This is a genomic window from Rhodococcus sp. WB9 (genome assembly GCF_007558985.1).
Taxonomy (GTDB): Bacteria; Actinomycetota; Actinomycetes; order Mycobacteriales; family Mycobacteriaceae; genus Rhodococcus_F; species Rhodococcus_F opacus.
On sequence record NZ_CP041769.1, the window covers coordinates 837,501 to 895,171 of the forward strand.

A 57,671-nucleotide genomic window follows, 5' to 3' on the forward strand; every position below is an offset into this window, starting at 1 on the left:
AACGGGTTGATATTCCCGTACCCGTGTGAACGCGCCCCTGGTGAATCAGTGATACTAACCATCCTGAAGCGTCCTTACGCCCCTTCGGGGGCCCTGGATGTGGATGCATGGGACCTGATCTGGTAGTAGCCAAGCGATGGGGTGACGCAGGAAGGTAGCTGAGCCAGTCAGTGGTAATACTGGTGTAAGCCTGTAGGGCGAATGGTAGGCAAATCCGCCATTCACACAGCCTGAGAGGTGACGCATAGCCGAATGAGGCGAATTCAGTGATCCTATGCTGCCGAGAAAAGCCTCTAGCGAGCTTTCACACGGCCCGTACCCCAAACCGACACAGGTGGTCAGGTAGAGAATACTAAGGCGATCGAGATAACTATGGTTAAGGAACTCGGCAAAATGCCCCCGTAACTTCGGGAGAAGGGGGGCCTCGTCCGGTGATCACTCTTGCAGTGTGAGCTGGGTGGGGCCGCAGAGACCAGTGAGAAGCGACTGTTTACTAAAAACACAGGTCCGTGCGAAGTCGTAAGACGATGTATACGGACTGACGCCTGCCCGGTGCTGGAAGGTTAAGAGGACCGGTTAGCCAGCAATGGCGAAGCTGAGAATTTAAGCCCCAGTAAACGGCGGTGGTAACTATAACCATCCTAAGGTAGCGAAATTCCTTGTCGGGTAAGTTCCGACCTGCACGAATGGCGTAACGACTTCTCAGCTGTCTCAACCATAGACTCGGCGAAATTGCATTACGAGTAAAGATGCTCGTTACGCGCGGCAGGACGAAAAGACCCCGGGACCTTCACTACAGCTTGGTATTGGTGTTCGGTTCGGTTTGTGTAGGATAGGTGGGAGACTGTGAAGCGCTCACGCCAGTGAGTGTGGAGTCGTTGTTGAAATACCACTCTGATCGTATTGGACCTCTAACCTCGGACCATGATCTGGTTCAGGGACAGTGCCTGGTGGGTAGTTTAACTGGGGCGGTTGCCTCCCAAAATGTAACGGAGGCGCCCAAAGGTTCCCTCAGCCTGGTTGGCAATCAGGTGTCGAGTGCAAGTGCACAAGGGAGCTTGACTGTGAGACTGACAGGTCGAGCAGGGACGAAAGTCGGGACTAGTGATCCGGCACCGGCAAGTGGAAGCGGTGTCGCTCAACGGATAAAAGGTACCCCGGGGATAACAGGCTGATCTTCCCCAAGAGTCCATATCGACGGGATGGTTTGGCACCTCGATGTCGGCTCGTCGCATCCTGGGGCTGGAGTAGGTCCCAAGGGTTGGGCTGTTCGCCCATTAAAGCGGCACGCGAGCTGGGTTTAGAACGTCGTGAGACAGTTCGGTCTCTATCCGCCGCGCGCGTTAGAAACTTGAGGAAGGCTGTCCCTAGTACGAGAGGACCGGGACGGACGAACCTCTGGTGTGCCAGTTGTTCCACCAGGAGCACCGCTGGTTAGCTACGTTCGGAAGGGATAACCGCTGAAAGCATCTAAGCGGGAAGCCTGTTCCAAGATGAGGTTTCTCACCCCCTCGAGGGGGTAAGGCCCCCGGCAGACCACCGGGTTGATAGGCCAGAACTGGAAGCCAGGTAACTGGTGCAGGTGACTGGTACTAATAGGCCGAGGACTTACCACAAAGAAGCTACGCGTCCACTGTGCAGTATCTGAAACAACACACAGATACTCATTTCAACCCCACCGGTCACCCAGCAGGGTGACCGAGTTGAGGGAACAAAAGAAATTGAGTGTGTGACAGTTTCATAGAGTTACGGCGGCCATAGCGGAGGGGAAACGCCCGGTCCCATTCCGAACCCGGAAGCTAAGCCCTCCAGCGCCGATGGTACTGCACCCGACAGGGTGTGGGAGAGTAGGACACCGCCGAACATCCGTTACCGAAAGCCCCCCAACCACGTTGGGGGGCTTTCGGCATTCCAAAGGACATTCGCCGACCGCCATTTGATAACGCTGCGGTAACGTCCCCCCGGTTCCCCTATGGCAGGTCCTTCGCCTGCGTAACGTGGCCCGGGCAGATCCGTTGGGGTCGTGCCGTGCGGTGCGCGTCCTCCCGGATCACCCGAGGTGACGAAGGGAATCTGTGGTGACGAGCACGATGTCGAAACAACGTCCGGCGGTCAGAGCGGCTGTCGCCTTCGCAGGCATGATGGTGGCTGCCGGCTCCCTGGCGGGGTGCACGAAGACCGACACGTCCAGCGGCGGATCGCTCCTCCAGCAACTGCAGGACAGCGGAACGGTCACCGTCGGCTTCGCCGGCGAGGCGCCGTACAGCTTCGAGCAGGACGGCCAGTTGACCGGCGCCACCGTGGCCCTGCACCGCGAAATCTTCAAGAACCTGGGCATCGACAACGTCGAGGGCGTGAGCACCGACTTCGGAGCGCTCATACCCGGACTGCAGGCCCGCCGGTTCGACGTCGTCAGCGCGGGTATGTCGATCCTGCCGCAGCGGTGCGAGCAGGCAGCGTTCAGCGAGCCCGAGTTCAACTACACCACCGCGCTGATGGTGCCCAAGGGCAATCCCGCGAACCTCACCGACATGCAGTCGGTGCAGCAGAGCGGGGTGCGGATGGCCGCGATGACCGGGGCGATCGAATCGGACTATGCGCAGCAGCTCGGAATCGATGCAATGCAGGTGGCGTCGCCGCAGGATGGAATGGACGCCGTAGCCAACGGGCGAGCCGATGTCTTTGCGCTCACCGGGATCTCGCTGAACTGGCTGGCGAAAAACAACCCGCAGGCCCCAGTCGACGTGACCAGCTCCTTCGTCGCCGAGATCGACGGGGTACCACAGGTCGGTGCCGGCGGCACGGTATTCCGTAAGGAGGACACCGAGTTGCGCGACGCCTACAACGCCGAGCTGGCCAAGATCACCTCCGACAAGGACAAGTACCTGTCCATCGTCGGACCGTTCGGATTCACCGCGGAGGAACTGCCCGATCCGAACCTCACCACTGCCAAACTGTGCGGCGGGGCCGGCTGATCGTCGTAGAGGTCTGCTGCCTGTGAAGGAGAACATCGATGCCTTCCTGGATGCGTGGCCGAGCATCCAGGAAGGCATCGTCGTCACGCTCCAACTGACTGCGGGAGGCGCCCTCCTCGCGTTCGTCCTCGCGCTCGCGCTCGGACTGGCTGCGCGTGCGCACAACATCGTGATCAGGGGATCGGCTCGCGCCTTCATCGAATTCTTCCGGGGTACTTCGTTGTTGGTGCAGCTCTTCTGGTTGTTCTACGTGGTTCCGCTGTTCGGTTATCTCATCGACCCGGTGCTTTGCGGGATCCTCGCGCTCGGGCTGAACTACGGCGCCTACGGAGCTGAGGTGGTGCGCGGCGCGATCAACTCGGTGCCGCAATCGCAATGGGAGGCGGCGACGGCGCTGGACTTCAGTCACTGGCAGCGGCTGCGCCGGGTGGTCTTCCCACAGGCCTGGGCGGAGATGATTCCTCCGTTGACCAATCTCCTGATCCAACTCCTCAAGGGCACGGCGCTCGCGAGCTATATCCTTCTGCAGGACTTGACCTTCGAGATCGACCAACTCCGGCAGACGACCGGAAATACGCTCTTCGCGTTCGGCGTCGGACTCGTCATCTACTTCGTCATCGGCTACGTGCTGACACTGGTGATGAACGCGCTGGAGGTGCGGGCGAAGAATCGCCTCGGCACGGGACCGTCCCTACGGGAGATCTTCAGCCTCGCGCCCACCGATCCACGGGGACTGGAGGCCGCGAAGCAATGAGCGTCCAGTGGAGTTGGGACCGAGCGTTCGAGGCTCTGCCCGTGCTGCTCGAGGGTTTCAAGATCACCCTCATCGCCACCGTTCTCGGTTTCCTGATCTCTGTCGTTCTCGGTCTCGTCATCGCATTGATCCGGCAGGCCGCGCCGCGATGGGTGAGTGTCCCGGTCCGCGCGATCAGTGAATTCATCCGGCTGACGCCGCTCGTCGTGCAGCTGCTGTTCGTGTACTACACGTTCACGGGACTGTCGCCACTGCAGATCGGTGTCGTCGTACTCGGAATCCACTATTCGACGTACATGGCCGAGGTGTACCGGGCGGGTATCGAAGCGGTGCCCGTCGGCCAGTGGGAGGCCGCGCGGGCGCTGTCCATCGCGCCCACTCGGACGTGGCGGGCGATCATCCTGCCGCAGGCCATCCGTCGCGTCGTCCCCGCGCTGGGCAACTACGCGGTGTCGATGTTCAAGGACACCCCGTTCCTGTTCGCCATCACCGTGGTGGAGATGGTGACGGCCGCGCAGCAGTTCGGCGCCCGGCATTTCCAGTACCTCGAACCGTTGACCCTGGCGGGTGTGATCTTTCTGGTCGCCAGCTACCCGACGTCCCTGCTCATACGGCGATTGGAGAGACGTCTTGCCCGATGACGCGAGCACAGCAACCCCGATGATCCGATTCGATGACGTCGTGAAGCAGTTCGGCGATCACGTCGTGCTCGACCACCTGGATTTCCAGGTCGCGCGTGGCGACCGGGTGACCCTGATCGGTCCGAGCGGATCGGGGAAGACGACGATCCTGCGGCTGCTCATGACCCTCGAGAAGGTGAACGACGGCGTCATCTGGGTGGACGGGACACCGTTGACGCACGAGGAGAAGGGAAGCAAACTCGTGCCGGCGTCGGAGAAGTACGTGCGCCGGATCCGACGCCGGATCGGTATGGTCTTCCAGCAGTTCAACCTGTTCCCCAACATGAACGTGATCGAGAACATCACCGAAGCGCCGATCCACGTTCTCGGACTCGACAAGGCCGCGGCCGTGCAGCGGGCTCGCGAGTTGCTGGAGACGGTCGGGCTCTCGGACAAGGAGACCGCGCATCCGACGCAACTGTCCGGGGGCCAGCAGCAGCGGGTCGCGATCGCGAGGGCACTGGCCATGGACCCCGACATTCTGCTGCTCGACGAGGTCACGTCGGCACTGGATCCGGAATTGGTGGCCGACGTCCTCGACGTGCTGAGGAACGTCGCGCGCACCACCGACATCACCATGCTGATCGTCACGCACGAGATGCAGTTCGCTCGGGACGTGTCGAACCGGGTGATGATGTTCGACGCCGGACGGATCGTGGAGGAAGGCGACCCGGCGACGATCTTCACCGCGCCCAAGAACGAGCGCACCAAGACCTTCCTGAAGGCCGTGCTGGCCGACTGATTCCCGGCTAGCTCGAACTGGTCGCGAGTTCCGTCTGCTCTGCGGCGGCAGCGCGGCGGGCCAGCCGGCCCGCCATCCACGCGCACACCAGCAACTGCAGTTGGTGGAACAGCATGAGCGGCAGCACAATCAGGCCGATCGGCTGGCTCGCGAACAGGACGGTGGCCATCGGGAGTCCAGTGGCGAGGCTCTTCTTCGACCCGCAGAACGTGATCGTGATCTGGTCGGCCCGGTCGAAGCCGAGTCGCTTCGACCCGAACCAGGTGACGGACAGGACCACGGCGAGCAGCACCGCGCACACCGCGAGCAGAGCCAGGAGCCGCCCGACGGACAGTGTGCCCCAGATGCCCTCGTTCATTCCCTCACTGAATGCGACGTAGACGACCAGCAGGATCGATCCCCGGTCGACGAGCTTGAGCGGCGCGCCGTGCTTCTTCACCCAGGGGCCGATCCACCGCCGCACCGCCTGGCCGGCGATGAACGGGAGCAGGAGCATCACGAGGATGCCGATCGCGGAGGACGCGTCGAAGCCTGCCCCCTCACTCGTCATCAGCAATGCCACGAGGAGCGGGGTGACGAAGATGCCGAGGATGTTGGAGAACGAGGCGCTGACGATGGCGCCGGGCACGTTGCCCCGGGCGATCGACACGAAGGCGATCGACGACTGGACGGTCGACGGCAGCAGGCAGACGTAGAGGAGGCCCAGGTACAGCGGTTCGGTCAGGATAGTCGGGACCAGCACGCGCGCAGCGATCCCGAGTAGCGGGAAGATCACGAACGTCGCCGCGAGGATGGTGACGTGCAGACGCCAGTGACGCAGGCCGTGCAGCGCCTCCTGCGTGGAGAGTCGGGCGCCGTAGAGGAAGAACAGAATTCCGACGGCCACCTTTGTGGCCCAGGTGAACGCGGTCAGGGCCGTGCCGTCCGCGGGGATCAGGCTGGCGATCCCGACGGTGATCAGGATGCCGAGAATGAACGGATCGAGTCTTCTGAGCAGCGGGATCTTCGTCAGCATGGTTCGACCGTATGGAACACGCGGATATTTCGAAAGACGATAGTCGCGTTTACTGTAATGCCGAACCGTGATAACAATGGGTGATGTTCGATCCGGTTCATCTGCGGAGCTTTCTCGCGGTCGCGCGCACCCGGAGTTTCACCGCCGCGGCCCGGCGACTGAACCTGCGGCAGTCGACGGTCAGCCAGCACGTCGGAAAGCTGGAGCTGGCAGCCGGGCGCCGCCTGTTTCTGCGGGACACGCATTCGGTCGAGCTGACCGCGGACGGCACGGTGATGGTGGGTTTCGCGACGTCGATACTCGAGCGGCACTCGGACGCCGAGCGCTACTTCACGCAATCCGGTGTGCGAGGACGCGTCCGGTTCGGGGCGTCCGAAGATCTGGTTCTGCACGAGCTTCCCCGGATTCTGGGCGAGTTCCGTCGCAGCCATCCGTTGGTGGATCTCGAACTCACGGTGGCCTTGAGCGAAGTGTTGTTCCGGCAACTGCACGAAGGCCGGCTGGACCTGGTCTTCGGGAAGCGTCGCAGAGGAGACCGGCACGGCGAACTGGTGTGGACCGACCGGCTGGCGTTCTTCGCGGCACCCGACTTCGTTCCGGACACCGAGGGGCCGGTGCCGCTGGTGACGTATCCGCCGCCGTCGATCACGAGGGAAGCGGCGCTCGACGTCCTGGAGAAATCTGGGCGCGGCGCGCGGGTCGCCTGTGTGACGGACAGTTTGAACGGGTTGCGGGCTGCCTGTCTTGCGGGTCTCGGCGTCGTGTTCCATGCCGAGACGCTGCCGCCGGCGGGGCTGGCGCCGGTGCGGATGCGCTCGCGCGACGAATGGGGGCCCGACGTCGACGTCGAATTCGTGCTGGAGGCCCGCCGGAATGTTCTCAGCGAACCGGAGCAGGCGCTGCGTGCCGCCATCCTCGAGAATGCGGATCGACTGCGCGCGTGACCTCGGCGGGGTAACCTCCCCACCGAGGCCGTCGAGCCGTCAGAAGATGAGCACGGACAGCGCGGTGGACAGCACCAGGCCGGACACCACGGGCACGAAACACTTCCGGGCGAGTTCGAGGACGGGCACACGGGCGAAGCCGGCCACCGCGATCAACGACGACCAGGCGACGAGCGTTCCGCCGCCGGACCAGATGTTCCCCATCTGACCGATCGCCGCCAGGGTTGCGGGGTCCATCCCGACGGCGGGCCCGAGCGCGCCCGCGAGTGAACCGGTGAGCGGCAGCCCGGTGAATCCGGAGCCCTCGAGGCCCGCGATCATTCCGATGGCGAGAATGCCGAACGACGTGACGAACGCGTTCTGCGGCAGGTGGGACTGCGCGGCGTTCACCAGGTCGAAGAGCAGCGTCGGACCGGTCGCGTCCGCGGGAAGTCCCAGAATGGCGGCGGAGAAGTCACCGTTGCCGATGAAGAAGAATCCGGCGATCGGGATCACGATGCCCATGGCCTTGAACGCGAAGACCAGGCCGTCGATCAGATGCTCGGATGTCGTCTCGAGGAATCCCTTCTTGTCGTTGGTCGCGGCCGCGGCGAACAGGATGAGCGCGGCGATGCCGCCGACCATCGCCGCCGCGTCACCGCCCTTGAGGTCGGGCACCAGATCGGTGAACTTGCCGACCATGAGGTAGACGATGAATGCCAGGTACGCGGTGGGCACGAGTATTGCGAAAGTCTTTGCGGCACGGATGCTCTTGAACGTGTCGTCGATGACCTGCCGGGCGGAGGCCGTGACGGGTTCGGCGAGGACCGCCGTCGACGTCGGGGGAGCGGCACTCGTCGCCGCTTCGGCCGGTGCACGATCGATCGCGCCGCCGCCGGTGGGGGTCGCACCGCCCTCGGGGGCGTCGCCGCCGGGCTTGCCGAAGTCGCTCCCCGCGCGTGACTCCCAGTCGGTGAGCAGTTCCGGTGCGGGGCGGCGCATGTGCTTGCGCTGCGTGGAGTAGGCGATGACGAGTGCGGTGAGACCGACGATCAGGGACATCACCAGGGCGCGGTCCGCGACGACGTCCGGATCGACTCCCGCCGACTTCGCCGATAGACCCGGCGCCACCTTGATGATGTAGTCGGACGACAGCGCCATGCCCTGCCCGCAGATCGCGATCGCCATGCCGACCGCCATCGGGGGAAGGCCCGCGCGGATGGCGACGGGGATGAGGACGGCTCCGATCAACGGAACCGCGGGGGTGGGCCAGAAGAACAGCGAGATCGTGTAGGTGACGACGGCCAGGACGATGAAGCTGCTGGTGCCGCCGCGCATGATGCGCCGGAACGGGGCGACCATCAACCGGTCGGCTCCCATCTGCCGGAGGGCGCCGAGCATCGCCGTCACCAGCGAGATGATGAGGAAGATGTTGAACAGCTCACGGGCGGCGACGAGGCTCGCGTTGAAAATCGACGCGAGACCGGTGACGAGGCTGTCGGAGAACACGAAGGCGGTCAGGAACGTGCCGATGACGGCGGGGACGACGATGTTCTTCCGCATGAGCATCGTCCCGAGGATGACGATGATTCCTCCGAGATACACCCAATGTGCGGCGGTGAGACTTACATCCACGGTGCGCCCCTTCGAAATAGGTACAGACTAGTGGCACTAGTCACAGTGCAGTGATACTGCGCGGGGCGTTTTCCAGGGTCAACGTCCAGAGTGCACATCGATAACCAGCGTATTTGTGCATTGTGCCCGGCATTTTTCGCCGGGATTGCTTGTTGTCACGCGCAAGTAAAGGAATGCTCGGCAGAGGCCATTTCACGGAATCCAGTGTTCATAATTAGGTTTGCCTAACCAAATTTGGGTGGGCGGAGTACGGCAAGGGTTTCCGGCGAGAACTGGCAACGCCGGAACGCGAATTCTCGGATGAAAGTGGACTCTATGAACACGGCGGTCGGTCAGGCTCAGAGTGCAACCACGGGGGACGAACGCGGACCCGGCACGTCGCCCGCGCTGGCGGCGCTGCTCGCCGGAACGTTCGTCGGCACGGTCAGCAACAACATCGTCAACGTCCCGTTGAACGCGATCCTCACGGACTTCGATGCCGGCCTCGGCAGCGGCATCTTCGTCGTCGTCGGATTCCTCCTCACCTTCGCGGCGACGATGCCGCTGGCCGGGTGGATCGGGGACCGGTTCGGTCGCCGACGCGTGTACTGCGCCGCCCTGCTGGGAACCGCGGTCTGTTCGCTCGGCGCGGCGCTCGCGCCCTCCCTGCCCGTGCTCGTGATCTGGCGGTCGCTCGGCGGGATCGCCGCGGCCGCGTTCGCGCCTGCGGTCATGGGCCTGATCGCGTGGCTGTTCGGGCCCGCGCGGCGGGCGCGTGCCGTCGGCGCCTGGGCGGCGGTGAACGGGATCGGTCAGGCCGTCGGTCCGTCGATGGGCGGAATCGTCAGCGACTGGTGGGGCTGGCGGTGGGCTTTCGTGCCACTGGTGCCGGTCGCGCTGATCGGGTTCGCCGCAACCCTCCGCTACATCCCGCGCTACCCAGGCAAGAAGATGCGGCTCGACGTGATCGGGGCGTTCACCGTCACGCTTGGAGCGGTCCTGCTGATCCTCGGCCTCACGACCGTCTCGATGGAGCAGGTTCCCGTCTGGGTCAGCATCGCGACGATCGGCGGCGGAGCCGTCGTCGCGGCGGGGTTCGTGGTCCATTGCCGGCGGGCGGCGAACCCGTTCGTGCCCATCGACCTGGTGATCGAATCGCGGTTCCTGCGTAGCGCTCTCGCCGCCTTCACCCAGATGTTCGCGCTGGGCGCGCTGTTGCTTGCGCTTCCGCTCTACCTGACGGGCTCGGGCAGTTCCACCACACAGGCGGGGCTGATGCTCTTCGTGCTGCCGGTCGTCATGACGTGCGTGGCGCCGGTCGTCGGGCGTCTCGTCGACAGGATCGGGGCCCGGGTGGTGATGCGGTCCGGCCTGGTGGTGTTGATCAGTAGTCAAGTCGCACTGGCGATCACGTTGTCCGCCGATGTCCGGAACCCGATCGCCGTCGGCGCCGTGCTCGTCGTCGCCGGAGTGGGGATCGGCATGGTCCAGACGCCCGCCGCGGCCGGTTCGACCCGATCGCCCGCGGGGGCCGTCGGAACCGGTCTGGGACTGTTCAACCTCATCCGCTTCGGTGGCTCGGCGGTGGGCGCCGCCTGGGTGGGCGTGGCCGCGCACCTGGCGGCCGACCCGTACGGACTGCTGTTCGCCGTGGCGGCACTCGTCGTGCTCGCCGGACTCGCCGGGACGTTCGCAGGCGAGAACCCGGCGGCCGTCTGAGGGCTAGCGGGTCACGATCTCGTGGTTGACGGTGTCCTGCACCTGGGAGAGCAGATCGAGACGGAGGGCCAGCCACAGCGTGAACTGGTTCTCGGGTTCCCGGATATCCATGCCGATGAGCCGTGACGTGCGATCGAGCTTGGCGATCATCGTGTTCCTGTGGATCCGGAGACGCCGCGCGGCCGCGTTGATGTTGCCGCCTTCCTCGAGGTAGGCGAACAGCAACTCCTCGGTGTCAGCCTGCGAACTCGACGCCCGAAGGGGGCCGAGAACGTCACGGATGAGCCGTCGGCTCTCGTCGGTGTCGGTCGCGCGGGCGAGCACACTGAACCCGCGCAGGTCGTTGTACGCCACCGAACCGGACAGCCCGAGCCGCTGGGCGATGCCCAGAGTGATGCGGGCTTCGCGGTAGCTTTCCCCGATATCGCGGGCGCCCGCCGCGGGACGTCCGTGGGCCACCGGGATCCGCTGACCCAAACGGGTTTCGAGATCGAGCGACATGGCGTGCGCGTACTCGCTGATCTCGGATTCGACGCCGGGTGTGTCGACGGAAGTCAACGAGCGGATCACCACGAGCACGTCGCCGATGACGGTGACGTGGGAACGTACGCCCGGACGTGGGAGGACGCCGGCGGCGTACCGTGCCAGCCGGACCATGCTCGCGCCGGGCCGTCCCGACGCCCGGTCGACGAGGCCGGGCGCGACGAACACGATGTAGTGCAGGTCCAGATCGATCTCGTGCAGCGCGGCCCGGGTGCGCAGGTCGTGGTCGTTGGCGAAGTTGCCGTGCACCAGAGCCTGGACGAAGTCGCCGCGGGCCCGCTCCTCGGCCTCGTCCACGCTCCGCTGCCGGAGCATCTCGGTGCCGATGATCGTCCCGGCCTGTTCGACGACCACCCGGTGCTGTGCGATGTCGTGCCTGCGGGGGTTCGCCCCGGGCACGACGACCACGATCCAGCCCTCGTAGCGGCCGGCCAGCTGCATGGCCCCGGCGACTGCCGTCGTGGGCGCGAACAGTCCGTCCGGATGCTCCAGGCGGAGCACGTGAACGTTGTGCATTCGTGCCGGTGGTGATTCCTCGAGCCGCGGCAGGGCGTCCGCGAGAGCGTCCAGCAGGGCGACGGTGCCCGTGTCCTCGGTGTCCGGGAGGCCCGCGTGGGCGAGGAGCCGCCCCCGGACGTCCAGGGCGACGGCGACGTCCGAGGTCAGCGTCGCCACCTCGCGGATCAGCATCGGCAGGCCCGCTCCGCGGTGCAGCAACCCTGCGAGCGACTGGTGCACGGTGAGGGCATAGCGCATCACGTGCGCTTCCTGGGTGAGTGCGCGCTCGGCGAGAAGCCGGTTGAGTGCGGTGAAACCGACGGGAAATCCCAGCTCCACGACCGTGAGTCCGGTCGGCCAGACCGTGCCCGCGGGCGCCGACCCGTCGACGAGAAGGACCCCGGCTCCCCGTGCCACCAGCGATTCGAGTTCACGTCCGTGCGCGGACAGGGTTTCCGGCCGGGTGTACACAGCGACCTCGGCGAGGGAATCGGGCCGGCTCATCACCTCACCCCACGGCAGGCACCACGTCACCGGGCCGCTCGGGGCGTCCGTGCCGGACAGCAGCCGGGCCGACGCGAGCAGGGGCTCTTCCAGGAGGCCGCGTAACGACAGTCGTTCGTCCTCCGCGTTCGGTGTCGTGGTGTCGTCCACTACGGACCCTCCTCGGATGGCATCGAAAAGTGCAGTATGGCGGAGCGCGCGCCTGCACTGCCTATGCACTATGCCCTGATTTCGCCGAGATTGCCGGATATTTTGACCATGGTTCCGCCGGTGATGCCGGTGATAGAAATCGGTGCATCACTTCCTCCCGAATACGCAACGGAGAAGACAATGCATCAGGTTCACCGAATCACCCTCGACGACGCACTCCCACTGCTCGCCGCGGGACGCGCGAAGGCCGAGGAAATCGGCGTCAAGCAGACCCTGTGCGTCTGCGACGACGGCGGCAACGTGCTCGCCCTGCACCGACTGCCGGGAGCGCGCCTCACCGGCGTCGACATCGCGATCGCCAAAGCGTTCACCGCTGCCGGCCACGAACGGGCAACGCACCTGTTCAACGAGGCTCCCGACGGTCCGGCATTGCCCGGCAACGAGGCATTCGGCATCAGCCAGATGCTGCCGGGCAAGTTCGCGGTGTTCGTCGGTGGATTTCCCCTGGTCTTCGACGGCCAGATCGTCGGCGGCATAGGCATCAGCGGCGGAAACGGCAAGCAGGACAAGGCAGTCGGAGCGGCGATGCTGGCCGAGTTCGAAGCCCTCGCCGCAGTGCCCAGCTGAATGGACACGATGTGCCGACAACGTGCACATCGAAACCCTTCCAACGCAGTCACTTCGACCGTGGTCGGCCAGGCCGTGAGTCGATAACGTCGAATTCACTCCAGTCGGAGCATCCCCAACCATTCTCATACTCGAGGAAGACGAGGCACATCATGACCGAACTTCTAGGCAGGGACGATTTCCGCGCAGCTCTGGAGAACGCCATCAAGGGCCGCGAGGCGAAGAACGCCTCGTTCAGCAAGGCGTGGGCCGAGGGCAAGCTCGAGAAGCACCATTTCGCGCGGTGGGCGGAGAACCACTACCACTACGTCGGCCCCTTCGCCGACTACCTCGCCAACATCTACTCGAACACCCCCGACACCTTCACCAATGCAAAGGATTTCACGCTCCAGAACATGTACGAGGAGGAACTGGCCGACATCCGGCACACCGACCTCCTCATCAAGTTCGCCGAGGCGTGTGGCACCACGAAGGAACGTGTCGAGGATCCGTCGAACATGAACGCGATCACCCGTGGTCTGCAGTCCTGGTGCTACGCGGTCTCGCAGCGTGAGCACTTCGTCGTGGCCACCGCCGCGCTCGTCGTCGGACTCGAGTCGCAGGTACCGAGCATCTACAAGAAGCAGATCATCCCTCTGCGTGAGGTGTACGGGTTCACCGAGGACGAGATCGAATTCTTCGACCTGCACATCACGTCGGACGTCGTGCACGGTGAGCGTGGATACCAGATCGTGCTCGACCACGCGGATACCCCGCAACTGCAGCAGCGTTGCCTGCAACTCGTGCAGTGGGGAGCCGAGATGCGCTTCTCGTACACGAAGGGACTCTACGACACGTACGTGGCAACCGACCTCGAGCTTGCGACCGCCTGACCGTGCGAAGGGAGGGGCCCGCACCGGGCCCCTCCGGACGCAGGCATCTCGCCCGACAGGAGAGAACGATGGAGACGAACTGGACCCGGCTGGTCACCGTGCGTGAGCTCGGCCGCCGCCGGAAGCTTCGCGTCGAGGTCGGGGACACCGCGGTCGCCCTGTTCCAGGCCGACGACCGGATCTACGCCTTTCGTGATCTGTGCATCCATCAGGATCGGTCACTGGCGAAAGGCACCCTGCTGCACGGGCGGGTCATCTGCCCGGGCCACCAGTGGGCGTTCGACCTCGACACCGGCTACGAGGAAGACCAGGACCTGTGCCAGCCGACCTACGCGGTGAAGGTCGAGGACGACGTCGTCTACGTGGATCTCACCCGCAGCCCCGATTACGCCGAGACCGCGACTTCGCCCGCCGAAGTCGACTGAGAGAGCGAGTGACCTCATGACGTTGAACACCATCGTCACCATCGGCGCCGGTCAGACCGCTGCCGTCGCGGCGCGCACCCTGCGGCGCCGAGGGTTCGACGGCAGGATCGTCCTCGTCGGCGACGAGCCGCACGCGCCGTATCAGCGCCCACCACTGTCCAAGGAATTCCTTGCCGGGCAGGAGGATCGCGAGTCGTTGATGCTGCTTCCCGACGCGTGGCGGGAGAAACAGAACGTCGAACTCCTCACCGGCACGACGGTGACCCGGATCGATCCGAGCGGCGGATCGGTCGACCTGTCCGACGGGCGGAGCATCGCGGCCGATGCCGTGCTCGTCGCGACCGGCGGCAGACCGCGCACGATGCCGGTGAACGGACCTGCGCCCGAACGGGTGCACTACCTGAGGACGATCGACGACGCCGAACGGCTCGCCACCCACCTTCGTCCCGGCATCGGCCTGGTGCTGATCGGCGGCGGCTTCGTCGGACTCGAAATTGCCGCCACCGCAACAGTCCTGGGGGCCGAGGTGACCGTCCTCGAAGCCGACGCGGTGCCACTCGCCCGAATCCTCGGACCCGAGATGGGCGACGTCTGCACGCGATTGCACCGGGAGAACGGAGTCACCGTCCGCGCCGGCGTCCGGGTCGACACCGTGACGACCCGGACGGACGGCGTGCTCATCGCCCTCGACGGCGGCGAGGTGCTTCAGGCCGACGTCGTGGTGGTGGGCATCGGGATCGTCCCCAACGTCGAGGTCGCGCAGGCCTCCGGACTGGCCGTCGACGGCGGAATCCTCGTGGATGCACAGGGGCGGACATCGATTCCACACGTCTACGCCGCCGGCGACGTGGCAGCACGATTCTCCGACGCGGCAGGCAGGCACGTTCGCGTCGAACACTTCGACAACGCGAGCAAGCAGGGGGCGGCGACCGCGAACCTCATGCTCGGACGCGTCGGGGTGGTGGACCCCGCGCACTGGTTCTGGTCCGACCAGTTCGGCAAGAACATCCAGTTCACCGGCACCGCCCGCTACACCGACCTGGTCTTCCGCGGCAGCGCCGACGGCGGCGAGTTCACCGCCTTCTATCTGGACAGCGGTGTTGTGCGCGGCGCCTTCGCACTCGACCGCGGCGACGAGATCAGCGCGGCCAGAGAATTGATCGGCCGGTCGATCGCGCCTGCCCGGTTGGTGGACGAGGACGTCGACCTGTTCGACCTGATGGACGACGACGAGGAATTGGTGACGGTGTCATGATCGAGGGACTCAATCTCATTGACGGGCAGTGGGTCCCGTCGTCTTCCGGAGCGACGTTCGAGCGGCGCAATCCCGCGGATCCCGCCGACGTGATCGGCATGTTCCCGGATTCGACCGAGGCGGACGTGGATGCCGCCGTCGGCGCGCTGGCCAAGGTGGCGCCGCAGTGGGCCGCGACGCCTCCGGAACGCCGCGCGGCGATCCTGGAGGCCGCGGCCGCACACCTCGAGGCACGGGCAGGCGAACTCGTCGACGAACTCGTCCGCGAGGAGGGCAAGACCCTGGCCGAGGCGACCATGGAAGTCGGCCGCACACCGATGAACCTGCGCTTCTACGCCGGTGAAGCGCTCCGCACCACCGGCAGTACATACCCCACCCCGGGTGAGGGACTCGTCATCACCCTGTGCGAACCCGTCGGAATCGTCGGGGCGATCACCCCCTGGAACTTCCCGCTCAACATTCCGTCGCGCAAACTCGGACCGGCGCTGGCCGCAGGAAACGTCGTGGTGTTCAAACCGTCCGAACTCACGCCGCTGATGGGACAGCGACTGGTCGAGGCGCTGCTGGCCGGGGGACTTCCGGCCGGTGCCCTCGCCCTGGTCCAGGGTTCCGGTCGTGCCGGTGCCGCGGTCGCGGCGGACGAACGCGTCGATGCCGTGACGTTCACGGGATCCACTCACGTGGGCCGTGCGATCCATGCGGCAGTGGGTCCGTCTCGCCGCAGTCAGCTCGAGATGGGCGGCAAGAACCCTGTGGTGGTCCTGGGCGACGCCGACGTGGACAAGGCAGCCGCACTGATCGTCAAGGGCGCCTTCGGCTTGTCCGGGCAGGCGTGCACGGGTACCAGCCGGGTGATCGCGGTGGACGCGATCCACGACCGGTTGCTGGACCGCGTGGTGGAACTCGCCGAAGGGATCACCGTCGGCCCGGGCGCAGACCCGGGTGTGGGCATGGGGGCTCTCGCGAGCGCGGGACAGCTCTCGAAGTTCCTCGAGTACGTGCAGATCGGCCGCGACGAAGGCGCCGAACTGATCTGTGGCGGAGTAAGTCTCGACAGTGGGAACGGTTATTTCGCCGTCCCGACCGTGTTCGCCGGTGGCAGCCCCGACATGCGGGTGGTCACGGAAGAAGTGTTCGGGCCACTGCTGGTCTTCCTGCGGGCGTCCGGCTTCGACGAGGCGGTCGCACTCGCGAACGACACGGAATTCGGGCTCAGCGCGGGAATCGTCACCAACGACGTGACCAGGGCGCTCGCGTTCGCGGGCCGTTCCGAATCGGGTCTGGTGAAGATCAACCAGCCCACCACCGGCATGAGCATGAACGCGCCGTTCGGCGGTTACAAGGCGTCGAGCACGCAAACCCACAAGGAACAGGCGGGCGAGTCGATGATGCAGTTCTACCAAGCCGAAAAGACCGTCTACCTCAGCCCTTCGGTCTGAGACCTACCTGTCGACAGAGGGAGAAGACCATGGAATTCACTCGCGTTGCGCGCTCCGGACAGGTTTCCGAAGGCATCGTGCGCCGCTTCTTCGCCGGCGACCACGAATTCGCCGTCGCCCGCCTGAACGGGAAGGCCTACGCCACCTCCAACTACTGCACACACCTGGACTGCCTGCTCTCGTCCGGGAAACTCGTCGACGACGGCATCGGATGCTCCTGCCACGGAAGCGTATTCGATCTGGAGACCGGGGAACCCGTGTGCCCACCGGCGACGGTGGCCATCAAGACCTACCCGGTCGAGGAACGCGACGGCGAGATCTTCGTCGGCATCGACCCCGACGACACCAGTTCCATCCCGCGCCGGCGGGCCGCGCGGGGGTGCATGAAGTGAACCCTCGACCGTCCACCCTTTCCGCCGACGGCATGGTCTCGTCCAGTCATCCCGCGGCGAGCACGGTAGGTGCCCGCGTACTGGCCGACGGAGGCAACGCCATCGACGCGACGCTGGCCATGGCTGCGATGACCTGGCTGACGTTGCCGGGGCAATGCGGGATCGGCGGTGACGCGTTCGCCGTCGTCCGCGAACCGGACGGATCGGTGTGGACGGTCGGGGGCAGCGGCTTCGGACCCGACGGCGGTGACGTGGACTTCTACACCGAACGCGGGCTGCGGTCGATTCCCCTCGACGGGGCACTGGCGGTGGCGGTTCCCGGGGCGCCGGCCGCCCTCGGCGCGCTGCACGCAGGTGGCGCCACGCGCTCGCTGACGGACCTCTGGGCGCCGGCGGTGCGCGCAGCGGAGAAGGGGCTTCCCTGCTCGGCCAAGACCCGCGACGACGTGCGAGAAGCGCAGACCGCGATCGCCGCCGACCCCGGACTGCGTGCGGTGTATCTCCCGGGCGGACGGTTGCCGCAGGTCGGGGAGCTGCTGCCGCAGCGCGACCTGGCCCGGTCCATTCGTGCGCTCGCGCGCGACGAGCACGATTTCTACACCGGTTCGTTCGCTCGGCAGGCTGTCGAGGCGCTCCGCGCCGGTGGGGCGCCGTTCGGCGGGGACGAGTGGGCGGCAGGCGCCGACGTGCGACCGGAGGCCGCGATCAGCGGGAACTACGCCGGTGCTGTCGTTCACCAGACACCCCTGCCCACCCCCGGATGGATGGTGCTCCAGCAGGCGGCGCTGAACGACGGCGTCGTCGGATTCTCCCCGTGGCTCACCGCTCCGGCCATCGATCGAATGGCGAGAGCAGCCCGTCTGGCCTTCGAGGATCGGTTCGCGACGTGCGGTGCGGGCAACGACGGGTGGAGGGACGTGCTCGAGCCGGCCGCGATCGGGGCGGCGAGAGACCGGCTGGACGGCCGTCAGGCGTCGTCGGGCGCCTTCAGCGTCAGCGCCGGAGACACCACCTCGACCGTCGCGGTGGACTCCGACGGACGCGCCGTCAGCTTCATCCACTCGCTCGCCTTCACGTTCGGCGCCAAGATGACCGTCCCCGGCACCGGAGTGGTGCTGAACAACCGATACGGCCGCGGCGCCTATCTGATCCCGGGACATCCCAACGCCGCGGCGCCGCGGCGTAAACCGCTGCACACCCTCAACGCGTGGGTGATCACCGATACGTCCGGGAATCTCCTGCACGTCGGGAACACCCCGGGCGGGGACGGGCAGGTGCAATGGAACATGCAACTGATTTCGCATCTGCTCGATCACGGGCTCGACCCGGCGGAGGCCGTCGCGGCACCCCGCTTCACCGTCTTCCCCGGCAGTGACGCCGATGTGGTCGGTCGCCCGGTGGAACTGCGTTGCGAGTCCCGCATTCCGGAGGAGGTGCGCACCGAGTTGGAGCGCCTGGGTCACGACGTCGCACTGCAGGGTCCGTGGGCCGCCGGTGGAAGCGCGCAGATCATCACCCTCGACGCCGCGCGCGGCCTGCTGTCCGGCGCCGCCGACCCCCGCCAGGAAGGAATAGCACTCGGTGTCTGAGCAGGAATCCCTCGCCGCGGCCCCGCGGCCACAGGGCCGCTACATTCCCGCCGTCGTGCACGACGGGATCGCGTACAGCGCCGGCATGACGCCACGCCGCAACGGGGTGCTGACGGTTACCGGCATCGTCGGACGGGACCTGGACATCCCGCGGGCCCGGGAGGCGGCCGGGGTCGCGGCGAGAAACGCGATCGCCGCCGTCGCCGCGGCTGTCGGCGGAACGGCGGCGATCTCCCGGTGCCTGCGCATGAGCGTCTTCGTCGCGTGTACCCCGGACTTCCGCGAACTGTCCGCGGTGGCCGACGGCGCGTCCGACGTGCTGGTCGAATGCCTGGGACCCGACGCGCTGCCGGTGCGCAGCGCGATCGGCGTGTACGCCCTGCCGTCCGGCGCCCCCGTGGAGATAGAGCTCACAGTGGCTGTCCGCGCATAGACCCGCACCCGGCTCCAGAGTATAAATACATCTTGTGTCTATGTTGTATTCCGCCGCGGAGCAGGCCTATCGCGAGGTCAAGGAGCTCATCCTGTCGGGCGGTCTGCCCGGCGGTGAGCTGATCAGCGAGGGCGAGATCGCCGGGCGCATGGGGCTCAGCCGTACCCCGGTGCGCGAAGCCTTCCTCCGGCTCGAGTCCGAGGGCTGGATGCGGCTGTACCCGAAGCGGGGCGCGCTCATCGTGCCCGTCGCGGACGGCGAGGCGGAACACGTGGTCGACGCCCGGCAGCTCGTCGAGACGCACAGCGTCCGGGTGCTGGCCGACCAGCCCCACGCCCGCGAACTCCTCGTCGCCCGCCTGCGCGAGAACCTCGTGGAGCAGCGGGAGATCGCCGAGCGCGGCGACGTCGCCGCCTTCAGCGCCGCCGACGCCGACTTCCATCGGATGATCGTCGAGGCGGGCGAGAATCCGCTGCTCGCGACGTTCTACTCCAGCATCCGCGAGCGTCAGCGCCGCATGACGGCACACTCGATCACCCGTGACCCGGGACAGCTGCCCAGGATCATCGCCGACCACCAGCAGCTGACCGAACTCGTCGAAGCGGGTGACGCCGCCGGGTTCGACGCCGCGGTGCTCGTCCACATGCGCCAGGTCCACGCCCTCAACCCGAGAGGAGTTGCGCGATGACCGTCGTCCGCGAATCCCCGATGGAGGTGCCGGAGGCCCTCGCGTCGCCGCGCGCCTGGCTGCTGGTGGCCGCGACGATGTTCGCGGTCGCGTGGGGCGGCAACGAATTCACGCCGCTGCTCGGCATGTACCGCGCCGATCACGGCTTCTCGCCGGTCACGGTCGATCTGTTCCTGTTCGCCTACGTTGTCGGGATCGTCCCCGCCCTGCTCCTCGGCGGACCACTCTCCGACCGACTGGGACGGCGGCCGATCCTGCTCCCGGCACCGTTCCTGACGATCGCCGGTTCCGCGCTCCTGGCCCTCGGCGCCGATTCCGCGGCGATGCTCATCGTCGGCCGCGTCCTGTGCGGTATCGCGCTCGGCCTCGGCATGGCCGTCGGCGGCAGCTGGGTGAAGGAACTGTCCTCCGCGCCGTGGGATCCCGCGGCCACGGACGGTGCCGGTGCGCGACGGGCAGCGATGAGCCTGACCGGCGGATTCGGCCTCGGCGCGGGCGTCGCCGGCGTCCTCGCGCAGTGGGCGCCACTGCCGAGTGTCCTGTCCTACGTCGTGCACAGCGCGATCGCCGTCGCCGCTGCCGTCGCACTGTGGAGGGCCCCCGAGACCCGGGCGCCCCAGCCGGTCTCCGAACGTGTCTCGCTCGCCCGCGACCTCGCGATCCCGTCCGCCGCCCACAAGCGATTCCTGTTCGTGATCGCACCGCTCGCCCCCTGGGTGTTCGGTACGGCGGCCGCCGCCTACGCGGTGCTGCCGTCGCTGATGTCCGGGAACACCGGTGGGCTGCCGCTCGCGTTCTCGGCGCTCATGTGCATGGTCGGCCTCGGGGCGGGATTCGCGATCCAGGCACTCGGCCGCAAGATCGACACCCCCCGCAACGCGCGTGCCGTCGTGGTGTCACTCGTCGTCGTCCTCGCCGGAATGGGCGTCGCCGCCGTTGCCGCGTCGGCGCTGACCGTTCCGCTGGCGCTCGCCGCCGCCGTCGTGCTCGGCTGCGGATACGGCATGGCCATGGTGTCGGGACTGCAGGAGATTCAGCGGATCGCGGGACCGGACGACCTGGCCGGCTTGACCGCCGTCTTCTACTCGCTCACGTACCTGGGATTCGGGACGCCCGCCGTGATGGCCTACCTGTCCGAGACGTTCCCGGCGGTGACGTACCCGAGAATGTTCGTCTTCGGCGCGGTCGCGGCCGCGGGCTGTCTCGCGCTCGCGCTCACGAAGTGGCGCGCGCACCTGCCGCACCCGGAGTGAGCGCAGCTCACATCGGCGGCAGAGTCTTCTCGCCGAGCCAGGAATCCCACAGCCGGCGCAGCGGCTCGTCGGTGTAGTGGGTGGCCAGGTCGGTGAACTGCTCGCTCGTGACGGTGGAGTGGCGATGGGCCAGCGTCCACTGCCGCAGCAACCCGAAGAACTTGTCGTCGCCGAGCTTGCGTCGCAAGGCGTGGAGTGTGAGAGCGCCGCGCTTGTAGACGCGGTCGTCGAACATCAGCTGCGGTCCCGGATCGGCGATCACCAGATCCTGCGGTTTGCGGGCCAGGCCCTGATGTGCCTGCAAGGCGAGCTGATGCGCGGAATGTCCACCGGAATTCTCCGACCAGATCCACTCCGCGTAACAGGCGAAGCCTTCGTGCAGCCAGATGTCCCGCCACTGGCCGAGCGTCAGGCTGTTGCCGAACCACTGATGGGCCAGTTCGTGCGCCACCAGACGTTCGGACCAGCGCCGGCCGGTGCAATGGTTGGCGCCGAAAATCGACAGTCCCTGCGCCTCGAGCGGGATCTCCAACTCGTCGTCCGTCACGACCACCGTGTAGTCGGCGAACGGGTAGGGGCCGAACAACCGGGAGAACACGTCCATCATCTGAGGCTGCCGGCCGAAGTCCACGTCGAACGTCGGACGCAGCCGCGGCGGATGGACGGCGAACATGGGCACACCGCCGGAACCGAGGCTCCGGCGTTCGTACGGTCCGATCTGGATGGTGGCCAGGTAGCTCGCCATCGGCTCGGTCTGCTCGTACACCCACGTCGTCTGGCTGGCCCGGGTCTGCTTGCCGACCAGCGCACCGTTGGCCACCGTGAAATACGGCGAATCGGTCGTGATCGCGATGCGGTAACTCGCCTTCGAACTCGGGTGGTCGTCGCACGGGAACCAGGACGCCGCCCCGTTGGGCTGACTGGCGACGAGCGCGCCCTCGGACAGCTCCTCCCAGCCGACCTCACCCCAGACACTCCGGATCGGTTTCGGCGAACCCCCGTACTGGACGGTGAGCACGAGGGCGCCGCCCGCGGGGATCGCCTGCGCGGGCGTGACGATCAGCTTGCCGTTCCGGTGCAACCACTTCGTGTTGCGGGAACCGTTGGCCGCGACCTTCGTGACGTGCAGGTTGGACGCCAGATCCAGGGCGAACCGGGAGCGGGCCTCCGTGGTGACCGCGGTGATCGTGGCCTTGCCTGCCAGCCGGTTGCTGTGAACCTTGTAGGTGAGGTCGAGTTCGTACCGGGACACCCGGTATCCGCGGTTTCCGTTCTGGGGGAGGTACGGGTCGACCGGCTCGTCGATCCCCTTGTCGGACTTCACGTGGCCGCCCAAGGGGCGATCGGGTTTCCCTGCCACCGCGTGGACGGCGGCACGGTGTCGCCGCGCATGACGAGTGAGGCCGGGCCGACCGTGGCGCCTTCGCCGATCCGGGCGGCGGGCAGCGCGACACAGTGCGGGCCGAGGGTGGCGCCGGCTCCGAGGATGACGGTGTCCATGGACATGATCCGATCATGGAACAGGTGAGTCTGCACGACACACCCCCGTTCCACGGTCGCGCCGTCGCCCAGCGTCACGAGATCCGCCTCGGGGAGCCAATAGGTTTCACACCACACACCCTTGCCGATGGTGGCTCCGAGACCCCGCAACCAGACGTTGAGGACGGCGGTGCCCGTGGCGGCACGGGCGAACCAGGGCGCGGCGACGGTCTCCACGAAGGCGTCCGACACCTCGTTCCGCCACACGAACGAACTCCACAGCGGGTGTTCGATCTTCCCGATCCGACCCACCACCAGCCACTTCGCGATCACGGAGATCAGCCCGGCGACCGCGCCCGCGACGAGGAGGACGACACCGCTGGCCAGCGCTGCGAGCCAGAAGCCGATGTGGTGAGCCATCACCTGCAGCGCGAACAGCACACCGAGGCCGATTCCGAACGTCACCGTCACCGGGATGAGGCGGCACGTCTCCACGACCGCGCGGGCGATCTTGAGCCGGACCGGGGGACGGAACGTGCGGGAGGCGTCGGTGTCGCCGGGCGCCCTGCGGAGACGGACCGGGGGACTGCCCAGCCAGGAGGAGCCGGATTTCGCCTTCGACGGCGTGGCCGAGAGCACCGCGACGAGACCGTTCTTGGGCACGCGCCGACCCGGACCGGTCATCCCGGAGTTGCCGAGGAAGGCGCGCTTGCCGACCTTCGCGTGTTCGATGTGCATCCAGCCGCCGCCGAGTTCGTAACTCGCGATCATCGTGTCGTCGGCGAGGAACGCGCCGTCCGCCACGGTGGTGAACTTCGGCAGCATGAGGACGGTCGACGCTTCGACGTTCTTGCCGATCCGGGCGCCGAGCAACCGCAGCCATCCCGGCGTCAGGAGGCTCGCATACAGCGGGAACAGGAACGTGCGGGCGGAGTCCATGAGTCGTTCGGTGGCCCACACCTGCCAGCCGATGCGACTGCGGACCGGGTGGTAGCCCTCACGCAGCCCGATGGACAGCAGCCGGACGGACACGACCGTGAGGAGGGCGAACACGGCGAGGCTGACGAGCGTCGCGACGGGAAGGGTCACCAGCGACTGGAGTACGGCGGATCCGATCGTGCCGGCGTCGCGGATCCACCAGCCGATGACCAGGATGCCGGCGACGAGGGCGAAGATCGGCAGTCCGGCGATGAGCATCGACGTCACGCCGAACGCGGGAACCCAGTACGCCGCGCGGCGCGGGGTCTCCTCGGGCCACGGGTGGACGGCCTTGCCGACCTTGACTGCCGGTGAACCGGCCCAGTGCTGATTGGCCTTGACGCGTCCGAACACGGCGGAACCGGCCTCGACTTCGGCGTTTCGCCCGATGGTGGCGCCGGGAATCAGCGTGGACCGGGCGCCCACCGACGCACCCGGACCGATCTTGATCGCACCGATGTGGACGACGTCGCCGTCCACCCAATGCCCGGACAGGTCGACCTCGGGTTCGATGGAGCAACCGTCGCCGAGCTCGAGCATGCCGGTGACCGGCGGCAGCGTGTGCAGGTCTACGCCCTTGCCGACCGTGGCGCCGAGCGCCCGCGCGTAGTAGAGCATCCACGGCGCGCCAGACAGGTTCGCGGCGCCGCTGGCCTCGGTCAGGCGCAGCGCCACCCACAGTCGCAGGTGTTCGCTGCCGCCTCGGGGATACGTTCCCGGCTCGAGTCCGCGCAGCAGGATCCGTGAACCGATCACGGAGATCGCCATCCGGCCGACCGGGCTGATGAACGCGAAGAACGCGAGCAGAATCCACCACCACGACACCGTGGGCGCCCACGAGACCGTCGTGAACCACGAGAAGGCGTTGTTCGCGATGGCCAGCCACGTGACCCACTGCAGGCCAGTGAGCGTGGTGAGCGGAACCGTGGCCGCGATCTGCGCGAGCTGGCTCCGACGCGGAGTCGGTGTGACGATGCGGGGTTCGGCGGCGTCGATCGGCGCCAGCTCGTCGAGGTATTCCGCGAGCGAACCGAGCCGCGGATGGTCGTAGAGTTGCGCGACCGTCACTTCGGGGAACCGTTCGCGCAGCGCCGTGACCAGCTGGGCTGCCGAGAGGGATCCGCCGCCGAGCTCGAAGAAGTCGTCGTCGGGGCCCGTGATCTCGGCGCCGAGAATCGCCGTCCACAGCCCCGCGACCCAGGCCTGCGTGCCTTCGAGACCCAGTTTCTCCGCGGCGTCGTCGATACCTGGCGGGGGCCAGGGCAGGGCGTTCCGGTCGACCTTGCCGGACGTGCGGGTGGGCAGTTCGTCGACCAGGACCAACCGGGGGACCAGCGCCGCCGGCAGTTGTTCGGTGAGCGCGGTGTGCGCCGCCTTGAGGTCGAAGTCGGGGTTGGTGCTGGCCAGATAGCCGACGAGGATCTGGTGACCGGCTCCGGTCCTGCGCACGGCCGCGGCGGCGCCGCCGACCCCGGGAAGGTTCTGCAGGGCGTTGTCGACCTCGCCCAGTTCGATCCGCCTGCCACCGAGTTTCACCTGATCGTCTGCGCGACCCTGGAACAGGAGTCCACGGCGGTCGAGGCGGACGAGGTCGCCACTGCGATACGCGCGATCCCAGCCGAGTGTCGGCATCGGTGCGTACTTCTCGGCGTCCTTCTGCGGGTCGAGGTACCGGGCCAGACCGACACCGCCGATGACCAGTTCGCCCACGTCGCCCTCGGGGACGGGTTCACCGGTTGCGTCGACCACCGCGAGGTCCCAGCCGTCGAGCGGGAGGCCGATACTGACCGGACTCTTGCCGTCCATCAGGGCGCCGCACGCCACGACGGTCGCCTCGGTGGGCCCGTACGTGTTCCATACCTCGCGTCCGTCGACGGCGAGACGCTCCGCCAGTTCGGGTGGGCAGGCCTCGCCGCCGAAGATCAGCAGGCGCACCGCCTCGAGGGCCTCGGCGGGCCACAGCGACGCGAGGGTCGGCACCGTCGAGACGATGCTGACATCGCGCGCGACGAGCCACGGGCCGAGGTCCATGCCGCTGCGCACCAGGGACCGGGGCGCGGGAACGAGGCAGGCGCCGTGACGCCACGCGAGCCACATCTCCTCGCAGGACGCGTCGAACGCGACCGACAGTCCGGCCAGCACCCGATCGCCGGGCCGGATCGGGTCTTCCTGAAGGAACATCCGGGCTTCGGCATCCACGAACGCCGCCGCGTTGCGATGGTTCACCGCGACACCCTTGGGGGTGCCGGTGGAACCGGAGGTGAAGATGATCCAGGCGTCGTCGTCGACGGTCGGCGGACGGGCGCTCGGCGACTCGGCCCTGTCGGGGGCGGTACCCGCGGTGATCCCGGTGCCGGTCATCACGCATCGGACCTGCGCCTCGCCGAACACGAGTTCGGCGCGTTCCTCGGGGTCGTCCGCGTCTACCGGCACGTAGGCGGCGCCGACGGCGAGCGTCGCGAGGATCGCGACGTAGAGCGAGCAGGATCCGGATGGCATTCGGATTCCGACGCGATCGCCGGCCCCGACTCCTGATTCGGCCAGGACCTCCGCGGTCTGCCGGATCTCCTCGAGCAGTTCCTGGTAGGTGAGCGACGTCGAGCCGTCGTCGATCGCCGGGGCTTCGGGGTTCGCCTCGGCCGTCGCGAACAGGATGTCGACGAGAGTGCGCGGCGCCGGTGCGAATTCACGGCGGAGGAATTCCCGGGGTATACGGAGCGACAGGTCCGAATCCGTCGGCGACTGGAGAGACAATCCAGAATTCCTTCTCTGAGGGTGGTGATGCGTACGGCTCGTTATCTCACGATCAAGTGGCCAGATGGTGAACAGTTGGTGGTCGGTAGGGCTTCGTCGTCCATTCTTCACCCGCAGGTGCCGGTTCTCTCGCCGCACGTGTCGAAGTTCGCCCCGCTACTTCGTCGTCTGGTCAGAAGGAGCACCCGAGTTCCTTCTTTTCGAGGAAGGATGAACCTCATGTACTACCTGGCATTGCTGGCGGACGAGAAGAACGCCACCGAATGGGCACCGGACAGTGCGGAGTTCGCGGCGGCCGTTGCACGCCACGAGGCGTTCGCGGAGAGAGCGGGCTCCGCGATCGTCGGAGGTGGTGCCCTGTACCCGAGCGCGGAGGCGGTGACCATCCGGAACGAGGACGGCCGCGCGCTGATCACGGACGGTCCGTTCGCGGAGACCGCGGAGGTGGTCGGCGGTTTCTACGTTCTCGAGGGACCGGACCTGGACGAGGTGCTCAATGTCGCGCGGCACATTCCCGAGGCGATCATCGAGTTGTGGCCGATGTTCGAGTGGATGCCCGTGACCGATCAGAAAGGTTGCTGGATGGCGCTGCTGCGCGAACCGGTGGCGGCGGCGGTGGCGCCGGGCACACCCCAGTGGGACGAGGGAATGGCCGAGCACGAGAAGTTCGGTCGGCTCGCCGGGTCCGCGGTGCGTGGCGGCGGAGCCCTCTATCCGCCGGACTCCGCGACGACGATCCGCGTCCGGGACGGGGAACTTCTTCTCACCGACGGCCCCTTCGCCGAGACAGCCGAGGTCGCGAACGGTCTGTACGTGCTCGCAGCCGACGACCGGGAGAGTGCGATCGCGTTGTCGGCGAAGATTCCGGTGACGCCGAAGGGCTGCATCGAACTCCGGCAGATCGTCGACTACGCCGAGTAATGGACGGCGACACGCTGAGCCGCGTCTTCCGGGAGGAGTCCGGTCGGGCGCTGGCGACCGTGGCACGGATGGTCGGCGACCTGTCCCTCGCGGAAGACGCGGTGCAGGAGGCGTTCGCCGAGGCGATCCGCAGCTGGCCGGAGGCGGGCCTGCCGAAGAACCCTGGAGCCTGGATCACGACCGTCGCCCGCAACCGGGCACTGGACCGGTTGCACCGGGAGTCGTTGCGCGGCGACAAGGAGCACGATGCGGCGCGGCTCGTTCCCCCTCCGGACGAGGAAGAGGTGTGGCCGGTGCGTGACGATCAGTTGCGGCTCATGTTCACGTGCTGCCATCCCGCGCTGTCCCCGGAGTCGCAGGTCGCATTGACTCTCCGCCTGGTGGCCGGGTTGAGGCCCGCGGAGATCGCCCGGTTGTTCCTCGCCCCGGAACCGACCGTGTCCCAACGGCTCAGCCGTGCGAAGTCGAAGATCAGGACGGCCGGTATCCCGTTCCGGGTCCCGCCCGACCATCTGCTGCCCGAGCGCACCCCGCAGGTGCTCGCCTGCATTTATCTGGTGTTCACCGAGGGCTATTCGGCGACGTCCGGCGACACCGCGATCCGGGACGAACTCTGCGAGGAGGCGCTGCGGCTCGGCCGGTTGCTGTGCGAGCTGATGCCGGACGAGGGTGAGGCGTGGGCGCTGATGGCGCTCATGCTGTTTCACGACAGCAGGCGCGCTCAGCGAACGGACGTCGTGGGTGATCTCGTCCCCCTCGAGGAGCAGGACCGTCGGCGCTGGGACCGGGCGAAGATCGAGGAAGGTGTCGTGTGCCTGCGGGCCGCACGGCGCAGGGGAGGGGGTCCGTACGGCGCGCAGGCCACGATCGCGGCCGCCCACGCGACGGCGCCGAACTGGGCGGCCACCGATTGGAACGCCGTCGTCGCGGGATACGACGAACTCGGCACGTACGGTGACTCGCCCGCCGTTCGTCTCAATCGTGCTGTCGCAGTGAGCTTCCGCGACGGCCCCGACGCCGGCCTCGCAGAGTTGGACGCGCTCGCCGGGGAGCCGAGGCTGGCGCGGACGCACACCGTGCACGCGACCCGCGCCGACCTGCTGCGCCGAGCGGGCAGGCCCGCGGAGGCGAGTGCGGAGTACCGCGCCGCGATCGGCCTGGCGGCGAACGAACCGACCCGGCGATTCCTGGCGAGGCGGCTCGCGGAAGTGGACCGCGAGAACAGTGCCCGCTAGATCCGCCCGCGAGGCTGGTGCTGGGTGATGCAGTGGATGCCGCCGCCCCGCGCGAAGATCTGCCGGGCATCGACCGTGACGACGCGACGACCGGGGTAGACGCTCGACAGGATGTCGCGGGCGAGGGCATCGTGAGGGTCGTCGAAGCCACACGCGATGACGCCGCCGTTCACGACGAGATGATTGATGTAGCTGTAGTCGACCCAGCCCTCCTCATCACGCAGGACCGTCGGGGCAGGCACCTCGACGATCCGCCACGGCGCACCGGAACAGTCACGGCTGTCGGACAGAACTTTCAGGATCTCGGCGGACACCTCGTGGTCGGGGTGGGATCGGTCGCGCTGGGAGTGCACGAGGGCCACCCCGGGTGCAGGCAGCGCCGCGACGATGTCGACGTGCCCCTTGGTGCCGAACTTCTCGGAATCTCGCGTGAGGCCTCGGGGGAGCCAGACGACGTGCTCGGCGCCGATCGTGCGCGCGAGTTCCGCCTCGACTCCCGCCGCGTCCAGGCCGGGGTTGCGCAGCGGGTCCAGTTGCACGGTCTCGGTGACGAGCACGGTTCCGCGACCGTCGACCTGGATCCCGCCGCCCTCGTTGACCATCGTCGACGGGACCGGCCGCGCACCGGACCACCGGGTGACGGCCGCGCCGATCGACCGGTCGCGATCCCAGGTCGCCCACTCCTGTTGTCCCCAGCCGTTGAACGTCCAGTCGACGGCTCCGAGTCGTTCGTCCTCGTCGAGGACGAACGTGGGTCCGATGTCGCGCATCCAGGCGTCGTCGAGGGGAGCCTCGACCACATCGATGTCCGCGGACAGGTACTGCCGGGCGACGTCCCGATCCGCCGGATCGACGACCATGGTGACCGGTTCGAATTCGGCGATCGCGTGGGCGACTGCCGTCCACGCGGTTCGCGCCTCGTGCGCGTCGTCCGCGGTCGCGGTCATCGAGGCCCCGAGGGGCGGGAACGCCATCCACACCCGTTCCTGCGGTTCGGTCTCGCTCGGCATCCGCCAGGTCATGACCGGGTCTCCGAGGCCGATACCGTCGTCGGAAGTCCGTAGGGGTGCTCGTGGTCCACGGGATCCGTCAGCCGGGTGTAGGTGTCCGGCCTGCGGGTGGTCAGGAACGGGAAGAGATCGAGCCAGTCCTTCCGCTGATCGAGGTCGAGATCGGCCACCAGGACCGCCTCCTCGTCGCGGGGAGCCGACACGAGCACGCGGCCGTACGGGTCGGAGATGAACGAGGAACCGTAGAAGTCGATGCCGCCCTCGTTGCCGCAGCGGTTCGGGACCACCATGAATGTGCCATTGGTGATGCCGTTTCCGACGATCACGTGCTGCCAGATCGGCTGGGTGTCGAAGGACGGGGCGCTCGGCTCCGACCCGATCGCCGTGGGGTAGACGAGGATCTCGGCGCCGCCGAGCGAATACATCCGCGCGACTTCGGGGAACCACTCGTCCCAGCACGTCGGCAAACCGAGTGCGGCACCGCCCAGTTCGGCCGGGCGGTAGACGGGGTAGGCGTCGTCGGCGGGACCGCCGCGGAAGTAGGTGTCCTCGTAATAGCCGGCGCTGACAGGGATGTGGAGCTTGCGGGTGCGGGAGAGCAATTCGCCGGACGGGGCGACGAGGATGGCGGTGTTGAAACCGAGACCGTCCGGGCCGTCGGCTCGTTCGTAGAGGGAAGCGTGGACGCAGACGCCGTGCCGGGCAGCGGCGGCGGCCGCGAAACTGTACGTGGGTCCGGTCGTGAGGTCCTCGGCGTCGCGGCCGGGGGTCCCGGTCGCGCGGGTGTCGGCGGGGTACTTCGACAACGTGAGTTCCGGCAGGAACACCACCTCGGCGCCGAGTGCGGCGGCCTCACCGATCGCGTCGGTCAATTCGGTGCGCAGTGCGTCCGCATCGGGACGCCAGCGGTGCTGCACCAGCCCGACCCGCAGCGGCGTGCGGGCGGATTCGGTGAAGCGCGCCGGTGAGGACGGTGCGGGCAGTGCGGTGATCGTGCGAATGGTCATCGTTAGTCCTTCGGTTTGGATGTGACGGGAGTGTCGGGAGTGTGGGGGGTGGGCTCGGACATCACGACGTCGATCGCGCCGAGCAGATGGGAGCGGGCGTCCTCGGTGGAGATCTCCTTGCAGAGCCACCGCCCGGACAGGCCCTCGACGAGGGCGGTCATCGTGACCGCGGTGGCCTGGGGGTCGAGCGAGCGGGAGATCTCGCCGATGACCTGCGCCTGCGTGATCGCGTCGGCGATCTCCGACACCCACGCCGCGGTGGTCCGTGCGAGGGGCTCCCGCAGCGCCTCCTCGTACACGGCGGAGGCGCGTAACTCGTTCCAGGCCAACGAGTTCTCCACGACCTCGGGGCGGTCCTGGATCTCCCCGAGAAGGGAGCGGGTGAGCCGGTCGCGAGCGGAGTCGCCGGATCCCTCACCCTCGCTGCGGTACGCGCGGGCACGGTCGTTGATGTAGTTCAGGGCGGCCTCGAGGAGACCGATGCGATCCTTGAAGTGGTAGTACAGCAGTCCCGGCGACACGCCCGCGACCTCCGCGACATCGTTGACGCGAAGCCCGCGGATACCTCGTTGGGCAATGGCCGTCGCGCTGGCCTTCAGAATCGCATCGCGTCGCTCGCTCATCGGTGAATCTCCTTCGGTTCGTGCCGTCCTAGGACGTCGGGGGCCTCGACCGGGGCCACGTGTTCGGGCCACAGTCGCAGCGCGACGAGGTAGCCGGCCACGGCGATGGCCGACGATCCGACAAGACTGACATCGACACCGTGCGCGATGTCGGCAAGGGGCCCGGAGTACAGCGACGTGTCGACGGCGAGGACGCCGAACACGGATCCGGCCGCCCACGAGATGACGGCGCGCAGATTCCAGCCGCCGGTGAACCAGTAGCGCCCGCCCTTGCGGCCCAGGTTGAAGACCTGGAGGTCGACCGCGTCGTACTGCCCTCGCCTCGCAACGAGGAAGCCGGCGACGTTGATCGCCACCCACGGCGCGGCGAAACCGTTGAGCACCAGGGTCATCGCGGTGATCGAATCGACGGCATCGACGACGAACACGCCGATGTAGAGCAGGGCAACAGCGAGCGCCGATGTGATCAGCGTGGTGTGGACTCGGCGCAACCGGGGGATCAGCGCTTCCAGATCGAGGCCGCTGGCGTAGACGTTGAGGACGCCCTGCCCGAGTCCTCCCGCGAGGGCGACGAGGACGATCGGCAGCACGTACCAACCGGGCGCCTCCGCTACCAGGTCGGCAACGTAGGAGTCGCTCAGCGTGGTGAAGGTCGACGCGGTGAACGATCCGAAAGCCGCGGTCAGGAACAGCCCGAAGAAGATGCCTGCCATGGTGGCCGCGAAGATCGAACGGTCGCCGAACCGCACCCGGGAGATCCGCCTGCTGTAGTCGCCGAGCGTCGGGGCATACGACAGCGGCCCGCCGACCGCAAGGACCACGGCCAGAATCCAGGTGGGCCAGAATCCGCCGAGGAGATAGTCGCCGCTGCCCGCCCCGCCGTCGAAGCGACCACCGAACGCGAACACACCGAGCAGGAGCAGCGCGGCGACGACGGGCAGCACGAACTTCTGGAGCGCGACCACCGTGCCGTGACCGAACAGGGCGACGGCCACGATCTCGGCGGCGATGATGCCGTAGCCGAGGGCGAGCATGCCGTTGTCGACCGGTGTGCCGAGTAGGCGGTGGGCGGCGGCGATCAGCGCGTCACCCGAGGTCCAGACCGCGATCGCGGCGTACGCGAGGGCGAAGAGCAGTGTGAGCCCCGAGCCGATCATCCGTCCGCTCACTCCGAAGTGCGCACCACTCGACACGGTGTTGTTCGTGCCGGTGCGCGGGCCCAGGAGCGACAAGGGGGCGATGAGGAGCGTGCCGAGCCCGATGCCGACCGCGCTGGCCGCGATCGCGCTGCCGAACCCGAGTCCGAACGTGATGGGGAGCCAGCCGAACACGATCACCGAGAACGCCAGGTTGCCGCCGAAGAACACGGCGAGCATGTTGAGCGGTCGCGAATCGCGTTCCGATTCGGGGATGTATTCCACGCCGATCGACTCGACGTGTCCGAAGCGGTCCTCCGGCGGGGAGGGGGCGGTGTCGTCGAGGGGTGTCGTCGGGTCGAGATTCGTGGACACTGCGGACCTCACATTCCGGGGCGGAAGTGACTGTCATCACGTCCTGGTGGGTACCGAAGATATTCCAAACTGAAAATTCAGTCAAGACCGGCGAGTGACGTGCGCCACCGAGGGTGGCTCGGAGTTTGCGCTGCTACGACGACCGGATTAGATATATATGTAACCGCTTGTCTCATGTATACCTCTGTCATTGGAGTGCCTGTGTCTGCCGCCGCCATCAACTGTCGTTTCGCGAACCGGTGCCGGCTCGCCGCAGCGGGGACGGCGTTCGGGCGACGCGACATCGAGGGTGGACGGTGAGGTCGCCGCTCGTCCGGTGGCAGCTGATCGGCTTCGTTCTCGTGGCCCTCATGGGCCTCGTCTACGTGGGTGCCAACTACGTGCGCCTGGGCAATCTCCTCGGGTTCGGCGAATACACCGTGCACCTCGAATCGGAGACGTCGGGCGGCATCTTCACCAATGCGGAAGTCACGTACCGTGGCGTGCCGGTCGGCCGCGTCGGGGGCATGTCCCTGACCGCGGACGGCGTCGTCGTCGAACTGAGGATCGACACGAGCGCGCCCGGCATTCCCGCCTCCGCGAAAGCCGTCGTGGCCAACAGATCGGCGATCGGCGAGCAGTACGTCGACCTTCAGCCCGCCACCGATCGCGGGCCGTACCTGACGGACGGGTCCCGTATCGCCGCCGCCGACACGTCGACGCCGGTTCCCGTCGAAGAATTGCTCGCCAGCACACAGGGATTGACGGAATCCGTGCCGATCGACGCGCTCCACACCGTCGTGACGGAACTCGGCACGGCGTTCGACGGCAAGGGCGAAGACCTTCGATCGCTCGCGGATTCGTTGTCCGGGCTGTCGGCGTCGGGCGCCGAATCGCTCGATCGGACAGTGGCTTTGGTGCGTGACGGCCGCACCGTCTTGGGAACGCAGTCCGAACAGTCGTCGGCGATCAAGGATTTCAGTGTCGACCTGGACTCGCTCGCGGATCGGCTGCGCAGCAGCGACCCGGACGTCCGGCGGCTGATCGACAACGGAAATCCGGCGAGCGATCGACTAGGGCAACTCGTCTCGGAGGCCGGGCCGGGTGCCACGACAAACCTTGCCAACCTGTCCGCCACGGCGAAGGCGATCTCGGTGCAGGCCACCGCCCTGCAGACGCTGTTCGTGTATCTGCCCGGCGTGGCGGCCGCGTCTTCGACCATTGCGCCCGACGACGGAACCGTTCACCTGGGCCTGGTGGCAGAGACCGACAATCCGCCGTCGTGCACCGTCGGCTACGAGGGTACCCAGGCGATCCTTCAGGAGATGAAGCGGAACGACCCGAACTTCGACGACACGCAGCAGGACTTCCCGCAGAACACCGCCGCATCCTGTGCGGCTCCGCAGGGCAGTCTCACCGGTGTCCGGAGCGCGAACCGGATCGTGTTCGGAGACCCCGCCACCGTGCAGCCGTGGGACTCCACCCCCAAGAAGGATCCGAACAAGTTGGACCTCAACCCGATTGCCAATCAGCTCGCCCCGCTCCTCGGGGTGACCCCCAACTGACGCGAGTTCTCACCCCGGATCCCGGACGCTCCCGGATTTCGGGTTGACAACTGCGCGTCGATCCTGCAATCTTCGAAACAGGTCACGAGTACCAGCGTCAAGCCCCGGCTTGCTGGTCGGCAACCCTCCACCGCGGCGGGGTGCTCCGGGTGACGACCAGGCTGAGGTCCATACCGGACCCGGCAAGCGCGGACTCCGAGAGGGCACCGACCCTGCGACGAGTCCCTGACTACGAGGGATGTCGTGATGACTGCTGTATTGACCGCTGACGTGTGTGTCGCCCCCCTGGCCCAGGTTTCGGGCTCCGACCTGCGGGTTCCGCTCGTTCAAGGTGGCGACTGCGCGTACGTCAACTTCGACTACGCCGCCAGTGCGCCGGCATTGGCGCAGGTGACCGACCGAATCGGGGCGCTGCTTCCGACGTACTCCAGCGTGCATCGCGGCGCCGGCTACGCGTCGCGGGTGTCGACCGAGTGCTACGAGAAGGCGCGCGACTCGGTGGCCCGGTTCGTCGGAGCGGGCGAGGACCAGGTGGTGGTCTTCACCCGGAACACGACCGACTCGCTGAATCTGCTCGCCGGCTGCGTCCCCGGCAGCACCGTGGTCCTCGACATCGAGCACCACGCGAACCTGCTGCCGTGGAAGAACTCTCGCGTCGTGCGGGCGGCGGACACGCTGGACGAGACCGTCCGCCTGCTCGTCGCCGAACTGTGCTCCAAGCCCACCGCCCTGCTCGCGGTGACGGGAGCGTCCAACGTGACGGGCGAGGTGCTGCCGATCGCCGCCCTCGCCGACGTGGCTCATCGTTGCGGCGCACGGATTCTCGTCGACGCCGCTCAGCTCGCGCCGCACCGCCGCATCGACGTCGAGGAGTGGGGCGTCGACTACCTCGCCTTCTCCGGGCACAAGCTGTATGCACCCTTCGGCGCCGGCGTGCTGGTCGGCCGCCGGGACTGGCTCGACGCCGCCGAGCCCTACCTCGCAGGCGGCGGCGCGGTCCGGAACGTGACCGTCGAATCCACCCAGTGGGCGCCCGCCCCTGCCCGGCACGAGGCGGGAACCCCCAACGTGCTCGGCGCGGCGGCGCTCGCCGCCGCGTGCGATGCGCTGTCCGAGCTGGACTTCGGCACGGTGGCCGAACACGAGGCGGCGCTCACCCGCCTCCTCCTCGACGGCCTCGGCTCCGTCGACGGCCTGGAGTTCCTGCGGCTGTGGTCGGACGCCCCCGACTCCGTGGGGATCGTGACGTTCACGATCGACGGGTTCGAACCCGGAGAGATCGCCGCCTACCTCTCCGCCGAACACGGAATCGGAGTTCGCGACGGGCGGTTCTGCGCCCATCCGCTGCTGGGACGCCTCGGCCGGCCCGACGGCGCCGTGCGAGTGAGTGTGGGTCTCGGAAGCTGCTCCGGGGACGTGGATCGGCTGGTCGACGCGGTGCGCACGCTGGTGGCGGGGCGCAGGAGCTGGACCTACGCCAGGGAGAGCGACCAGTGGAATCCGGTGCCGGAGACGCGTTTTTCGCGAGACGCGCTAGTATGACCGTATGGCATCGCAGGCTGGGAGCACAACGATTGCTCACTGGTGCCGTCGGCATGTCGATCTGTGCCGAACCGCCTCGGGTATGTGTTCGAGCTGACCGTTCTTCCAGCTCCGTTTCATTCACACGTCATTCCCGAGGAACCCCTATGTCTCGAGACAATGCCTTCGTATCCCGTCCCCTTCGCGTCGCCGTCGAACTGACCGGTTCCGGCCATCACCCGGCGGCCGAGGGTGCCCCGGGCACGCGGCCGATCAACGGCGCGGACTACTGGGTGGACCTGACCGCCGACTCGACGGATCAGCTCGACCTCACGTCGTTCCCGCCGAACGTCGTCCGGATCCGGGCGTCCGATCTGCGTGAGGCGCAGCAGGAACGCGCGCGGATCCGCGCCGAACTCGTCGCCGACGGTCGCGACCCCGACGGCGTCACCGTCCTGGTGGACCTCGAGGTGCTCATCGCCGGAGAGGCCCGCGCCGCGCGCAAGGAGCTGGCCCTCCTCGACAGCGCACTGGATGCACCGCGTGCTCCGGTGTCGTTGCAGTACATCGGAACTCCGGTCGGCCTCGCCGGGCTCATCGCCGACATCCAGGCGGCCGGCGTCGCCGACGGTGTGACCGTGCTGCCGCTGTCGCTCCCCGGGGTTCTGGAGCAGCTCGTCGACGGCACCCTCCCGTGGCTGGAGGAGCGAGGTCTCGTCACCTCCGCCGCCGTCGTCGACGAAGCACTGCGTCGTTTCGACCTCCCCCTCCGCGAGCGGGTACTGGCATCCTGACCAGGTCAGTTGCCGTTGTTCGCTGAACCGAGCGGAGTGGGCCGGTAGTACCGGCCCTCGTGGTACAGCAGGGGCGCCGAGGCGGAATCGTCGTCTGCCTCGGCATGGACGCGGGTGACGAGGCCGATGACGAGCGTGTGATCGCCGACGGGAATCAGCTGGTCCACGATGACCCGCAACCAGCTGGGAGTTCCGTGGAGGACCGGTTCGCCGGTGTCGAGTCGCGCCCAGAGCGACTCGTCGGCGAACCGCTGGTCGGCGCTTCGGGAGAATCGCTGAGCCAGGTGCTGCTGGTGTTCCCCGAGCAGGTGGATCACCAGCGAATCCGCGGAATGAAGTGCATCGATGCTGGACGACGTGTTCGCGATGTTGAACGACACCAACGGCGGGTCCAGTGAGACCGAGGAGAACGAGGACGCCGTGAAGCCGACCGGGCCGGACCCCGAGTCGAGGGTCACGATGGTGACGCCCGCCGGGTGTCGTCGCAGGGCTGCGCGGTAATCCTCGGCGCAGATTCCGGGGGCGAGTCGATGGTCGCGGGGGAGGTCCGAACCATCGACGGTTTCGGCGTTCTCGGCTCTGTCGGACAAATCATTCTCCGGGTCGGCCCGTGCGGGCACTGTGTCATTCTCGTTCACGAGATCTGACGTCAACTATAGGGGCGTGAACAGCCCGGGATTCAGTCGACGTCGATCGCCAGACCCGCGGTGATCCGCACCAACTCCGAGAACGACGTGCGGAAGACCGTGTCCGGGTGCCCGGCGGCCGCCCACAGTTCCGCGTACCGCGACAGGGCGTTGTCGACGTACGTCGGAAGGTTCGTGGGATGTCCGAGCGGCGCGATACCCCCGATCGGCTGGCCGGTGGCGATCCGAACCATGTCGAGGGGCGCCCGGGTCAGATTTCCCTGCAGTCGTTTGCCCGTGTTCGCCAGATCCACCTCGTGCGCCCCCGACACGAGGAGCAGGATCGGGTCGTCGTCCAGAAGGAACACCAGCGACTTGGTGATGGCCCCGATATCGACCCCCAGAGACTCCGCCGCCTCGGCCGCGGAGTGGGTGGAGTCGGGCTGGGTCACGATCACCCCATGGTGCCCTCGCGCGATCAGAGTCTCGGCGACATGCGCGGCGTGGGGGTGCAGGGGCGTCGGCATGAACCAAGAGTAGGTCCATTCTCCCGGTACGACATCAAGAAGCGTCGTCCGACACGACATCGGAACGGGGCGTGGTCGATTCCGGCTTCCGGAGGCGCCGGGCGGTGAACCCGAACAGCAGTCCGAGCCCGACCGCCGAGTAGAGCGCGAGGGCGAGCGCGGGCTGTCCCAGCCCCACGTCGTCGAAGTACACGATGCTGCGAATTCCCTCGGTGCCGGCGCCCGGGGTGATCCAGCGTCCGATGGCCGCGTAGAAGGCGGGGATGACGTTCGAACCGAACGCCCCGCCGGCGCTGGGATTGCCCAGAATGACGAAGACGGCGATCGCGAGGGGGACGGCGACGATGCCGACCGAGGCGCGCAACCCCAGCGTGAACACGGCGGTGCCGAAGACGACGCCTGTTCCGAGTAGCCACAGCGGGAACCAGTGTCCTGCGAACGTGCCGAGCACGTGAGTGGTGATCAGGGCGCCGAGGGCGCCGGACAGCACGGCGTACCCGAACAGGACAGCCGTGTGCGCGGACGCCTGACGCAGGGTCCGCGGGGCGCCGATGAACAGGCCGATCGCCGCCGCGAGCAGGTATCCGCCGACCACCCAGCCGACCGCCAGATAGAAGCCGGAGAGTCCACGGTTGTCGTGCGCGCCGACCGGAATTTCGTCGCGGACCGTGAACTGGCGACCCTGACTGTTCTCCACCTGGGTGAAGACCGATTCGAGCGCGCTGGAGATGGAGCTGCCGCCCGCGCTCGCGGTGATCAGGGTGTCGGGGCCGACGGGGTTCACGACGAACGCGCCCTGGATCTCGCGGTCGTGGAGGAGCCGCCGGGCTTCCGCGGTGTCCGAGACGACACGGGCGCGCAGCGGCCTGCCGTCGATCGCGTCGAGCCGGTCGGCGACCTGCTGGTCCGTGCCTGCGGGCAGTCCCTCCGCTGCGACGACACCGATCTCGATGTCGCGGGGCGTGGGCTGATGGAACGCGGCCACGTAGCTGAGGATGAAGCCGAGCTGGAGGAGCAGAACGCCGAAGACCAGCGCGACCATCACCTTGGGCGCACCGTACTTCGACACCGGACTGTCGTGGTGCACGGGAGCCGGGGTGGGGGATTCGCTGTCGGTCAGGGTCATCGGACGTCCTCGATCCTTGTCGATACCGTGGGTATTGAATACCCTAGGTATCGTGACTGAAGATCGTCAACGGGACAGTCGTCACACCGAATGGGCGCCCACGACGCGTCCCGGTCGTGATGTCGTTCGTCAGCGCCTCCTCGACGCGGCGGCGGAGGAATTCGCGGAACGGGGCTTCAGCGCGGCCCGGCTCGCCGAGGTGGCCCGCCGGGCGGGGTTCACCAAGGGGGCGGTCTATTCGAACTTCGAGTCGAAGCAGGACCTGTTCGCCGAACTCTTCGCGGCGCGCTCACTCGAACTGGCGGGACGGGTCCTCGCCGAGATCGCCGGTATGACCCCCTCGGATGCCGCGGGCAAAGGAGGCGAGGCCGTCGCGTCGTGGATGGTGCGCGAACCGGGCTGGTCACTGCTGGTGCTCGAATTCGGCGTGCTCGCCGCACGCGACCCGCAGATCGCCCAGGCCTACCTGCGGGAGCGGCGGCAATTGCGGGGAAGGCTCGTCGAATTGATCGGCCAGCGCGCGCGGGAGTGGGGGGTCGACGACACGTTCGACGTCCGCACCACGGCCATCTCGCTGATGGCCCTCATCTCCGGCCTCGTGCTCGAACACTCCGTCGACCCCGAGGAAGTGGATCAGTCGACGATGGGCGCCGCGGTCACCGCGCTGTTCGCGGGCGCCGTCGCCAGGGCCGGACTGACCTGATCTCAGGCGGTCTGCGCGACGACCCCGTCGAGGAAGCCGTCGATGTGGGCCCACGTGGAGTCCTTGGCCTTCGGGCCCGCGACGAGCCCGAGGTGGCTGCCCGGCGCGGACTCGAACCGCACCGACGGAGAACCGGTAAGCACGTCCGTCGCCGCCCGGACCGACGGGATCGGCGCGATGACGTCCTCGGTGCCACCGATCGCGAGAACCGGCACCGCGAGATCGGCCAGCGCGATCGCGCCGTTCCGGGTCTGGAAACTCCCCGCGGCGAGCGCGTTCCCGAGGATCAGCTCGGTGCAGACCTGGCGGAAGAACCGCGCGGGATAACCCGGCATGTCGGCCATGAACCGGTCGATGGACTCCATGCGTGCGAGGGTCTCGGTGTCGTGCAGGTTCCGGGCGATGAACCACGGCTTGGTGAGCTCGCGCTGAAGTGCGGTGAAACGGTAGCTCGCCTGGACCAGCGGCGCCGGGAGCCCGCCCATCGCCCGCGTCGCGGTGGTGAGGGGGCGGTCGCCGATGAACCGGCCGACCATCCGCAGCGGCGCGATCATGGTCACCGACTCGTAGTCGATCGGCGTGCCGATCGCCGTCACCGAACCGATCGGCAGATAGTTCCGGCCCGCGGCCGTGAGCAGCGACATCGTTCCCCCGAGGCTCCAGCCGATCAGGTCGACGGGTGCACCGTCGTGGAGTCGGGACACGCGGTCGACCGCCGCCGGGATGTAGTCGTCGATCCAGTCCTCGAACCCCAGGCCGCGGTCGGAGTAACCCATCGTGCCGTAGTCGACGAGATACGCCGCCTTGCCCGAACCGACGAGGTGCGCGGCCAGGCTCTGGCCCGGCCGGAGGTCGAAGCAGTGTGCGGGCGCCGCGAGCGGGGGCACGAGGAGGACGGGTCGGCCGCCGTCGGTCTCGGTGTTGTCGAACCGGTACAGGTTCTGATGGGGCGCCTCGTGGATGCGCGTCGACGGGGTTCGCTGGACCGGTGCGATTCCGCCGCCGAAGGACAGTCGCCAGGCGTTGCGGGTCAGCGTGTTCAGCGTCGGGTTCCAGGCGATGTCGAGCACGGGTTTCCTCTCGTGGCGGCGCAGATCCTCCAGGTATCTGTGACGTCAACATACAGGTAATCTCGCGGTCGTCCGTCAGCGGGAGGCAAGCAGAACCCGCAACACCGTCGCCGGCCGGAGCAGCGTCCCCGGACGGTCGAGAAGATGCGTCACCCGGAGGAACGCGGACCCCACGGCCGGGTCGACGGACGCCGCCCGATCGAGCCGGGACGTGTACGCATTGACCAACCGCACCCGCGCCGACCGCCGACCGGGTACGGCCGGGATCCGGAGGTCGTTGTCGACGGTGAGCGTCCACGCGGCATCGATACACCGGTTAGCCCCGCGGAGGAACCGGTGAGCGAGATGCGCGCGCCCCGACCGCAGGCAGTCCCGCAGGATCGTCGCCTCCACCGCGGCGACGCTCATGCCCTGGCCGTAGATCGGGTTGAACGAGCAGATGGCGTCCGCGAACGGCAGATAATTCGACGGCAGATCGTCCGCGGAATAGTGCCGCCGGACGGTCGTCGGGATCCGGTAACGCACCCCGTCGTCCACCGGCTCGGCCGTGCGCAGTGCCTCGTACATGTCCGGGGCGGGGAACGACTTCACGAAGTCGAGGAAGCCGTCCGGATCCAGCGGCGGCACATCGTCCCCGTACCCGGCGAGAGTGACGATCCAGGTGCCGTTCTCCTGCACGCCCATGAATCCGCTGCGCGGACTGGACGGTCCCGGCGCCATTCCGATGCCGGAATCCCCGTCCAGATGCGGCGGGTCGAGCCGGAAGTGCCTCGTCGCATAGCTGACGTCCACGGCCACCTGCGACTCGGCCGGCGGCGCGAAACCCAGCTCGCCGAGCCGGGCGACAGTCTGCGAACTGCGGCCGGACGAGTCCACGACGAGATCGGTCCCGACGACCTCCGGCGGGACGCCGCCACGGTGCTGCACGGTCACGCCGGTCACCCGCCCGCCGTCGACGGTGAGACCCGTGACGTCGGAACGGTCCAGTATTCGCACATTCGGCAGCGCCTCGACCCGCCTGCGCATCTGCCACTCGACGAGCGGTCTGCTCGCGAGAATGCCGGGGACCCCACTGATCTCGCGGGCCATCCGGTGTCCGTCGACGATCCACCGGATGTCGCCCAGCGCGTCGCCCGCGGTGGCGCCGAGGGCCAGGAGCTCGGACGCGAACCCCGGCAGGAGGTCCTCCATCGCGGCCTGCCCGCCGGCGAGAAGGGCGTGCACGTGCCGGGCCTGCGGCACGCACCTGCGCGCGGTCGCCGTGTCGGGCAGGATGTCGCGGTCGAGGACGACGACGCTCCGGAATGTTCCGGCGAGAGCCGCCGCGGCAAGCAGTCCCCCCATTCCGGCGCCGACGACTACGGCGTCGCCGGCCGGGATCGTCCGGTGCGTCATGGCGGCTGTCCGTTCACAAGACGGTGCAGAGACCTCCAGGGTATTTCGCGTGACGTCGAAGAGCGGTGGTTACTCTTGAGTAATGACCGAACAGAAGACCTGGAATGCGTTCACCGTCGAGCGCAAGGATCACGTCGCGCAGGTGACGCTCATCGGACCCGGAAAGGGCAACGCGATGGGCCCGGATTTCTGGAGCGAGCTCCCCGAGATCTTCGGTGAACTCGACACCGATCCGGACGTGCGGGCCGTGGTGATCGCCGGCTCCGGCAAGAACTTCTCCTTCGGTCTCGACCTGCCCGCCATGAGCGGCAGCTTCGGTTCCGTCCTCGCCGACAAGGCGCAGGCCGGCCCGCGTACCGCGTTCCACGACATGATCAAGCGGATGCAGTCCGGCATCAACGCGGTCGCCGACTGCCGCAAACCGGTGGTCGCGGCCATCCAGGGCTGGTGCATCGGCGGTGGCGTCGACCTGATCTCCGCGTGCGACATCCGGTACGCCAGCACCGACGCGAAGTTCAGCATCCGTGAGGTCAAGGTCGCGATCGTCGCCGACATGGGCAGCTTCGCCAGACTGCCCGCCATCATCGGCGACGGTCATCTGCGGGAACTCGCGCTCACCGGCAAGGACATCGGCTCCGGGCGCGCCGAGAAGATCGGTCTCGTCAACGGCGTCTTCGCGGACGCCGACGCCGTCCTCGCCGCCGCGCACGAGACCGCGGCCGAGATCGCGGCGAACCCGCCGCTCGTCGTCCATGGCATCAAGGACGTCCTCGACCACTCCCGCGCGGCCGCCGTCGACGACAGCCTGCGCTACGTCGCCGCATGGAACGCCGCGTTCCTGCCGTCGCAGGACCTGACCGAGGCGATCACTGCCGTCTTCGAGAAGCGCGCCCCTGAATTCACGGGCGAATAGCCGGTCGCAGAGCCTTATCCGCAGGTAAAGCTCAGTCCATCAGTTGCCCGAAACCTCGCTGCGCTCGCATACTTGCCGACTACAAGTAAACGACAGCGCAGCGAGGAAACAGTGTCGAATTCGGTCGAAACGCCGGTGGCTTACACCCACCGGCAGATCCTGGCTGTACTCAGTGGGTTGATGCTCGGCATGTTCCTCGCCGCGCTCGACCAGACGATCGTGGCGACGGCGATCCGCACCATCGCCGACGACCTCGACGGATACTCGCTGCAGGCGTGGGCAACCACCGCATACCTCGTCACCGCCACCCTGGCGACGCCGCTCTACGGCAAACTGTCCGACATCTACGGCCGCAAGCCGTTCTTCATGTTCGCGATCACGGTGTTCGTGATCGGCTCGGTCCTGTGCACGTTCTCGACGTCGATGTACATGCTCGCGGCCTTCCGTGCGGTCCAGGGACTCGGCGCCGGCGGTCTGTTCTCGTTGGCGCTCACCATCATCGGCGACATCGTCTCCCCGCGTGAACGGGCCAAGTACCAGGGCTACTTCCTGGCCGTGTTCGGCACGTCCAGCGTCCTCGGGCCGGTCCTCGGCGGAGTGTTCGCCGGACAGGACGAGCTCCTCGGAATCGACGGCTGGCGTTGGGTTTTCCTCGTCAACGTGCCGGTGGGACTCGTCGCGCTCACGGTCGTCTCCCGGGTGCTGCACCTGCCGCGACGACCGAGCGGAAGCCGGCGGATCGACTGGTGGGGTGCGATCGCCCTCGCGGTCGGCGTGGTGCCGTTGCTCGTCGTCGCCGAACAGGGGCACAGCTGGGGATGGGACAGCTCGAAGTCGTTGGCGTGCTACGTGATCGGCGTCATCGGCGTGCTCGCCTTCGTGTCGGTGGAACTGGCGATGAAGGACGACGCACTCATCCCGATGCGCTTCTTCCGCAACAGCACCTTCGCGCTCGGCGTCGTGATCAGCCTCGTCGTGGGCGCCGTCATGTTCGGCGGCATCACCCTGCTACCCCAGTACCTGCAGGTGGTGAAGGGCTCGAGCCCCACCCTCGCCGGGTTCCAGATCCTGCCGATGGTCCTCGGCCTCATGGCCGGCTCGGTGGTCAGCGGTCAGATGATCTCGCGGACCGGACGGTACCGGTACTTCCCGATCCTGGGCACCGCCCTGATCGCGGTCGGCGCGTACCTGCTGCACACGCTGGCCGCCGACACCCCGATGCCCGTCGTGATGGTGTTCATGCTGATCCTCGGACTCGGTCTCGGAAACCTGATGCAGCCCCTCACCCTCGCCATTCAGAACGCACTGCCCCCACAGGACATGGGGGTGTCGACCGGAGCGGCCACGTTCTTCCGGCAGATCGGCGGCACCGCAGGCGTCGCAATCTTCCTGTCGATCCTCTTCTCCCGCCTCACCCCGGCCATCGGCGAGCGCGTGACAGCCGCCGCGGGCACAGCCGACTTCCGTCGAGCAGTGGTCGCCGCCGCACAGAGCAACGACCCCGCGGAGGCCGCCATGGGCCAGGGGATCCTCAGCCCCGACCACGCCGGCGTCAGCGGAGTCCTCACGGACAGCTCGGTGATCGGAAAACTCGACGACGTGCTGGCCCTGCCCTTCCGCGAAGGATTCGCCGACGCCATCGGATCCGTCTTCCTCAGCGTGTCGATGCTCGCCGTCGTCGCCTTCGTCCTCACTCTGCTGTGGAAGGAAGTGCCACTCCGCAGCGAGTCCGGCCTCCAGGCCGCGGCGCGGGGAGACGCGCAGGAGTGAGACGCCAACGGCGCCCATCCCCCGCGGGGGATGGGCGCCGTTGCCGTAAATATCGGGAGGCTCAGTGCCCGACGATTCGCCGCCGGCTCAGTGCCAGACGATTCGCCGCCGGCTCAGTGCCCGACGTTGTCCTTCAGACGCTTGAACGAAGCCTCGACCTCGGCCTTCGCCTCGGCGAGCCCGACCCAGTCGGCTGCCTCGACGTGCTTGCCCGGCTCGAGGTCCTTGTAGTGGACGAAGAAGTGCTTGATGGCGTCCAGCTCGAACTGCGGGACGTCGCCGATGTCCTGGATGTGGTCCCACCGCGGGTCGCCGGCCGGCACACACAGCACCTTGTCGTCGCCGCCGGCCTCGTCGACCATCTTGAACATGCCGACGGGACGTGCCTCGACGATGACGCCGGGGAACACGGACTCGGGGAGCAGGACCAGCGCGTCCAGCGGATCGCCGTCCTCGCCGAGGGTGTTCTCGATGAAGCCGTAGTCGGCCGGGTAGCCGAACGCGGTGTAGAGGTAGCGGTCCAGCTTCACGCGACCGGTCACGTGGTCGACCTCGTACTTGTTTCGCTGACCCTTGGGGATCTCGATGGTGACGTCGAACTCCACGCCGATTCCTCGCTGTCGTGTCGATGATGATTCGGGGAGAGGATATCGGGTCGAGGATAAGGTTGGTTGTCTGACCACCCACGAATCACAGTGAAGACGGAGGCGCGTTGCCGGGCCAGGGAAAGAAGAAGATGGGCTCGTTGGCGGGACGCCACCGTCGGAACATGCGAATTCTGTTCGCGTCGGTCGTCGTCGTGGTGCTCGCGATGGCGGCTGTTCTGGTGGTCGCGGTGACCGCGCACAACGCGTCGGCGGGTCGCGGTGAACTGACGATCGCGCCCGAACCGGCACCGATCACGGCGGCCCCGCAGGTCACGCCGGTGCCGGACGACGCCCCGATGCCGACGGCACAGGGGATCGCCGCCGCGGTCGGTCCGGCCGCCGCCAACCCCGACCTCGGCAAGTTCAGCGGAACCGTCGCCGACGCGGTCACCGGTCAGGTCCTGTGGAGCGTCAACCCGCAGACCCCGATGACCCCGGCGTCGACCACCAAGGTCCTCACCGCGGGATCCGCGCTGCTGGCGCTACCGCCCGACCACCGCGTGACGACGAAGGTGGTGCAGGGCGCGACTCCCGGCGAGATCGTCCTCGTTGCCGGCGGTGATCCCACACTCACCGCGAAACCGGTCGGGGAGAACGGCTACTACCCGGGTGCGGCGCACATCTCGCAGCTGGTCGATCAGATCCGGAACGCGGGCATCCAGGTGACGAGCATCGTGGTCGACACCCGCATCTATTCGGGCGACACCATGGCGCAGGGATGGTTCCCGACGGACGTCGGCGCCGGATTCATCACCCCCACCGAACCGATCATGATCGACGGTGGACGGGCCGACCCGCTCGTGGACGAGTCGCCGCGCAGTGCGACACCCGCGCTCGACGCCGGGCGGACGCTCGCCGGTGCGCTCGGCGTCGCCCCGTCGGCGGTCACGTCGGGGGTCGCGGCGCCCGGTGCGGCTACCGTGGCGAGCGTGCAGTCCGCGCCGCTGCGCGACCGGTTGCGGCAGATGATGGAACACTCGGACAATGTGCTTGCCGAAGCGATCGGGCGGGAGGTTGCCATGAATGCCGGCGCGGAAGCATCGTTCGCGGGCGCCGTCGCGACCATCGGCCGGACCCTGTCCGGCGCCGGATTCGACCTGTCGGGGCTCACACTGCACGACGCGAGCGGGCTGTCCGTGGACGACCGCATCGCACCGCACACACTCGACCAGGTCCTGACGGCCGCCGCCGGGGAGGGGAACCCTGCCCTGCGGCCGATGCTCGACTACCTGCCCGTGGCCGGTGCGACGGGCAGCCTGTCGGACCGGTACGCGTCGGGGAACCGCACCGGCGCCGGGTGGGTGCGGGCGAAGACCGGCACCCTGTCCACGGCCAGCGCGCTCGCCGGCTACGTGGTGGACCAGAACGGGCGGGTGCTGACGTTCGCGCTGATGTCCAACGACCGTCCGCCGGAGGTCAGCCGTCCCGCACTCGACGCACTGGCGGCCGCGCTCCGCACGTGCGGGTGCCAGTGATGGCCGCCGAAGGGAATGCCTTCAGCGGTGCCGTCGACTGGAAACTCGCAGCCCGGACGGGGGTGAGGCTGGCGCGCAGCGGTCCCGCCACGTCGCGATATACGGCCGAAACCGTGGTCGCGGAACTGGCCGACGCGTCGATGCGCGCGGAACTGCCGGTCCGGGAAGTCACCGGTCTCGCCGACGGCCTTCCGGTGCCGACCGCCCAGATCCTCGACCGGGCCGGGTGGATCCACGCTGCCGCGCATTCGATGTCGCAACTGACCGGCGGCGACGCCGCTCCCGGCATGCTGCTCGGCAAGCCGGCGGGCCTTCAGGCCGGAGCGATGCTCGCATACCTGTCCTCCGCGATCCTCGGCCAGTACGACCCGTTCACCGGCGACGACGGAACCCTGCTGCTGGTGGCGCCCAACGTGGTGTCGGTCGAGCGGACGTTGCGGGTGAGGCCCAGCGACTTCCGGCTCTGGGTGTGCCTGCACGAGGTGACGCACCGGGTGCAGTTCTCGTCGTCACCGTGGCTCACCGGGTACATGCAGGCGTCGGTGGAGACGCTCGGATCCGCCGAGGACGAGTCGGTCACCGACATGGTCGGCCGGTTGTCCTCCGCGCTGCGCGCCCGTGGGCGCACGGAGCCGGACGAGTCGGGCGCACCGGGAGGCATCGTCGGGCTGCTGCGCGCCACCCAGGCGGAGCCGCAGCGTGAGGCCCTCGACCGTCTGCTGGTACTCGGCACCCTCCTCGAGGGACATGCGGACCACGTGATGGACGCCGTCGGCCCCGCAGTCGTGCCGTCGGTGGCGGCGATCCGGGCGGCGTTCGATCAGCGTCGCCGACGCAAGAGCAACCCGGTGCAGCGTCTCATCCGGGCGCTGCTCGGAATGGACGCCAAGATGGCGCAATACGTGCGCGGCAAGGCGTTCGTCGACGCCGTCGTGGACAAGGTCGGGATGGACCGGTTCAACGTCGTGTGGACCGGCCCCGACACGTTGCCCCGGCTCGCGGAGATCGACGCGCCGGACGCCTGGGTGTCCCGGGTACTGGGCTGATTCGAGAAGGGCTGAGCCGGTGACGCTGCTTCCCGAGGAGCCGGCGATCCTCGAGGTTCGTCACGCCGTGCGGCGCTGGATCGCCGCGCACGCCCCGGACGGTGAGATCGCGGTCGCGTTGTCGGGTGGCGCCGACTCACTGGCGCTGACCGCGGCGGCCGCCGCGGAGGCGCGTTCGGTGCGTGCCCTCGTCGTCGACCATCGGCTGCAGCCGGGGTCGGCCGACGTGGCCGACGAGGCCGCGGCCCGTGCCCGAGCGCTCGGCTGCGCGTCCGCCGAGGTGCTCTCCGTCGATGTGACCGGGTCGGGCGGGCTCGAGGCGGCGGCCCGGCAGGCCCGTTACCGCGCCCTCGACTCGGCGCGCGGAACCCGCCCGGTGCTGCTGGGACACACCCTCGACGACCAGGCCGAAACAGTGTTGCTGGGGTTGTCGCGCGGTTCGGGTGGCCGATCCATCTGGGGGATGAGCCCGTACGACAGCCCGTGGGGTAGACCGCTGCTGGACGTGCGCCGCGCGGTGACCCGGCAGGCCTGCGTGGAACTGGGACTCAGCCCACACGAGGATCCACACAACGCCTCGCCCGACTTCGCGCGGGTGCGGCTGCGCACCGAGGTGCTCCCGCTGCTCGAGGACGTCCTGGGCGGCGGCGTCGCCGGGGCCCTCGCCCGCACCGGGGAACACCTGCGCGAGGAAGGGGCGGTCCTCGACGCGATGGCCGCCGAGACCGAAGCGAAAGTCGTGGTAGACGGCGAAATCGACGCGGCCGTGCTCGTTCTGTCGGCGCCACCCGTCCGCAGGCGGGTACTGCGCAGCTGGCTACTCGCGGCCGGTGCGCGCGGTCTCGGAGACACGCAACTGCGAGCCGTGGACGACCTCGTCGCACGGTGGCGGGGACAGGGACAGGTGGCGATCGGGGGCGGAACACCGGACGCGAGGTTGGTGGTCCGCCGACGACGTGGCAGGCTGAACGTCGGATTGGACGACCGACGAAGGGTTTGATCGCGTGTACGAAGGCGACATCGCATCGGTACTGATCTCCGAGGACGAGATTCGTCGACGTACCGTCGAACTGGCCGAGGAGATCGCCAAGCGCTACCCGGAGGGCGCCCCGGAAGGGGATCTGCTCCTGGTGGGTGTCCTCAAGGGCGCCATCTTCTTCATGACCGACTTCGCGCGAGCCCTCCCCATCCCCACCCAGATGGAGTTCATGGCCGTCAGCTCCTACGGGTCGTCCACGTCGTCCTCCGGCGTCGTGCGCATCCTCAAGGACCTCGACAAGGACATCGCCGGCCGGCACGTGCTGATCGTCGAGGACATCATCGACTCCGGTCTGACGCTGTCCTGGCTGATGCGCAACCTGTCGAGCCGCAACCCGGCGTCCCTCGAGGTCGTCACGCTGCTGCGCAAGCCCGACGCCATCAAGGTCGACGTCAACGTCGCGAACGTGGGCTTCGACATCCCCAACGAATTCGTCGTCGGGTACGGCCTCGACTACGCCGAGCGGTACCGCGACCTGCCGTACATCGGGACCCTCGAGCCTTCCGTCTACGGCGGCTGATCTCCGCGCTGCTCGTCAGCGGACGGGTTCGTGCGACACGGCGAGCTCCAGCGCCCGCAGGTCCTGCTCCAGCTGCCGGAACAGCCAGTACACGCCGACGAACGCGAAGATGCCGCCGACGCACAGGATGCGGACCGCGATGATCACCAAGGTGATCTCGTCGGGTGACAGGAACGTCACTCCGGCCACACCGGCCAGCGGAACCGACGCCGCGACGGCCAGGTACAGCGTGCTCCGGCGGTCGAGACCCCGCAGCTTGTGCGCGTCGGCGCTGCTGGCGATGTCCTGCGGCAGCAGGGTGGGGTAGATGCAGCGCACCGCGAAGAACGCGACCACGAAGAACGGGTACGCCACCGACACGGCACCGCACACGATGAGTGACGCGATGAAGTGCACGTACGCGCGAGGTGGCACGTTCCCCGCCGCGAGCTGCAGGGAAATCGGATAGGCGATGCCCGCGATGACCCACAACCCGAACACCACGAGCACGACCCGGTCGCCGAGCAGCAACGTGTCGGTGCGGGCCCGGGCCAGCGTCTGGCGGTCGTACGACTTCCCCTTGCGCAGACCCCGCGGCACGAGCAGCGGGTATCGGCACCAGTAGAGCAGCATGATCGCGCCCAACGGGAACGCGATCGAATTGATCACCAACTGGATCGCCTCGAACGACTGCTGGGCCTCCGGCGTCAGGTTGCTGATGATCAGCATCTTGTTGTGGTGGTAGTTGTAGGCACCGGCGAGAGCATTCGGCACCGCGATGCCGAACACCAGAATCGGGAGCGCGAAGCGCCGCAGCCGCATGCGCCAACTGTTCGGCGGCGGATCGACGAGGTCGCGGGCCCGCGGGTTGAGGCACAGGTCGAACTGCTGGGCCAGTTCGGCACCCGACGACCACCGGTCCTCAGGCTTCGGAGCCAGACACGTCAGGAGCACCCGGCGCAGCGACGGCGGGCAGTCGTAGGGCAACTGGTCGAGAAATTCCGGGTCGATGTCGCGGCTACGGCGATCCATCATCGCTTCGAGTGCCACGAGCGACTCGCTCGAGACTTCCTCGTCCTCGAACGGACGCCGCCCGCACATCAGCTCCCACAGCATCACGCCCAGCGCGAAGATGTCGCTCCGGGTGTCGAGGTCCGCTGCCGTCCCCGGCATTTCGCGGTGGCACGCCTCGAGTTGTTCGGGGGACATGTAGGCCAGAGACCCACCGAAGTAGGCGAGCGGGGATGCCCCGGTGACGCTGTCGCTGAAACTGATGTTGAAATCCGCCAGCTTCGGCACACCCTCCGCCGTCAGCAGGATGTTGGCAGGCTTGATGTCGCGGTGCAGGACGCCGCGCTTGCCGGCGTAGTCCAGGGCGTCGGCCAGTCGACGCCCCAACCACGCGATCGTCTCCGGCCAGGTGAGCGATGCGATCTCGTCCCGCACGCTGGAGTCGGTGGGCCTGATCTCGCCCTTCTCCCGCATCTCCTCGTCGACCACATCCAGCAGAAGGCTGCCCGTGCGGTCCTGTTCCGGCGTGACGCGGACGCGGCGCAGAACCCGCAGCAGGGTGCCGCCCGGCAGGTACTGCATGTAGAGCAGGCGCAGCTGGCGGTCCTCGAGCAACCGCTGGTCGAACACGCGCACGATGTAGTTGTGGTCGAGCTGCGCGAGGGTCTGCGGCTCGTTCCCCTTGTCGTGCGAGATCTTCACCGCGACGAGTCGCTGCATCGACCGCTGGCGTGCCAGGAACACGCGGCCGAACGCGCCGCTGCCAGGCCCATCAGCAGATCGAAATCGTCGACCTGCTGTCCGACCTCGACATCGTCGAGCGCCGCATTGCCCGGCGGCGTGGTGATGAGGGTGTCCGGCTGGCGGGCGGTCACGGTCGGACCGGCGGCCGCGGTCTGCTCGGCGGCCGCGGTCTGCTCGGCGGGTGCGGTTTGCTCGGCCGCCGTGGTGTGTTCGGCGGCGGCGGTCTGCTCGGCGGTCATGGTCCGTGCGGACATGGTTTGCTCAGCAACCACCGTCGACGGCCCGGCCGCGACCGTCGCTTCGCTGCTCTCGTGTTCGGAGTTCGTGACTCCGACGGTCCGTTCGGCAGAGTCCGATCCAGCGGCCGATCCGTCTCTGCCCGACCCGTTTCCTCTGGTCATTGCACATCGAGGGTTCTACTGGGCGGGTTCTCTGGGCACATCGAGGTTGTCTGGAGCGGTGTGAAGAGTCCCATCCAGGGACAAGCGAATGGTAACCCCGCAGACCTACTGTATCCAGCGCGAATACTCGAAATGACTGCTTCCCTGCACCATATACTCGGGTGATGGGGGACTCCCCGTTCACCTCAGCCGTCGTCGTCGCCGAGCAGGTTCGCTCGGGCGTCTCGAGCCCGATGGAGCATGTCGAGGCCGCGCTCGCGGCCATCGACGAGCGTGAACCGAAGATTCAGGCGTTCGTCACGGTCCTCGCCGAACAGGCCCGAGCCGACGCCCTCGCCCTCTCTCACCGGCCGGATCTGTCCACGCTTCCGCTGGCAGGAGTGCCCGTCGCGATCAAGGACGTCATTTCCGTGGCCGGACTGCCGATGCGCGAGGGATCGGGTGCGACCAGTGCCGAACCGAAGGTTTCCGATCACCCGGTCGTCGCGCGACTGCGGGCGGCGGGAGCGGTGGTCGTCGGCCTGACCACCCTCCCCGAACTGGCGGTGTGGGGAACCACCGACGCGCCCGGCCGCATCACCCGCAATCCGTGGAATCCGTCGCGGACCTGCGGGGGTTCGTCCGGGGGAGCGGCCGCCGCCGTCGCCGCGGGGATGGTGCCCCTGGCCCACGGGACCGACGGTCTGGGGTCGATCCGCATCCCCTCCGCGAACTGCGGAGTGTTCGGTATCAAACCGGGCAGGGGAGTGGTGCCGTCCGAACTCGGCGCTACCTCGTGGTTCGGGATGGCCGAGAACGGGCCCATCGCCACGACCGTCGACGACGCCGCTCTCATGCTGTCCGTCCTCGCCGACCGGCCCGAACTCGCGCGGATCGGCGCGTCGGAACCACTGCGGATCGCGGTGGCGGCAGGGTCGCCGACATTCCTGGCCACGGTCGATCCGCAGTGGCGGGATGCGGCCGTGCGCGCGGGCAGGGAACTGACCGGCTCGGGCCACGACGTCGAGCCTGCGACGTTGCCGTACCCGGTCAACCTGCTTCCCGTTCTCGCCCGCTGGACCGCGGGAACGGCCGCCGACGCGAAGGGGCTCGATCTGCGGCTACTGCAGCCGCGGACCCGCAGGCACGTCGCGGTGGGCCGCGCGCTGGGCCGGTTCGTCCGCCCCGAGCAGGTGGGCAGGCTCGAAGAGTCGCTGCGCGCATTCTTCGAGAACTACGACGTGGTGATCACACCCGCTCTCGCGCAGCCGCCGCTCGCGGCGACGACGTGGAGCGAGCGGTCGTGGCTGTCGAACATCGTGGCCAACGTGCGGTACGCCCCGCTCAGCGCGCTGTGGAATCTCGTCGGGTGGCCTGCGGCGAGTGTGCCCGTCGGCACGCACTCACACTCGGGCACACCGCTGGCCGTGCAGATCGCGGCACCGCCCGGAGGAGAGGCCAGGATCCTGGCCCTGGCCGCTCACATCGAACGGGTGGGCGGCGGCTGGCCGAGGGTCGCGCCCGCGCGGTGAACTCCCGCACATTCGGACCCGGATGGAGTCCGAGGGAACCGATGGGCAATCGCATGCGTTGAAAGAAAGAGACCGCTCCCAACGGCGGTTGGCTGCTACCTGGAGTCGCCGGGGTGCCTTCGCGGTAACCTGGTTTGTCCGGTTGGCAGCCGGAAGGCGCACCCGGAAGACCCGCACTCTCGAAAGGACCGGCCATCTCGGCCGACCTGTATGAACCGTAAGACTGTGTTTCGAAACCTGGCGATAGTTGCCGGCATCCTGCTGGTGATCTACGCCTTCAGCTACTTCGGCAACGACACGCGCGGATTCAAGGGTGTCGACACCTCCGTGGCGATCGCGCAGCTCGACGCGAACAACGTCGACAAGGCGCAGATCGACGACCGGGAGCAGCAGGTTCGCCTGTGGCTGAAGGACGGCAACGACGCGACCGACGGCAAGACCGAGATCCTCGCGAAGTATCCGGCGTCGGCGTCCGAGCAGATCTTCAACGAGATCTCCGACAAGGGCCTACAGAGCTACAACACCACGGTCACGCAGGAGAGCTGGCTCACGTCCATCCTGCTGTTCGTCCTGCCGATGGTGATCCTGCTCGGCATCTTCTTCTTCGTGATGAGCCGCATGCAGGGCGGTGGTCGCGGCGGCGTCATGGGCTTCGGCAAGTCGAAGGCCAAGCAGCTCAACAAGGACATGCCGAAGACAACGTTCGCCGACGTCGCGGGTGCGGACGAGGCCGTCGAAGAGCTGTACGAGATCAAGGACTTCCTGCAGAACCCGATGCGCTACCAGTCGCTGGGAGCGAAGATCCCGCGCGGTGTGCTGCTGTACGGGCCGCCCGGAACCGGTAAGACCCTCCTCGCCCGAGCGGTGGCAGGCGAGGCCGGTGTCCCGTTCTTCACGATCTCCGGTTCGGACTTCGTCGAGATGTTCGTCGGTGTGGGTGCGTCCCGTGTGCGCGACATGTTCGACCAGGCCAAGCAGAACAGCCCCTGCATCATCTTCGTCGACGAGATCGACGCCGTCGGACGCCAGCGTGGCGCGGGCCTCGGTGGCGGACACGACGAGCGCGAGCAGACCCTCAACCAGTTGCTGGTCGAGATGGACGGTTTCGGTGACCGCACCGGCGTCATCCTCATCGCCGCCACCAACCGCCCCGATATCCTGGACCCGGCGTTGCTGCGTCCGGGCCGCTTCGACCGGCAGATCCCGGTCGGCGCCCCCGACCTCGCCGGGCGTCGCGCCATCCTGAAGGTTCACTCGCAGGGCAAGCCGATCGACCAGCACGCCGACCTCGAAGGCCTGGCCAAGCGCACGGTCGGAATGTCGGGTGCCGATCTGGCCAACGTCATCAACGAGGCCGCGCTGCTCACCGCCCGCGAGAACGGCACCGTCATCACGGAGGCCGCACTCGAGGAGTCCGTCGACCGTGTGGTCGGCGGTCCCCGCCGCAAGAGCCGCATCATCAGCGAGCACGAGAAGAAGATCACCGCGTACCACGAGGGTGGACACACGCTCGCCGCGTGGGCGATGCCCGACATCGAACCCGTCTACAAGGTCACCATCCTCGCCCGCGGCCGCACCGGCGGTCACGCGATGACGGTGCCCGAGGACGACAAGGGCCTGATGACGCGGTCCGAGATGATCGCTCGCCTCGTCATGGCGATGGGTGGCCGCGCGGCCGAGGAACTCGTGTTCCACGAGCCGACCACCGGTGCGTCCTCTGACATCGACATGGCGACGAAGATCGCGCGGTCGATGGTCACCGAGTACGGCATGAGCGCCAAGCTGGGTGCGGTGCGGTACGGCCAGGAGGGCGGAGACCCGTTCCTGGGCCGGTCGATGGGTCAGCAGTCCGACTACTCCCATGAGGTCGCACGCGAGATCGACGAAGAGGTCCGCAACCTCATCGAGGCCGCGCACACCGAGGCGTGGGCGATCCTCAACGAATACCGCGACGTGCTGGACATCCTGGCCACCGAGCTGCTCGAACGCGAGACGCTCACCCGCAAGGATCTCGAGAAGATCTTCCACAGCGTCGAGAAGCGCCCGCGCATCACCGCGTTCAACGACTTCGGCCACCGGACCCCGTCCGACAAGCCGCCGGTCAAGACGCCGCGGGAACTCGCGGTCGAGCGCGGCGAGCCGTGGCCCCAGCAGCCCGAGCCGGTGTTCGCCCAGCAGCAGTCGCAGCAGGCTCCGCCGCAGCAGCAGTACCCGCAGCCGGCACCCGCCAACGGTTACTCGCAACCGGCACCGGCCCGGCCGCAGGGTGGGATGACGCAGCCGCGTCCGGACTACGGCGCCCCCGCGGGCTGGTCGGCTCCGGGCTGGCCGCCTCGCGACCCGGGGAACCAGAACAACCCCGAGGGCCAGTACCCCGGTAACCAGGGTCCGGGGAACCAGTGGAACCCGCCGCACGAGCAGCGTGGCACCGGCGACGACGACGCGCAGACGAGGGCCTGGAAAGGACCGGACGGATCGAACTGATCCGCCCGACACTAGGCTGTTGCTTCGGGACGATCGGTCCCGGTACTGGAGGAGTTTCGGTTGTCGGTGAATCATCTCGGTAGTGAGCCCGTGGCACTCGAGACAGGCCGGGTGTTCGATCAGCCGCGTGCCGAAGCTGCGGTGCGCGAACTGCTGATCGCGATCGGTGAAAACCCGGACCGTCCCGGACTCCGGGATACGCCCGCCCGCGTGGCGCGGTCGTACCGCGAGGTCTTCGCGGGCCTCTACACCGACCCGGACACCGTGCTGAACACGACGTTCGACGAGGGGCACCAGGAGCTGGTGCTCGTTCGCGACATTCCGCTGTACTCCACGTGTGAGCACCATCTCGTGTCGTTCCACGGGGTCGCTCACGTCGGGTACATCCCCGGTAAGACGGGCAAGGTGACCGGCCTGTCGAAGCTGGCGCGCGTGGTCGACCTGTACGCCAAGCGTCCGCAGGTGCAGGAGCGTCTGACCAGCCAGATCGCCGACGCTGTCATGCGCAAGCTCGACCCGCGCGGTGCGATCGTGGTCATCGAGGCCGAGCACCTGTGCATGGCGATGCGGGGGATCCGCAAGCCTGGTGCGAGTACCACCACCTCCGCGGTGCGTGGTCTGCTCCAGTCCAGCGCGGCCTCACGTTCCGAGGCTCTGGACCTTATTCTGCGGAAGTGACCGTGATCGAGTTGCCCGCGCCAGGCCGAACCGTGGTGATGGGCGTCCTGAACGTCACCACCGATTCCTTTTCCGACGGCGGACGTTTCCTCGATCGTGACGCGGCGCTCGCGCGCGGTCTGGAACTGAAGCGTCTCGGCGTCGACATCGTCGACGTCGGCGGCGAGTCCACCCGGCCGGGCGCGGCGCGGGTCGATCCCGACGTCGAAGCCGATCGCGTCGCACCTGTGATCGCGGACCTGGTGGGCGAGGGCATCTGCGTCAGCGTGGACACGATGCGGGCGTCGGTCGCGGAGGTCGCGATCGAGGCGGGTGCGTCGATCATCAACGACGTCGCCGGTGGCCGTGCGGATGCGGCGATGGCCTCGGTCGTCGCGGACGCCGGAGTGCCGTGGATCCTGATGCACTGGCGTTCGGCTGCCGACTACGTGCACCGCGGCACCGCCGACCACTACGAGGACGTGGTCCGTGAGGTCCGGGACGAACTGATGACCCAGGTCGACCTGGCCGTGAAGGCCGGGGTGGATCCAGGTTCCCTGGTGCTGGATCCGGGTCTCGGTTTCGCGAAGAACGCCGACCACAACTGGGCTCTGCTGAAGGCGCTGCCCGAGTTCAACGCGCTGGGATTCCCCGTCCTGATCGGCGCGTCCCGCAAGCGGTTCCTGGGTTCGCTGCTGGCGGATGCGGACGGGGAACCGCGCCCGCCCGCCGGCCGGGAGATCGCGACCGCCGTCGTCTCGGCGCTCGCCGCCACCCACGGAGCGTGGGGAGTGCGCGTGCACGACGCGCAGGGTTCCCTCGACGCCATCGCGGTCGCCGAGGCCTGGGCAAAGGGTGCAGCCGGACGTGAGTGATCGAATCGAATTGCGCGGCTTGAAGGTTCGTGGCAATCACGGCGTCTTCGAACACGAGAAGCGGGACGGTCAGGACTTCTACGTCGATATCACCGTCTGGATGGACCTTGCCCCCGCCGCCGCATCGGACGACCTCGACGACACCCTCGACTACGGCGGACTGGCCGAGCGTGCGGCCGCGATCGTCGCGGGACCCTCACGGGACCTCATCGAGACCGTCGCCGCGGAGATCGCGGACGGGGTGATGACCGACCCTCGTGTCCGGCGCACCGAGGTGGTGTTGCACAAGCCGTCCGCGCCGATCCCGCTGACCTTCGCGGACGTCGCGGTGGTCGCGCACAGGGCGCGGCCATGAGTCGCGCGGTGTTGTCGATCGGGTCGAACGTCGGCGACAGCCTCGCCCATCTGCAGTCCGTTCTCGACGGTCTGGGTGGCGCGGTCGTGGCGGTCTCTCCGGTGTATTCGACGGCGCCGTGGGGCGGTGTCGAGCAGCAGGACTTCCTCAACGCGGTCCTCGTCGTCGACGATCCCGCTCTCGACGGTTACGGCTGGCTGCGGCGCGGGCAGGAACTGGAGGTTGCCGCCGACCGGGTGCGGATCGAACGGTGGGGCCCGCGCACGCTCGACGTCGACGTCGTCACGTGCGACGACGTCCGCAGCGACGACCCGGAACTGACGTTGCCGC

General features: G+C 67.7%; 50 protein-coding genes, 2 rRNA genes, 1 pseudogene and 1 riboswitch (2 of these 54 cut by a window edge). Of the genes and pseudogenes, 37 read left to right on the top strand and 16 right to left on the bottom strand.

Features of this window, described 5'->3' with window-relative positions; all coding sequences use genetic code 11:
• The 6 genes from FND50_RS04030 to ehuA all read left to right on the top strand — a co-directional run.
• Positions 1 to 1,616: ribosomal RNA gene (locus FND50_RS04030) — 23S ribosomal RNA — on the top strand; it begins 1,525 nt to the left of the window's first position.
• A 131-nt stretch (positions 1,617 to 1,747) separates the two neighbouring features.
• Positions 1,748 to 1,864, top strand: a 5S ribosomal RNA gene (gene rrf / locus FND50_RS04035).
• 226 nt (positions 1,865 to 2,090) lie between these two features.
• Positions 2,091 to 2,975, top strand: a complete 885-nt coding sequence (gene ehuB, locus FND50_RS04040) for an ectoine/hydroxyectoine ABC transporter substrate-binding protein EhuB (protein WP_144284827.1) — start codon at positions 2,091 to 2,093, stop codon at positions 2,973 to 2,975.
• 22 nt (positions 2,976 to 2,997) lie between these two features.
• A complete protein-coding gene (gene ehuC / locus FND50_RS04045; protein ID WP_005262075.1) occupies positions 2,998 to 3,729 on the top strand; it encodes an ectoine/hydroxyectoine ABC transporter permease subunit EhuC in 732 nt (243 codons plus the stop codon).
• Entirely contained in the window at positions 3,726 to 4,370 is a 645-nt protein-coding gene (ehuD, locus tag FND50_RS04050) for an ectoine/hydroxyectoine ABC transporter permease subunit EhuD (protein ID WP_005262076.1), read from the top strand. The genes ehuC and ehuD overlap by 4 nt, the downstream gene beginning before the upstream one ends.
• A gap of 19 nt (positions 4,371 to 4,389) precedes the next feature.
• Positions 4,390 to 5,151 carry an ectoine/hydroxyectoine ABC transporter ATP-binding protein EhuA gene (gene ehuA, locus FND50_RS04055; protein ID WP_005262077.1) on the top strand — a complete coding sequence of 254 codons (762 nt, stop codon included), beginning with the start codon at positions 4,390 to 4,392 and terminating at the stop codon, positions 5,149 to 5,151.
• 7 nt (positions 5,152 to 5,158) lie between these two features.
• On the opposite strand, the gene FND50_RS04060 is transcribed toward ehuA, so the two are convergent.
• Positions 5,159 to 6,166 (bottom strand): bile acid:sodium symporter family protein, encoded by a 1,008-nt coding sequence (locus FND50_RS04060; protein WP_144284828.1) that lies wholly within the window; start codon positions 6,164 to 6,166, stop codon positions 5,159 to 5,161.
• A gap of 83 nt (positions 6,167 to 6,249) precedes the next feature.
• Between FND50_RS04060 and FND50_RS04065 the strand changes: the two genes are divergently transcribed.
• The gene (locus FND50_RS04065; protein ID WP_144284829.1) at positions 6,250 to 7,110 is read left to right on the top strand and encodes a LysR family transcriptional regulator; all 861 of its coding nucleotides are present in this window, start codon (positions 6,250 to 6,252) and stop codon (positions 7,108 to 7,110) included.
• 39 nt (positions 7,111 to 7,149) lie between these two features.
• Here FND50_RS04065 and FND50_RS04070 read toward each other — a convergent pair whose 3' ends face one another.
• Positions 7,150 to 8,724, bottom strand: coding sequence for a hypothetical protein (locus FND50_RS04070; RefSeq protein ID WP_144284830.1), 1,575 nt, complete (start codon positions 8,722 to 8,724; stop codon positions 7,150 to 7,152).
• Positions 8,725 to 9,039: 315 nt separating this feature from the next.
• On the opposite strand from FND50_RS04070, the gene FND50_RS04075 reads away from it, so the two are divergent.
• The gene (locus FND50_RS04075) at positions 9,040 to 10,422 is read left to right on the top strand and encodes an MFS transporter (protein ID WP_144284831.1); all 1,383 of its coding nucleotides are present in this window, start codon (positions 9,040 to 9,042) and stop codon (positions 10,420 to 10,422) included.
• 3 nt (positions 10,423 to 10,425) lie between these two features.
• Here the strand turns inward: FND50_RS04075 and FND50_RS04080 are convergent, their stop codons facing one another.
• On the bottom strand, positions 10,426 to 12,117 hold the full coding sequence (locus tag FND50_RS04080) for a CdaR family transcriptional regulator (protein ID WP_144284832.1): 1,692 nt from the start codon (positions 12,115 to 12,117) through the stop codon (positions 10,426 to 10,428).
• 180 nt (positions 12,118 to 12,297) lie between these two features.
• Between FND50_RS04080 and FND50_RS04085 the strand changes: the two genes are divergently transcribed.
• The 10 genes from FND50_RS04085 (at position 12,298) to FND50_RS04130 (ending at position 21,090) form a co-directional block, all read left to right on the top strand.
• Complete coding sequence (locus FND50_RS04085) at positions 12,298 to 12,744, top strand: heme-binding protein (protein WP_005262083.1); 447 nt, start codon at positions 12,298 to 12,300, stop codon at positions 12,742 to 12,744.
• 152 nt (positions 12,745 to 12,896) lie between these two features.
• Positions 12,897 to 13,616 (top strand): TenA family transcriptional regulator, encoded by a 720-nt coding sequence (locus tag FND50_RS04090; protein ID WP_005245024.1) that lies wholly within the window; start codon positions 12,897 to 12,899, stop codon positions 13,614 to 13,616.
• Positions 13,617 to 13,684: 68 nt separating this feature from the next.
• Positions 13,685 to 14,041, top strand: a complete 357-nt coding sequence (locus FND50_RS04095) for a Rieske (2Fe-2S) protein (RefSeq protein WP_005245022.1) — start codon at positions 13,685 to 13,687, stop codon at positions 14,039 to 14,041.
• A gap of 16 nt (positions 14,042 to 14,057) precedes the next feature.
• A complete protein-coding gene (locus tag FND50_RS04100) occupies positions 14,058 to 15,296 on the top strand; it encodes an NAD(P)/FAD-dependent oxidoreductase (RefSeq protein WP_144284833.1) in 1,239 nt (412 codons plus the stop codon).
• A complete protein-coding gene (locus tag FND50_RS04105; RefSeq protein WP_144284834.1) occupies positions 15,293 to 16,735 on the top strand; it encodes an aldehyde dehydrogenase family protein in 1,443 nt (480 codons plus the stop codon). The genes FND50_RS04100 and FND50_RS04105 overlap by 4 nt, the downstream gene beginning before the upstream one ends.
• A gap of 29 nt (positions 16,736 to 16,764) precedes the next feature.
• Positions 16,765 to 17,127 (top strand): non-heme iron oxygenase ferredoxin subunit, encoded by a 363-nt coding sequence (locus tag FND50_RS04110; RefSeq protein ID WP_005262088.1) that lies wholly within the window; start codon positions 16,765 to 16,767, stop codon positions 17,125 to 17,127.
• The gene (locus FND50_RS04115; protein WP_144284835.1) at positions 17,124 to 18,716 is read left to right on the top strand and encodes a gamma-glutamyltransferase family protein; all 1,593 of its coding nucleotides are present in this window, start codon (positions 17,124 to 17,126) and stop codon (positions 18,714 to 18,716) included. Before FND50_RS04110 ends, FND50_RS04115 begins: the two co-directional genes overlap by 4 nt.
• On the top strand, positions 18,709 to 19,149 hold the full coding sequence (locus FND50_RS04120; RefSeq protein ID WP_144284836.1) for a RidA family protein: 441 nt from the start codon (positions 18,709 to 18,711) through the stop codon (positions 19,147 to 19,149). The genes FND50_RS04115 and FND50_RS04120 overlap by 8 nt, the downstream gene beginning before the upstream one ends.
• 40 nt (positions 19,150 to 19,189) lie before the next feature.
• Positions 19,190 to 19,837: a GntR family transcriptional regulator gene (locus FND50_RS04125; RefSeq protein ID WP_025431735.1), complete on the top strand. Its 648-nt coding sequence runs from the start codon at positions 19,190 to 19,192 to the stop codon at positions 19,835 to 19,837.
• Positions 19,834 to 21,090 (top strand): MFS transporter, encoded by a 1,257-nt coding sequence (locus FND50_RS04130; protein WP_144284837.1) that lies wholly within the window; start codon positions 19,834 to 19,836, stop codon positions 21,088 to 21,090. Before FND50_RS04125 ends, FND50_RS04130 begins: the two co-directional genes overlap by 4 nt.
• Before the next feature lie 7 nt (positions 21,091 to 21,097).
• Here FND50_RS04130 and FND50_RS04135 read toward each other — a convergent pair whose 3' ends face one another.
• Both FND50_RS04135 and FND50_RS04140 read right to left on the bottom strand, forming a co-directional pair.
• A complete protein-coding gene (locus FND50_RS04135; protein WP_186301231.1) occupies positions 21,098 to 22,414 on the bottom strand; it encodes a M1 family metallopeptidase in 1,317 nt (438 codons plus the stop codon).
• Positions 22,411 to 26,301, bottom strand: a complete 3,891-nt coding sequence (locus FND50_RS04140; RefSeq protein ID WP_144284839.1) for a Pls/PosA family non-ribosomal peptide synthetase — start codon at positions 26,299 to 26,301, stop codon at positions 22,411 to 22,413. The genes FND50_RS04135 and FND50_RS04140 overlap by 4 nt, the downstream gene beginning before the upstream one ends.
• Positions 26,302 to 26,520: 219 nt before the next feature.
• Here FND50_RS04140 and FND50_RS04145 point away from each other — a divergent pair, with 219 nt between their 5' ends.
• Both FND50_RS04145 and FND50_RS04150 read left to right on the top strand, forming a co-directional pair.
• Complete coding sequence (locus tag FND50_RS04145) at positions 26,521 to 27,222, top strand: YciI family protein (protein ID WP_144284840.1); 702 nt, start codon at positions 26,521 to 26,523, stop codon at positions 27,220 to 27,222.
• Positions 27,222 to 28,457: an RNA polymerase sigma factor gene (locus FND50_RS04150; protein WP_144284841.1), complete on the top strand. Its 1,236-nt coding sequence runs from the start codon at positions 27,222 to 27,224 to the stop codon at positions 28,455 to 28,457. Before FND50_RS04145 ends, FND50_RS04150 begins: the two co-directional genes overlap by 1 nt.
• On the opposite strand, the gene FND50_RS04155 is transcribed toward FND50_RS04150, so the two are convergent.
• Genes FND50_RS04155 through FND50_RS04170 form a run of 4 tightly spaced genes read right to left on the bottom strand, consistent with a single transcriptional unit; the run spans position 28,454 to position 32,608 of the window.
• Positions 28,454 to 29,479 (bottom strand): agmatine/peptidylarginine deiminase, encoded by a 1,026-nt coding sequence (locus FND50_RS04155; RefSeq protein ID WP_144284842.1) that lies wholly within the window; start codon positions 29,477 to 29,479, stop codon positions 28,454 to 28,456. The genes FND50_RS04150 and FND50_RS04155 overlap by 4 nt on opposite strands.
• Positions 29,476 to 30,474, bottom strand: coding sequence for a nitrilase-related carbon-nitrogen hydrolase (locus FND50_RS04160; RefSeq protein ID WP_144284843.1), 999 nt, complete (start codon positions 30,472 to 30,474; stop codon positions 29,476 to 29,478). Before FND50_RS04160 ends, FND50_RS04155 begins: the two co-directional genes overlap by 4 nt.
• Positions 30,475 to 30,476: 2 nt before the next feature.
• Entirely contained in the window at positions 30,477 to 31,097 is a 621-nt protein-coding gene (locus FND50_RS04165; protein WP_144284844.1) for a TetR/AcrR family transcriptional regulator, read from the bottom strand.
• Positions 31,094 to 32,608 carry a cytosine permease gene (locus tag FND50_RS04170; protein ID WP_144284845.1) on the bottom strand — a complete coding sequence of 505 codons (1,515 nt, stop codon included), beginning with the start codon at positions 32,606 to 32,608 and terminating at the stop codon, positions 31,094 to 31,096. Before FND50_RS04170 ends, FND50_RS04165 begins: the two co-directional genes overlap by 4 nt.
• Before the next feature lie 296 nt (positions 32,609 to 32,904).
• On the opposite strand from FND50_RS04170, the gene FND50_RS04175 reads away from it, so the two are divergent.
• The 4 genes from FND50_RS04175 to FND50_RS04185 all read left to right on the top strand — a co-directional run bounded on the left by FND50_RS04175 (position 32,905) and on the right by FND50_RS04185 (position 36,467).
• A complete protein-coding gene (locus tag FND50_RS04175; protein WP_144284846.1) occupies positions 32,905 to 34,152 on the top strand; it encodes an MCE family protein in 1,248 nt (415 codons plus the stop codon).
• Positions 34,153 to 34,232: 80 nt separating this feature from the next.
• A riboswitch (SAM riboswitch) is annotated at positions 34,233 to 34,347 on the top strand.
• Between the two features lie 51 nt (positions 34,348 to 34,398).
• Entirely contained in the window at positions 34,399 to 35,694 is a 1,296-nt protein-coding gene (locus FND50_RS04180) for an aminotransferase class V-fold PLP-dependent enzyme (RefSeq protein ID WP_144284847.1), read from the top strand.
• Between the two features lie 4 nt (positions 35,695 to 35,698).
• Positions 35,699 to 35,791 (top strand): putative leader peptide, encoded by a 93-nt coding sequence (locus FND50_RS37715; RefSeq protein ID WP_397493341.1) that lies wholly within the window; start codon positions 35,699 to 35,701, stop codon positions 35,789 to 35,791.
• Positions 35,792 to 35,840: 49 nt separating this feature from the next.
• Positions 35,841 to 36,467 (top strand): hypothetical protein, encoded by a 627-nt coding sequence (locus FND50_RS04185; RefSeq protein WP_144284848.1) that lies wholly within the window; start codon positions 35,841 to 35,843, stop codon positions 36,465 to 36,467.
• A gap of 5 nt (positions 36,468 to 36,472) precedes the next feature.
• Here the strand turns inward: FND50_RS04185 and FND50_RS04190 are convergent, their stop codons facing one another.
• The 3 genes from FND50_RS04190 to FND50_RS04200 form a co-directional block, all read right to left on the bottom strand.
• A complete protein-coding gene (locus FND50_RS04190) occupies positions 36,473 to 36,982 on the bottom strand; it encodes a flavin reductase family protein (RefSeq protein ID WP_337460066.1) in 510 nt (169 codons plus the stop codon).
• 164 nt (positions 36,983 to 37,146) lie between these two features.
• Positions 37,147 to 37,620, bottom strand: coding sequence for a YbaK/EbsC family protein (locus FND50_RS04195; protein ID WP_007301491.1), 474 nt, complete (start codon positions 37,618 to 37,620; stop codon positions 37,147 to 37,149).
• A 34-nt stretch (positions 37,621 to 37,654) separates the two neighbouring features.
• Positions 37,655 to 38,746, bottom strand: a complete 1,092-nt coding sequence (locus FND50_RS04200) for a hypothetical protein (RefSeq protein ID WP_144284849.1) — start codon at positions 38,744 to 38,746, stop codon at positions 37,655 to 37,657.
• A gap of 52 nt (positions 38,747 to 38,798) precedes the next feature.
• Here FND50_RS04200 and FND50_RS04205 point away from each other — a divergent pair, with 52 nt between their 5' ends.
• The gene (locus FND50_RS04205) at positions 38,799 to 39,449 is read left to right on the top strand and encodes a TetR/AcrR family transcriptional regulator (RefSeq protein WP_144284850.1); all 651 of its coding nucleotides are present in this window, start codon (positions 38,799 to 38,801) and stop codon (positions 39,447 to 39,449) included.
• Positions 39,450 to 39,451: 2 nt separating this feature from the next.
• Here FND50_RS04205 and FND50_RS04210 read toward each other — a convergent pair whose 3' ends face one another.
• Together FND50_RS04210 and FND50_RS04215 are read right to left on the bottom strand one after the other, a co-directional pair.
• Positions 39,452 to 40,519 carry an alpha/beta fold hydrolase gene (locus FND50_RS04210; protein WP_144284851.1) on the bottom strand — a complete coding sequence of 356 codons (1,068 nt, stop codon included), beginning with the start codon at positions 40,517 to 40,519 and terminating at the stop codon, positions 39,452 to 39,454.
• Positions 40,520 to 40,594: 75 nt separating this feature from the next.
• Positions 40,595 to 41,914, bottom strand: coding sequence for a monooxygenase (locus FND50_RS04215; protein WP_144284852.1), 1,320 nt, complete (start codon positions 41,912 to 41,914; stop codon positions 40,595 to 40,597).
• Positions 41,915 to 41,996: 82 nt separating this feature from the next.
• Here FND50_RS04215 and FND50_RS04220 point away from each other — a divergent pair, with 82 nt between their 5' ends.
• Entirely contained in the window at positions 41,997 to 42,827 is an 831-nt protein-coding gene (locus tag FND50_RS04220; RefSeq protein WP_144284853.1) for a crotonase/enoyl-CoA hydratase family protein, read from the top strand.
• Between the two features lie 111 nt (positions 42,828 to 42,938).
• Complete coding sequence (locus FND50_RS04225) at positions 42,939 to 44,597, top strand: MDR family MFS transporter (protein ID WP_260850894.1); 1,659 nt, start codon at positions 42,939 to 42,941, stop codon at positions 44,595 to 44,597.
• 113 nt (positions 44,598 to 44,710) lie between these two features.
• Here FND50_RS04225 and FND50_RS04230 read toward each other — a convergent pair whose 3' ends face one another.
• On the bottom strand, positions 44,711 to 45,202 hold the full coding sequence (locus FND50_RS04230) for an inorganic diphosphatase (RefSeq protein ID WP_144284855.1): 492 nt from the start codon (positions 45,200 to 45,202) through the stop codon (positions 44,711 to 44,713).
• 131 nt (positions 45,203 to 45,333) lie between these two features.
• Between FND50_RS04230 and dacB the strand changes: the two genes are divergently transcribed.
• From dacB to hpt, 4 genes are read left to right on the top strand one after another with little or no spacing between them, the layout of a single operon-like run.
• The gene (gene dacB, locus FND50_RS04235) at positions 45,334 to 46,719 is read left to right on the top strand and encodes a D-alanyl-D-alanine carboxypeptidase/D-alanyl-D-alanine-endopeptidase (RefSeq protein ID WP_144288970.1); all 1,386 of its coding nucleotides are present in this window, start codon (positions 45,334 to 45,336) and stop codon (positions 46,717 to 46,719) included.
• The gene (locus FND50_RS04240) at positions 46,719 to 47,765 is read left to right on the top strand and encodes a zinc-dependent metalloprotease (protein ID WP_144284856.1); all 1,047 of its coding nucleotides are present in this window, start codon (positions 46,719 to 46,721) and stop codon (positions 47,763 to 47,765) included. The genes dacB and FND50_RS04240 overlap by 1 nt, the downstream gene beginning before the upstream one ends.
• Before the next feature lie 19 nt (positions 47,766 to 47,784).
• Positions 47,785 to 48,765, top strand: a complete 981-nt coding sequence (gene tilS / locus FND50_RS04245) for a tRNA lysidine(34) synthetase TilS (RefSeq protein WP_005262129.1) — start codon at positions 47,785 to 47,787, stop codon at positions 48,763 to 48,765.
• A 4-nt stretch (positions 48,766 to 48,769) separates the two neighbouring features.
• Entirely contained in the window at positions 48,770 to 49,324 is a 555-nt protein-coding gene (hpt, locus tag FND50_RS04250) for a hypoxanthine phosphoribosyltransferase (RefSeq protein ID WP_005244976.1), read from the top strand.
• 15 nt (positions 49,325 to 49,339) lie between these two features.
• On the opposite strand, the pseudogene FND50_RS04255 reads toward hpt, so the two are convergent.
• A pseudogene (locus tag FND50_RS04255) lies at positions 49,340 to 51,459 on the bottom strand (serine/threonine-protein kinase).
• Between the two features lie 164 nt (positions 51,460 to 51,623).
• On the opposite strand from FND50_RS04255, the gene FND50_RS04260 reads away from it, so the two are divergent.
• The 6 genes from FND50_RS04260 to folK form a co-directional block, all read left to right on the top strand.
• Positions 51,624 to 52,970 carry an amidase gene (locus FND50_RS04260; RefSeq protein ID WP_144284857.1) on the top strand — a complete coding sequence of 449 codons (1,347 nt, stop codon included), beginning with the start codon at positions 51,624 to 51,626 and terminating at the stop codon, positions 52,968 to 52,970.
• Positions 52,971 to 53,180: 210 nt separating this feature from the next.
• Positions 53,181 to 55,454: an ATP-dependent zinc metalloprotease FtsH gene (gene ftsH / locus FND50_RS04265; RefSeq protein ID WP_005262141.1), complete on the top strand. Its 2,274-nt coding sequence runs from the start codon at positions 53,181 to 53,183 to the stop codon at positions 55,452 to 55,454.
• A gap of 60 nt (positions 55,455 to 55,514) precedes the next feature.
• Positions 55,515 to 56,132 (top strand): GTP cyclohydrolase I FolE, encoded by a 618-nt coding sequence (gene folE / locus FND50_RS04270; RefSeq protein WP_025431746.1) that lies wholly within the window; start codon positions 55,515 to 55,517, stop codon positions 56,130 to 56,132.
• The gene (gene folP / locus FND50_RS04275; RefSeq protein WP_144284858.1) at positions 56,129 to 56,986 is read left to right on the top strand and encodes a dihydropteroate synthase; all 858 of its coding nucleotides are present in this window, start codon (positions 56,129 to 56,131) and stop codon (positions 56,984 to 56,986) included. Before folE ends, folP begins: the two co-directional genes overlap by 4 nt.
• A complete protein-coding gene (gene folB, locus FND50_RS04280; RefSeq protein WP_144284859.1) occupies positions 56,979 to 57,341 on the top strand; it encodes a dihydroneopterin aldolase in 363 nt (120 codons plus the stop codon). Before folP ends, folB begins: the two co-directional genes overlap by 8 nt.
• A protein-coding gene (gene folK / locus FND50_RS04285) for a 2-amino-4-hydroxy-6-hydroxymethyldihydropteridine diphosphokinase (RefSeq protein WP_144284860.1) crosses the window boundary here: on the top strand, positions 57,338 to 57,671 show its 5' portion. 179 nt of this gene lie beyond the right edge of the window; only the first 334 of its 513 coding nucleotides appear in the window; its start codon is at positions 57,338 to 57,340; its stop codon lies off the right edge, out of view. The genes folB and folK overlap by 4 nt, the downstream gene beginning before the upstream one ends.

Coding starts and splice junctions, on each gene's coding strand:
- FND50_RS04060 (WP_144284828.1), bottom strand. CDS start 6,166: ATGCTGACGAAGATCCCGCTGCTCAGAAGACTCGATCCGTTCATTCTC.
- FND50_RS04155 (WP_144284842.1), bottom strand. CDS start 29,479: ATGACCTGGCGGATGCCGAGCGAGACCGAACCGCAGGAACGGGTGTGG.
- FND50_RS04160 (WP_144284843.1), bottom strand. CDS start 30,474: ATGACCATTCGCACGATCACCGCACTGCCCGCACCGTCCTCACCGGCG.
- FND50_RS04150 (WP_144284841.1), top strand. CDS start 27,222: ATGGACGGCGACACGCTGAGCCGCGTCTTCCGGGAGGAGTCCGGTCGG.
- FND50_RS04095 (WP_005245022.1), top strand. CDS start 13,685: ATGGAGACGAACTGGACCCGGCTGGTCACCGTGCGTGAGCTCGGCCGC.
- dacB (WP_144288970.1), top strand. CDS start 45,334: ATGGGCTCGTTGGCGGGACGCCACCGTCGGAACATGCGAATTCTGTTC.
- FND50_RS04110 (WP_005262088.1), top strand. CDS start 16,765: ATGGAATTCACTCGCGTTGCGCGCTCCGGACAGGTTTCCGAAGGCATC.
- FND50_RS04125 (WP_025431735.1), top strand. CDS start 19,190: ATGTTGTATTCCGCCGCGGAGCAGGCCTATCGCGAGGTCAAGGAGCTC.
- FND50_RS04145 (WP_144284840.1), top strand. CDS start 26,521: ATGTACTACCTGGCATTGCTGGCGGACGAGAAGAACGCCACCGAATGG.
- FND50_RS04065 (WP_144284829.1), top strand. CDS start 6,250: ATGTTCGATCCGGTTCATCTGCGGAGCTTTCTCGCGGTCGCGCGCACC.
- FND50_RS04200 (WP_144284849.1), bottom strand. CDS start 38,746: ATGACCCTGACCGACAGCGAATCCCCCACCCCGGCTCCCGTGCACCAC.
- FND50_RS04075 (WP_144284831.1), top strand. CDS start 9,040: ATGAACACGGCGGTCGGTCAGGCTCAGAGTGCAACCACGGGGGACGAA.
- FND50_RS04165 (WP_144284844.1), bottom strand. CDS start 31,097: ATGAGCGAGCGACGCGATGCGATTCTGAAGGCCAGCGCGACGGCCATT.
- FND50_RS04180 (WP_144284847.1), top strand. CDS start 34,399: ATGACTGCTGTATTGACCGCTGACGTGTGTGTCGCCCCCCTGGCCCAG.
- FND50_RS04105 (WP_144284834.1), top strand. CDS start 15,293: ATGATCGAGGGACTCAATCTCATTGACGGGCAGTGGGTCCCGTCGTCT.
- FND50_RS04215 (WP_144284852.1), bottom strand. CDS start 41,914: ATGACGCACCGGACGATCCCGGCCGGCGACGCCGTAGTCGTCGGCGCC.
- FND50_RS37715 (WP_397493341.1), top strand. CDS start 35,699: ATGGCATCGCAGGCTGGGAGCACAACGATTGCTCACTGGTGCCGTCGG.
- ftsH (WP_005262141.1), top strand. CDS start 53,181: ATGAACCGTAAGACTGTGTTTCGAAACCTGGCGATAGTTGCCGGCATC.
- FND50_RS04240 (WP_144284856.1), top strand. CDS start 46,719: ATGGCCGCCGAAGGGAATGCCTTCAGCGGTGCCGTCGACTGGAAACTC.
- ehuB (WP_144284827.1), top strand. CDS start 2,091: ATGTCGAAACAACGTCCGGCGGTCAGAGCGGCTGTCGCCTTCGCAGGC.
- FND50_RS04220 (WP_144284853.1), top strand. CDS start 41,997: ATGACCGAACAGAAGACCTGGAATGCGTTCACCGTCGAGCGCAAGGAT.
- FND50_RS04130 (WP_144284837.1), top strand. CDS start 19,834: ATGACCGTCGTCCGCGAATCCCCGATGGAGGTGCCGGAGGCCCTCGCG.
- FND50_RS04260 (WP_144284857.1), top strand. CDS start 51,624: ATGGGGGACTCCCCGTTCACCTCAGCCGTCGTCGTCGCCGAGCAGGTT.
- FND50_RS04100 (WP_144284833.1), top strand. CDS start 14,058: ATGACGTTGAACACCATCGTCACCATCGGCGCCGGTCAGACCGCTGCC.
- ehuA (WP_005262077.1), top strand. CDS start 4,390: ATGATCCGATTCGATGACGTCGTGAAGCAGTTCGGCGATCACGTCGTG.
- FND50_RS04185 (WP_144284848.1), top strand. CDS start 35,841: ATGTCTCGAGACAATGCCTTCGTATCCCGTCCCCTTCGCGTCGCCGTC.
- FND50_RS04090 (WP_005245024.1), top strand. CDS start 12,897: ATGACCGAACTTCTAGGCAGGGACGATTTCCGCGCAGCTCTGGAGAAC.
- ehuD (WP_005262076.1), top strand. CDS start 3,726: ATGAGCGTCCAGTGGAGTTGGGACCGAGCGTTCGAGGCTCTGCCCGTG.
- FND50_RS04085 (WP_005262083.1), top strand. CDS start 12,298: ATGCATCAGGTTCACCGAATCACCCTCGACGACGCACTCCCACTGCTC.
- FND50_RS04195 (WP_007301491.1), bottom strand. CDS start 37,620: ATGCCGACGCCCCTGCACCCCCACGCCGCGCATGTCGCCGAGACTCTG.